The sequence below is a fragment of the Nonomuraea guangzhouensis genome, from assembly GCF_019396345.1.
GTDB classification, from domain to species: domain Bacteria; phylum Actinomycetota; class Actinomycetes; order Streptosporangiales; family Streptosporangiaceae; genus Nonomuraea; species Nonomuraea guangzhouensis.
In genome coordinates this window covers 169,386-225,063 of sequence record NZ_JAHKRM010000004.1, presented here as the reverse complement: position 1 = coordinate 225,063, position 55,678 = coordinate 169,386, and the positions used below count along the sequence as shown (strand labels likewise).

The following is a 55,678-nucleotide window of genomic DNA, read 5'->3' as shown; positions in this document are numbered from 1 at the left end:
AAGTCGAAGACGCCTCCGTGCATCGCCCATTGCAGGCCGTCCAGCAGGAAATCGGTGAAGAAGCCCACCTCGGCCCTACCGAACGCCCACGGCGTGCCGTACACGACATAGATCCACAGGCCCAGGTCGGCGGCCAGCGCGAAGCCGTAGCCGCCGGAGTAGAGCTGGGCGCCGTGCTGGTGGAAGCTGAAGTCGTCCTGTATCCCCTCGCCGCGGGTCGCCCGCAGGGTCGTCGACATCCGCGCCACCGCCGAGGCGACCAGGCCGGCGTCGTTCACCAGCAGGCCGTGGCGGAGCACGACCGCCTGGGTCCAGACGAGGTTCTGGCCGGTCATCTCGCCGGGGCCCGCGCAGCCGGCGAGCCAGGCGCCCCAGGCCGCCCGTTCGGCCGGGCCGAGCCGGTCGGCGAGCAGCAGGAGGGCGTCGCCGGCCAGTTGCGGCGCGGCGATCTCGTTGTACCACCAGTTGGCGCTGCGCGGGGCGTGGCGGCGCCAGGCGTCGAGGGCGGGGAGCGCGGTGGGCCGGTGCGGTTCGGAGAGCGCCAGGGTGAGGGTTCTGGACAGGTGTTCCAGCGGTGCCCAGTTCCGGCCGTCGCCCCGGTCGGCGTAGTCGAGGTCCGGCCACGTGCCGTCGGCGCCGGGCCCGTCCGCCAGGGGGCTGGGCCCGGCCAGGCCGGAGGCCGCGCCGATGGCGGTGGTGCCGGAGGCGGAGTCCAGCAGCTCGTGCAGCAGCCGGGCCCTGGCCGTCGCGAGAGCCGTTTCGAGGGCCGGTTCGGGATTGGGCATGTCGCTCCTCAGAGGTGTGGCATGTCGCTTCTCAATCGTGGCGCAGCAGGGCGAAGGCGCGGTCGGCGCGGCGTACGGCCGCCGGCTCGACCTCCGCCAGCGTGCGCCCGTCGGCCAGGGCCTGCCAGTTGTGCTTGGCCAGCACCCGGTGCGCGGCCAGCACCTGCGCCGCCAGCAGCGAGGCGGTGAGGGCGTCGGGGATCTCCGGGGCCTCGGCGAGCGCGGCGGTCAGGGCGTCCTCGTCCATCGCCATGAAGTGCAGCAGGCGGGCGGCCACGCTGGGCGTGTCGAACGCCAGGCGGCGGAAGGCCAGCACCTCCGGCTGGTCGTTCAGCCCGGTGACCGGGTCGTGCCGGGCCAGGGCGTCGAGAAAGTGCCGGTGCAGCGCCGTCAGCGGGTGCTCGCCCGCGGCGCGCTGCCGCACCACCCGCGCGAACTCGCCCTGGTGGTCGCTGATGCGGTGCAGGACGAGGTCCTCCTTGGCCGGGAAGTACTTGAACAGCGTCGGCTTCGACACCCGCGCGGCGGCGGCGATCTCGGTGACCGGAACCTCGTCGAAACCACGCGCCAGGAAGAGCGAGATGGCCGCTGCGGAGATGGCGTCGCGCACCTGTTCCCTGTGCAACTGCCGGAGTCCTGTCATGAGCCCACTCTAACAAAGTGTTAACCTGGTTAAAGTATTAACCGAGTTAACTGGAGGTCGGATGGCCACGCTCGACGAGGAGAGACGATACGTCGAACAGTGCGGAGCCGGGCTGCGCAGGATGCTCGACGCGGCCCGGGACAACGTGATCGTCGGCGAGAGCGTGGCGGGCGACCGCTACAGCGCCGAACGGCTCGGCCGCCATCTCAAGAGCCTGGCCAAGGAGCTGAGCGAGGAGCCGGAAGGGCCGCCGTTCTTCGGCCGGCTCGACTTCGGCGGCGACTCCGCCGAACACCAGGGGCGCAGCTACCACATCGGCCGGCGGCACATCACGGGTGAGCACGGCGGCCCGCCGGTCGTCATCGACTGGCGGGCGCCCGTCTCGCGGGCCTTCTACCGGGCCAGCGCCCGCGACCCCCTGGGCGTCGAGGTGCGTCGCCGGTTCGGCTGGGCCGGCACCACACTCACCTCCTTCGAGGACGAACGGCTCGCCCAAGGCGAGCAGACCGAGAGCCGGATCCTGGCCGCCGAGATCGAACGGCCCCGCGTCGGCCCGATGCGCGACATCGTCGCCACCATCCAGCCCGAGCAGGACGACCTGGTCCGTGCCGGGCTGGAGGAGTCGATCTGCGTGCAGGGCGCGCCCGGCACCGGCAAGACGGCCGTCGGCCTGCACCGGGCGGCGTTTCTGCTGTACGCGCACCGGCAGCGGCTGGAGCGCTCGGGGGTGCTGGTGCTGGGCCCCAACCGGGCCTTCCTCGGCTACATCTCGGCCGTGCTGCCCGCGCTGGGCGAGGTCGACGTCGAGCAGACCACGCTGGAGCGGCTGCTGGGCACGGTCGCGGTCACGGCCACGGACAGCCCGGCCGCCGCGCTGGTCAAGCACGACGCGCGGATGGCCGAGGTGCTGCGCAAGATCCTCTACGGGCGCATAAGCAAGCCGGTCGAGCCCGTCTCCGTTGCCGACGGCTCCTATCGGTGGCGGGTCGGTGAGGACGAGCTGCGCCGCATCGTCGACGACACCCGGCGCGACGGCATGCCGTACGCGATCGGGCGTGAACGGGTGCGCGCCAGGATCACCGAGCTGATGCGGCGCCAGGCCGAGCTGCGCGGCCGGACCGGCAACGCCGTCTGGACCCGCAAGATCGGCAAGGCGCTCACGCCGTTCCTGGACGAGATCTGGCCGGCCGTCCACCCGGAGGAGCTCCTGTGCGCCCTGCTGAGCGACCCGGGACCGGCCGCCCCGATCCTGACGGCCGACGAGCGGGCGGCCATCACCTGGGCCCGGCCGCCGCGCGGCTACAGGAGCGCCAAGTGGTCCGAGGCCGACCTGGTGCTGCTCGACGAGATCGCCGGGCTGCTGGAACGGCCGCGCGGCTACGGCCACGTCATCGTGGACGAGGCGCAGGACCTGTCGCCGATGCAGTGCAGGGCGGTGGCCAGGCGCAGCGAGCACGGCTCGATCACCGTGCTCGGCGATCTGGCTCAGGGCACCACGCCGTGGGCGGCCGCGTCCTGGCCGCGGCACCTGGAACTGCTCGGCAAGCCGGCGGCCGGGGTCGTCGCGCTGACGACGGGGTTCAGGGTGCCCGCCGTGGTGGTCGGGCCGGCCAACCGGCTGCTGGCGGCGCTCGACGTGGACGTGCCCGCCACCAGGTCGTACCGCAATGACGGCAGGCTGCTCGTCACCCGGGTGACCGAGCTGGAGAAGGGGGTCGTCGCGGTCACCCGTGAGGCGCTGACCTTCGAGGGGTCGATCGGCGTGATCGCGGCCGACGCCGACGCCGGCCCGCTGACCGACGCCCTGTGGAACGGCGGCCTCGACCTCGGCGAGCGGCTGAGCGTGGTGCCCGCCTCGATGGCCAAGGGCCTGGAGTACGACCATGTGGTGCTGGCCGAGCCCGCCGCCATCGTCGAGGCCGAGGCCCGGGGACTCAACCGCCTGTACGTCGCGCTCACCCGCGCGGTCTCCCGGCTGGACGTGGTGCACTCCCGGCCGCTGCCGCTCGATGTCTTCACCGCAGGGTCAGGCGAGCGGACGGGCGGCCGGTAGGCGGATGCGGTCGACGGCCTCGCGGCGGGTCTTCTCCGGGCGGCGGTCATAGCGGGCCGTGGTCGCCGGAGACGAGTGGCCGACCAGGGCCTGGGCGGTGGCCAGGTCGACGCCCGCGTCCAGCAGCTCGCCGATGAAGGTGCGGCGGAAGTCGTGCGCCGTACGCCGGGACGCCCCGGCCTCACCCAGCCGCCTGGCCAGGATGTCGGCGATGCCCTGCCCGGTCAGTCCGACCGGCCGGCCGTCGCGCAGGCGTACCCGGCCCATCCTGCTGATCGGGCTGAACAGCGCGCCCGCCCCGCCGCCGCGCACCGCCAGCCACCGCTCGACCAGCCCGATAGCGTCGGTGGTCAGGTAGACCAGCCGCTCCTTGTCGCGCTTGCCGCGGACCCGGAGGGAGCGGGCGCCCGGGTCGTAGTCGGACAGCGACAGCCCGCCGATCTCGGCGCGGCGGCAGCCGGTGGAGTAGAGCACCGCGATCAGCGCCGCGTCGCGGATCCCGGCGGGCGAGTCGTCGCAGGCCGACAGGGCCGCTCCCACGACCTCCGGCGGCACGTGGTGGCCGGTGGGCAGGCGGCTCTGGCGTACCGGGGCCAGGTCGGAGGCGCGCGCGTAGTCCTCCGCGCTGCTCTGCCCGAGCCGCCACGCCTCCTTCAGCACCCGGCGCAGCGCGACCAGGTGCTTGTTGACGTAGGCCGCCGACCAGCCCTGATCGGTCAGCAGGGTGCGGATGCGCACCGTGTGCTCGTAGCGCAGCAGATGCCACGGCTGTCCCGCGCCGCTGGCCGTCTCGTCGCCGGTGAGCAGCCGGGCCAGCCGATCGAGGCAGCCGCGCATCGTACGGCGTGACTCGGGGCTGGTCAGCGAGTCGAGGTAGACGTGGTAGGGGTCGCGGGCCGGCTCGACGAGCGTGGTCGGCAGGCCCGGCACGGCGGGCAGGCTCACCCGGCGATCTTAGCCTCCGAGGTCACGCCTGGAGGCGGGCCACTCCCTGCAGCAGCCGGTCGACGTCCGAAGAGTCGTTGTAGTGCACCAGCCCGGCGCGCACCGCGCTGCCGGAGTCGCGGATGCCCAGCGCGCCGGTGAGCTCCCAGGCGTAGCTGTGGCCGTTCCACACGTTCACGCCGCGCGCGGCCAGCGCCTCCGCCACCTGGCGAGGGGTATGCCCGGCGACGGTGAAGTAGGCGGTCGCGGTGCGCCGGGCGGGCTTGCCGTACAGGGTGACGTGCGGCATCGACTCCAGGCCCTCGAGCAGCACGGCGAACAGCTCCAGCTCGTACGACTCCGCGGCCGACAACGAGGTCATCAGCCGTTCCCTGCGGGTGCCCGTGCCCGGGACCATCTTGGCCAGGTGGTTCACGGCGGCCGTCACCCCGGCCAGATCGGCGAAGGCGGACGTGCCCGTCTCGAACCGCTCGGGCACCGTGTCGAGGGAGGAGGCCAGCTTGTCCGGTCTGATCGTCTCCAGCAGCGCCGGGTCGGCGACGACCGCGCCGATGTGCGGGCCCGCCCACTTGTAGGCGCTGGTGGCGTAGAAGTCGGCGCCCAGCGCCACCATGTCCATGGGGCCGTGCGCGCTGGCGTGCACCCCGTCCACGTAGGTCAGCGCCCCCGCCTCGTGCGCCAGCGCGGTGATCGCGGTCACGTCCGGCCGGGTGCCCAGCACGTTGCTGGCGGCGCTCACCGCCACCAGCCGGGTGCGCTCGCCGATCAGGTCCGCGTACTGCTCCACCGGCAGTTCCCCGGTCGCCGGGTCCACCTCGGCCCAGCGGACCGTCGCCCCGGCCCGCGCCGCGACCTGCGTCCAAGGCCGGACGTTGGCGTCATGGTCCAGCCGCGACACCACCACCTCGTCGCCGGGACCCCAATCCTTGGCGATCGCCCCGGCCAAGCGGTAGGTGAGCGTGGTCATGTTCGGCCCCAGGATCACCCCGTCCGGACGCCCGCCGACCAGGTCGGCCACGGCCGCGCGACAGGCCGCCACGATCTCGTCGGAGCGATGGCTGGCCTCGAAGGCGCCGCCCACGTTGCCGATGCCCGTGCGGTAGGCGGCCACGATGGCGTCGATGACCGACTGGGGTGTCTGGGTGCCCGCCGCGCCGTCGAGGTAGGCATGACCGTCGTCCAGCGCGGGGTAGGTCGCCCGCACTGATTGAACCGGAAATTTAGTAGCAAAGGGCATGATGTGTTCATGCTCACCCTGAGGGAACTCAACCGGGCCACCCTGGCCCGGCAGCATCTTTTGCGGCGCCACCAGGGCGGCGTGACCAGCGTTGTGCATCGCCTCGCCGGCCTCCAGGCGCAGGAGCCCCGCCCCCCGTACCTCGGAATGTGGACCCGGCTGGACGGGTTCGCCCGCGATGACCTGCACGCGGCGCTGCGCGCGCGCACGCTGGTACGCGCCACCATGATGCGGGCCACCCTGCACCTGGTGACCGCGGTGGACTTCGCCGCGTTCCGTCCCCTCTTGCACCCCCTGCTCGCCGGCGCGGCACGCCGCTTCCCCGAGGTCGACTTCGACGCCGTCGCGGCGGTGGCGGAGCGGCTGCTGGCCGAGGGGCCGCACACCTTCAACGAGCTGCGGCCACGGCTGGAGAACGAGTTCCCCGGCGCCTACGACCGGGCGCTCGGCTACGCGGTGCGCATGCTCGTCCCGCTGATCATGGTGCCGACCGAGGACCCGTGGAGCTTCCCGCGCGAGTCCGCCTTCGCCCTGCCGGGCATCGAGCTCGCCGCCGATCCGGACCTCGGGACGTTCGTCGAGCGGTACCTGGCCGCGTTCGGGCCGGCCACCGCCGCCGACATGCAGACGTGGTCGGGGCTGACCGGGCTCAAGAGCGTACTGAACGGCATGCGCGACCGGCTGGAGGTGCTGGTGGACGAGCACGGCAAGGAGCTGTTCGACCTGCCCGAGGCCCCCAGGCCGGAGGGGGACATGCCGGCGCCGGTCAGGTTCCTGCCCGACTTCGACAACCTGATGCTCGGCCACGCCGACCGCACCCGCGTGCTGCCCGAGGCGTACCGCGGCCAGGTCGTCACCAAGAACCTGCGCGTCCGCGCCACCTACCTGGTCGACGGCTTCGTGGCCGGAACCTGGCAGATCAAGCGCACGGGCAGGAAGGCCAAACTGCTCATCACGCCCTTCACCCCGGTCTCACCCGAGGTGCTGGAGGAGGAGGGGATGGCCCTGCTGGCCTTCGCCGAGCCCGGCGCGGAGGCGCGCTCACTTGAAGTAATGACCTGATTCTGGTTGGTTCGGGGCGGAGGTGTGAGCCATGCCGCAGTTGACCGCCCTGGACGCCCAGTTCCTCCACTTCGAGACGGCCACGAACATCGCCAACATCGCCGGACTGGCCATCCTGGACGGCGACCTCAACCGCGCCGACCTCCAGGCCCTGCTGGAACGGCGGCTGCCGTACGTGCCCGCGTTGCGCCGCAAGCTGGCGCACGTGCCCCTCGGACTGGATCACCCCTACTGGGAGCAGGAGGACGACCTCGACCTCGACTATCACGTACGGGAGATCGGGTTACCGCCGCCCGGCGACGACAGGCAGCTGGCCGACCAGGTGTCCCGGCTGCACGCCCGCCGCCTGGACCGCCGCCGGCCCCTGTGGGAGATCTACCTGATCCACGGCCTGTCCGGTGGCCGCATGGGGCTCTACACCAAGATCCATCACGCGGCCGTGGACGGCATCGGCGGCGCCGACGTGCTGGCCGCGCTCCTCGACCTGGGTCCCGTACCCGCGCCGACGCCCGCGGTCGCGCCCGAGCGCGACTCGCCGCCGCCGGGATCGGCCGAGATGATTCTGCGCGGGCTCGCCAGGCTGGCGGGCAACCCGGCGCAGGCGGTACGGTTCGCCGCCCGGGCGATGCCGCACCTGGACGAGATCCCCGTCGTGTCGTCGCTTCCGGGCAGCCGGCTGATGTCCGGACTGGCCCGCAAGATCGCCGGCTCCGGGCAGGCCCCCGAGCTGCCGGCGCTGCCCGCGCCCAAGACGCCGTTCAGCGGGCCGGTCTCCGAGCACCGGCGCTTCGCGTTCGTCTCGCTGCCGCTGGAGGAGATCAAGCAGGTACGCAAGGCGTTCGGGGTGACGGTGAACGACGTGGTGATGGCCGTGTGCGCGGGCGCGCTGCGCCGGTGGCTGGCCGCGCACGGCGGCATACCGCGCCAGCCGCTGGTGGCCGGGGTGCCGTTCTCGCTGCGGGAGCCGGGGGAGGGGGGCAACCAGGTGACGTTCATGACGGCGCCGCTGGCCGTCCACCTCGACGACCCCGTCGCGCGGCTGCGGCAGGTGCGGCTGGCCATGCAGCGGATCAAGGACAGGTTCTCGCTAGCGCCCGCGCGGTGGCTGCGCGAGCTGAGCGAGTCGATGCCCGCCGCCCTCATGGGGCTGGCGTCCAGATCGGCGTTCGGCCTGGTCGGACAGACCGTCCCACCTATTAACGTGGCCATCTCGAACGTACCGGGCCCGCAGTTCCCCCTGTACGTGTGCGGGGCGCGGCTGCTCACCCACTACCCGGTCTCGGTGATCACCGACGTGAGCGGCGGGGTGAACATCACCGCCTTCTCCTACGACGGCTCGCTGGACATCGGGGTGATCACCGACAGGGAGATGGTGCCCGACGCCTGGGAGCTCGCCGACGACCTGCGGGCGGCACTCGACGAGCTGCTCAACGCGGAAAGGAACTTGCCGCAATAGCGCGATCTGCCGGACGCGCTGCTCGACGGTCTTTTCCCGGAGGCCTTCTCTCGGAACTGTCGGTGGCATGTGGGAGCTTGGGTGCCGAGGACGGGAGCATCGCATGGCAGCGTGCCTTTGCCGACGGCTGAGCCGGGCCGAGCATGGCCGGGCAGCGGGTAGCTTGGATATCGATGGCGGGATCGCACAGGCCGGACACGCGTCTCGTCGCCCTTTCCACAACGGCGGCGAGCTCGGTCCAGCCTTGCCCCGCACCACCACCGCGAACCTCTTACGACGGACAGGTGCTGAATCCCCCGCACGCGGGAAGTAACCGATGATGGCCGTCTTCGCCCCCCGGGCCGCGGTCGTTCAGCCGGACCCGCGCATCAGGAGCAGATGGGCAGCGTGGTCCGCGACGACCTGCCCGGTCTCCCGCTCCCTTACCCCCGAGGGACTTCCAGGTCCGACATCGATATTCGCCAGTCGAACGACCCGAGCGAGGAGAGTGTCTTGTCCCAGGCAGCAGAGGTTCTCGAGCTAGACGAAAACATCGCCGACGGCGCCGCCGTCGTCGGCGCTGACTCGGTCAAGGCGTACCTGAAGGAGATCGGGCGGGTGCCGCTGCTGACCGCCGAGCAGGAGATCGACCTCGCCAAGCGGATCGAGGCGGGCCTGTTCGCCACAGAGCGCCTCAGCACCGAGACCGACCTGCCCAGTCAGCTGCGCGCCGACCTCGAATGGATCGCCGACGACGGCACGCGGGCCAAGGAACGCATGCTGGAGGCCAACCTGCGCCTGGTGGTGTCGATCGCCAAGCGCTACACCGGCCGCGGCATGCTCTTCCTCGACCTGATCCAGGAGGGCAACCTGGGGCTGATCCGGACGATCGAGAAGTTCGACTACCGGCTCGGCTTCAAGTTCTCCACCTATGCCACGTGGTGGATCAAGCAGGCCATCACCCGGGCGATGGCCGACCAGGCGCGGACGATCCGCATCCCGGTCCACATGGTCGAGATGATCAACAAGGTGGCGCGGACGCAGCGGCGGCTGGCCGGCGAGCTCGGCCGCGAGCCCACCCCCGAGGAGATCGCCGCCGAGACCGAGCTGCCCATCGACCGGGTCGCCGAGGTGCAGGGCTACGGCCGTGAGCCGATCTCCCTGCACACGCCGCTCGGTGAGGAGGGCGACAGCGAGTTCGGCGACCTCATCGAGGACACCGAGGCCGTCTCCCCGGCCGACGCGGTCTCGTTCACCCTGCTCCAGCAGCAACTGCGGGCCCTGCTCGACGAGCTGTCCGAGCGGGAGGCGGGCGTCATCACCATGCGCTACGGCCTCACCGACGGCAAGCCGATGACCCTCGACGAGATCGGCAGGATCTACGGGGTGACGCGCGAGCGGATCCGGCAGATCGAGGCCAAGACCATGTCCAAGCTCCGCCACCCGTCCAGAGCCCTGGCACTGCGCGAATACCTCAGCTAAGAGCTATCGCGAAAGTCGGGATAGTCCGGGTTGCGGGTACATCTGTCCGGCGTGGTCCCCGGGCGGGGGGTCGGCGTCCCGTAGTCTCCGGCACTTCGCCGCGTAGAGGCCACCGGGGTGGTGGCTGCCGCATGGTCCGTTCCCGCCGTTGAGGCGGGCGGGGGCGGTCGGCTAGGTCCGGTCGGGGGTTATGACGGGCGGTCGGCCGCGTTCGGTCGGGGGTTACGACGGGCGGTCGGCCGCGTTCTGTCAGGGGCTGGGACGGGCGGCCAGCCACGTCCGGTCGGGGGTCAGGAAGCGGTCCACGACCAGCCCGGCGCCGGCCAGAGCGGCGGTGAGCTGGTCGTCGCTCAGCGGACGCTCGACGATCGACTGCGTCCAGCGGCGGCCGTCGGTCTCATACCTCAGGGTGAGGTCCACCAGCTCCGGCCCCGACGGGGCGAACTCGGTGATCGTGGTGGTGAACCCGGACCGCGCGAAGGTCGTGCCCACCGACCAGGTGGCGCGCACGTCCAGCGGAATCCACTGGATCACCACCACGCCGTCGTCGCGCACATGGCGGCGGCAGCAGTCGAGGAAGCGCTGCCTGGTCGACACCTCCGGCACGTGCACCAGCAGCGAGGCCAGCAGCACGGCATCGAAGCGGCGATCGAGCGCGAGGTCCTCGATCCGCGCGTGGACCCGCTCCGCGCCCTCGACCCTGGCCAGCATCTCGGCCGACTCGTCGACGGCCACGACGCCGTAGCCGAACGCGGCCAGGGCGCGCGTCACCCGGCCCGCGCCCGACCCCAGTTCGAGAATCGACCCTCCGGCCGGCACCGCCCGCTGGATGATCTCCGGTTCGCCCGCGGCGGCGATCGCCGCGTAGAACTCCACCGGTGAGCCGTCGGAGGTGAACACCCCCGGTCCAGTGCCCGTGTTCATAACTTTCACAGTAGATCGAAAAGGTGCCGTGCCGGGGTAATTCCCATTTCCGCTTTCCCGTGGAATTCGAGTGAACCCGGTGACGCCGGGTGCAATTGACGAACAACTTCGGTTGGTTCATGCTGGTCGTTGTTGGCGGCCCCTGGGTCCCGGGGTTTCACGGTCGACCAGCCGAACCGTGACGAAGATGCCACGCCCACCTCATTCTGCGGCTACCTGCCGTGCCGTTCTCTTTACCATGCGCTTTGTCCGGAGGTGTAATGGAAATCGAGGGCACCATAAAGAAGATTCTGGCGACCGAATTGTTCGTGGAGACGCCGGCCGAGGAAATCAGCGACCACGAGAGCCTGCGCGACATCTACGGGCTCGATTCTCTGGGATTCACCGAACTACGGGTGCAATGTGAGGACATCTTCGACGTCCGCATCGCCGACGAGGACTTCGTACCCGAGAACTTCCGTACCATCGCCGCCCTGACCGCGCTCATCCGGCGTCTGCAGGGCAGCGGGACGTGAGCCACGCGGGACCGACCGCCACGTCGCCGTCCCACGGCCTCGACGGAGCTCTGCACCTGGACCACTACGGCGGCGGCAGGCTGCCGTTCGTCTCGCTCGGCGGCAGGGGCGTGCGGCTGCGGCTGGCCGAGCGCGGCGCCGCCACGGGCGAGCCGTTCGAGGTCATCGACGCTTCCGGTGGCTACGCCAGCGCCTGCCTCGGGGCCGGTCACCCGGCCGTGCTGCGCGCCCTGACCCGCGCGGTGGCGGATCTCGGGTACGCCACCGACGAGATCGAGTCCGCGGAGCGCACCCGCCTCCTCGCCGGGACGATCGGTTCCGGCGGGCTGTGGTGCGACCACTTCCCGCCGGGTGACTACCACGCGGCCGGCCGCAACTCCGGCTCCGAGGGCATGGAACTGGCCTTGCGGCTGGTCCTGGAGTCCAGGTACGACCACCGCCGGCTCCGGCCCGACCCCGAGCGGGGCGGCCGCGATCTCGTCCTCGCCTTCCAGGGCGCGTGGCACGGCTGGACGGGCGCGCTCACGCCGCTGCTCAACCGGCGCCACTTCCGCGTCGGGCTTCCCCAGGTCGCCGCCGACGGCCCTTATGGGCTGGCGGTGAAGCACCTTCCGTTCGGTGCCCTGGAGCCGTTGCTGGAGTTCTTCGCCCGCGACGGCGAGCGGCTGCTGGCCGTCGTCGTCGAGCCGATCCAGGGCGATGCGGGCCTGCTGGTCCCACCGGCCGGTTACCTGCGGACGCTGGCGGCGCTCGCCGCCGAGCACGGGGCGTTGCTGGTGGCCGATGAGGTTCTCACGTTCGCCAAGACCGGGCGGTTCTTCGCCATGGCGGACGAGCATGGTCCGATCCCCACGGACGTCACCGTCATCGGCAAGAGCCTGGGCATGGGCGTGCTGTCCACCTCGATGGTGATCGCCAGGCGGTCGCTGAACGTGCGGCCGTCCGGGGCCGTGGCCACCTCCGACCTGCGCCCGCTGACCTGCGCGGTGATCCACGACGGGCTGCGGCTGATCGAGGAGGAGAAGCTGCTCGAACGGTCGGCCGAGCTCGGCGCCCAGTTGACCGAGCTTCTCGGCAGGGAGGTGCTCGACCGGTTCCCCGGCACCTATCGCGGGCTGCGCGGCACGGGGCTGCTCCAAGGGCTGGAACTCACGGAGGACGCCGCGGACCGGCTGCGCGACCTGCGGTCGCACATCATCAGGGCGGGCTGCTACGTCGAGTTCATGGCCGGCGCCGGCCGCCGCTCCCACGGCCTGCCGTACGTCTTCCCCACCATGCGCGTGGCCCCGCCCCTCGTCACCAGCCCCGCTGACCTGGAGGAACTGGTCGCCGCGATCCAGCGGGGGACCGCGCGGTTCCTCTGGGACGGCCGGTGAGCGGGCCGCGGCCGCTGCGCCGCCGGGTCGAGCACGTGGACACCGACGCCGCAGGGGTGGTCCACTTCACCCGCTACGCCTCCCTCATCGAGACCGCGCTCCTGGAGGACCTGGAGGCGATGGGCGTCGGCACCCGGCTGATGAGCGAGCACAAGCTGCTGCCGGCCGTGACCGAGCTGCGCATGCGGTACGGGGCGGCCGCCCGTTTCCCCGACCGGATCGAGGTACGCGCCGGCATCGACCACGTGGGCGGCGCTTCCTGGCGGGTCTCCGGCACCGTGCGCCGCCTGCCCGATCACGCGGATACCGGGGCCGATGCTGCGGGCATGTGGCCTGATGCCGCGGACGTCTGGCGCGATGATGCGAGCGTCTTGCGCGATCGCGCGGACGTCCTGCGTGATCGCGCGAACGCCGGGTCCGATCGCGCGAACGCCGGGTCCGATCGTGCGGACTTCGGACCCGATCGTGTGGAGGTCGGGCGCGATCGTGGGGGCCTTGGACCTGATCGTGCGGGCCTCGGACCTGATCGTGCGGGCCCCGGGGTCGAGCGTGCGGGGGTCAGGGTCGAGCGTCCGGGCGCCCGGACCGGGACGCTGCTCGCCACGGGCACGCTCGTGATGTGCCTGGTCAACGCGGCCGACGGCACTCCGGCCCCGCTGCCCGCCGCCTTGCGCGCCGCGCTGCGCGCCCAGCTGAGCGGAGAGAGGAACGATGGCCGAGACCGGTGAGTCGACCCTGGGGTTCACAGAGATCAAGCAGTGGCTGCGGCACCGGCATCCCATGATCTACATCGACCGGGTGCTCGACTACGTGCCGGGAGAGTACCTGCGCAGCATGCTGTCGGTGTCCGGCACCATGGACGCCATCGCCGGGCACTTCCCCGAGCGGGCCATCTTCCCCGGCAGCCATCTGGTCCAGGCCATCGCCCAGTCGGGCATCATCCTCTACCAGATGAGTACGTCGAAGCTGGCCGACGACGAGATCACGCTCATCGGCTCGGCGCACAGCCGGTTCCATCGCATCGTGGTGGTCGGCGACCAGGTGATCTTCGACGTGCGCAGCGACCGGATCATCGGCAACACCTTCCACTTCTCCTGCCGGGCGACGGTGGAGGGCGAACGGGCGGCGGCCTTCCGCGGCTCCCTCATCCGGGTCCCGGTCGAGCAGCTCGGGCGGCGGCTGTGGTGAACGTCTGGGTCACCGGGATGGCCTGGTCCACGGCGCTGGGCGACGGCCTGGCCGAGGTGTGGCGGCGGCTGCTCGACGGGGACGACGGGTTCCGGGAGGTGCCGTCGGAGCATCGCCTGCGCAACCTGCTCGCCGCGACCCTGCCCGACCCGCCGCCGGAGCTGAAACCGTCGGCCCGACAGCGGGCCCTGGCGGAGGGCGTCCTGTCCCGCGCCCTCGCCGACGCCGGACTCACCCCCGGACGGGCGCGCGAGTCCTGGGATGGAGGCAGATCGCCTGGCGGGGCGCGCGGGTCTTGGGGTGGAGACGGATCGTCTGGGCCAGCCTCTGGCGAGGCGCGCGGGTCTGGGGGAGATGACGGGCCGTCCGGGCTCGCCCCTGGCCGGGCGCCCGACGCGCTGGAGTGGCCGTCCGGGGTCGCGTCTGGTGCGGAGGTGGAGCCGTACCCTGTGCTGGGTACCAGCTTCGGGGCGCAGTTGGACGATGAGGACGCGGACCTGTACCAGTGGGCGGCAGACGTCGCCGCCGGTGTGGGGCTGCGGTTGCCGCCCGTCGCCGTCAGTACGGCGTGCTCGTCCGGGTCCGACGCGCTCGCGGTCGGTGCCGAGGTGATCCGGTCGGGAGTCGCCGAGGTGAGCGTGTGCGGTGCGGCCGACGTGGTCACCCCCGCCAAGCGGCTGGCGCACACCGTGCTGGGCACGATGTCGCCCACCAGGCTGCGCGCGTTCGACCGCCGGGCCGATGGCACGCTCCTGGGCGAGGCCGCGGGTTTCGTCGTGCTCGAACGCGAGGAGTCGGCCCGCGCCCGCGGGGCCGAACCCTACGCGGTCCTGGCCGGAACGGGGGCGGCCAACGACGGGGCGGGCATGACGGCGCCCGACCCGGCCGGGACCGGCGTCGACCTCTCGGTACGGCGCTGCCTGGCCGCCTCCGGGCTCGGCCTGGACGACATCGCCGTGATCAACGCCCACGGCTCCGGTACGCCCGTCAACGACGCCGCCGAGTCGGGCGCTCTGAGCAGGCTGTTCGCGGGGTGCGCCGCGCCGCCCGTGGTGTTCGCCACCAAGGGCGCGCTGGGGCACACCCTCGGCGCCACCGGGGTGCTGGAGGCCATCGCCGTCGTGCTGGCGCTGCACTACGGCACGGTGCCGCCGGTCGTGGGGCTGGAGGACGTGCCGGCGGGCTTCCCCCTTCCGGTCCCCGCTGGGCGGCCGAGCGGACTGCGGCCGGGCGCGGGGCTCAGCCTGACGCTGGGCTTCGGGGGGTTCATCACGAGCCTGGCCTTCACTCCGGGAGTGCGGCATGTACGGTGAGCGCCCTGGTCTGTCCACCTTGGCTCGCGGGCTCCGCGAGACCGGCGACCTGGTGGCGGAGGGACGCCGGACCGCCTCCTTCTACGCCGACCCGGCGGCCTGGCTCGTGGTGTCCGCGGTGGAGGCGGCGCTGGCCGAGGCGCCGGAGGCGGTGCGATGGGAGACGGCCGAGATCGGCGCGCTGGCCGTCAGCGACCATGGCACCCGCCACACCATGCGCTCGGTCGCCGACTCGGCCGCCCGCGGCCGCGTCTCCCCGCTCCGCTTCGCCGGCGCCAACCCCGGCTCGCTCGCCGGCCTGCTCTGCATCACGCTCGGCTTCCGCGGCCCCAGCCTGCTGGTGTGCATGCCACCGGACCGCGCGGCGCGGGTCGTGGCGCTGATCGCGGCCGGCTGGCTGGCTACCGGCGAGTGCCGGTACGTCGCCGTCGCCGAGCACACCGTGAACGGCACCCACCACACCGCCGTCGGCCGAATCCTGGGCCCAAGCCCCGGCCACCACGCCACTGTCGGCCAGGACTCACTGCCAGGTCACCACGCCACTACCGGCCAGGATCCACTGCCGGGCCGCCGCATCGCCACTGACCGGATGCCTGGCCCATTGCCCGGTCGCCCCATCACCGGCGGGGTATCGGATCCAACCCCTGGCCACCACGCCGCCGACGGCCGGACAGCGGGTCCGGACGATGAGCGCTGAGGACATCGGCCCGCCGGTCGACGAGGTGGAGACCTACCTTCGCGAGCGGGCCGTCGACGTCGACGGCGACGCGGAGCCCGGCCCGCCGGTGTCTGTCGCGGCCGTCGCGGACCTGTTCGCCGGGCTGGCCGATGGGCTGGGGAACGTGGTGGTGCTCGCCCTGCCGAGCGGGACGGCGCTGCTGCGGTACCTGTTCGGCGCGCTGCACGGCGGGGCGGTGCCCGTCGCCGTCCCACCCGCCATGCCCGCGAGCCGCCTCAGGGAGGTCGCCCGCCGGCTCGGCGCCCGCCTGCTGGTCACCCCGTACGGCAGGATCGTCCCCGAGACGACCGTCCGGCGCTTCGACCGCGTCGCCGTCGCGACGTTGCCCGGGCCCTGGCAGCAGCACGGCCCCGGCCACGTGGTCATCCTGACCTCAGGGACCTCCGGCATCTTCAGCGGCTGTCTGCACCGGGCCTCGTCCCTGTTCCGCAACGCCGCCAGGCATGCCGGGGCGGTCGGGTTGCGGGCCGACGACACCATGCTCGTCACGCTGCCGCTGAACTTCTCCTACGCCCTGGTGGCCCAGGCGCTGGCGGGCCTGGTCACCGGCGCCCGCCTGGTGGTCACCGGCCCGCCGTTCAGCCCGCGGGGCTACGCCGACGCCGTGCGCCGCCACGGCGTGACGAGTTCCTCGCTGACGCCCTTCCTCCTGCGCGGCCTGGTGCCGGATGAGCCGCCCAAGGGCCTGCGCATGCTCACCGTGGGCGGCGACGCCCTGCCGTCACGGGAGGTGACCGCGCTGCTGCGGGGGCGCGACGACCTGGAGGTGTACATCACGTACGGCCTGACGGAGGCGGGGCCGCGGGTCAGCACCCTGGCCGCGCACCGCGAACCCGTCCACCGGCACGGATCGGTCGGCCGCCCGCTGCCCGGGGTCGGCGTGTCGCTGCGTGACGTGCGCGACGGCGTGGGAGAGCTGCTCGTGACCTCCGACACCGTGCTCGTACGGCGGGTCGGCGCTCCCGAGGGCCGCGCTCCCGAGGGCCGCGCCACCGACGGCCGCTCCACCGACCGCCGCGCCGCCCCGGGGCAGATCGCCACCGGGGACCTGTTCCGCATCGACGCGGACGGCTATCTCCACTTCGCCGGGCGCATGGGGGACTCCTGCGTCGTGGACGGGGTCAAGGTGTCGCTGCCGTCGGTACGTCGCCTGGCCGAGGCGCTTCCCGGAGTCGTGGCCGCGGCCACCCGCCCGTGTCCCGGCGATGACGGGCGCGGAACGTACGACGACGAGCATGTCGAGCACGCTGGGCAGCGGTTCGTCCTGGAGCTGTACATGCGCGACGTCACCGACGACGCGGTGCGGCGCGCCCGGGCGGAGCTGCACCGCTTCCTGCTCCGCGCCGAACGCCCCTGCCGGATCCGCGGCATCCCGGCCCAGGAGACCGCCTACAAGTGAGACAGTTCCTCGTCGATGTAGCCGGCCAGCTCGCGCACGGTGGGATGCTCGAAGACGGCCCGGACGGGGATCTCCACCCCGAACTCCTCGATCACCGCCGCCGCGATGCGCACGGCCATGAGGGAGTGCCCCTTCAGCTCGAAGAAGTCGTCGTCGGCGCCCAGTTCCTGGCGGTCGAGGACCTCGCGCCAGATCGCGGCCAGTCGCCGCTCGGTCCCGGTCTTGAACGCACCCCGGGCGCCGGTTCCTGACGTGAGCGTGTTCGGATCCGGCAGCCCCTTCCGGTCGATCTTCCCGGTCGCGGTGAGGGGCAGCTTGTCGAGCAGGACGTACGCGGCGGGCACCATGTAGGCGGGCAGCACGCCCGCCACGCGGCGGTGCAGGACCCGCACGTCCACCTTCGCCGCCGCGACCGGCTCCAGGTAGGCGGCGGGATGGACGGTGCCGTGCTCGTCGGTGAAGACGCCGACGGCGGCCTGCGCCACTCCCGGCTCGGCCCGCAGCACCGCCTCGATCTCGGCCAGCTCGACGCGGGCGCCCCGGATCTTGACCTGGTGGTCGCGCCGGCCCAGGAACACCAGAGCGCCGTCGGGCCGCCTGCGCGCCAGGTCCCCGGTCCGGTACGTACGCAGGCCGGATTCGTCCTTCTCCGAGAAGACCGCGGCGGTCTCCGCCGGCCGCCCCAGGTAGCCGCGGGCCAGGAACCGGGTCCTGATCCAGACCTCGCCCTCGTCGTCCGCCGCGCTCTCGCCCCCGCGCAGCAGGGTCTCGATCCCCGGGATGTCCCGGCCGATGGGGATGTCCCCGGCGGAGCCCGGCTCGACCAGGTGGAACGTCGCGACGGTCGTCTCCGCCGGACCGTACATGTTGTAGACCGCCGCCCGCGGGAAGTGGGCGCGCACCTGGTCCACGGTCGTGCTGTGCAGGGGCTCGCCGTACAGGCTGACCGCCCGCATGCCCGGGTCGGGCGGCTCGCCCGCGCCCTCCCGGGCCAGCAGCAGCCGGCGGATGAGCGTGGGCACGCAGAACACGTGCGTCACCTCCCGGCCGTCCAGCCACGGGAGGAGTTCGGCGCCGTCGGGCTTCACCGTGGGCGGCGGGATGACGATCGCGGCGCCGGCCTCCAGGGCGCTGAGGATCTCCAAGTAGGCGGCGTCGTAGCTGAGGCGGGCCAGCTGCAGCATGTGCGATCCGCGGCGCAGGCCGGTTTCCGCGGCGAGCCAGCGCGCGAAGTGCAGGAGGTTCCCGCTGCGCTGGACGATGCCCTTCGGCCTGCCGGTGGAGCCCGAGGTGTAGACCAGGCAGCTCGTGTCCCGCGGCACCGTCTCCGCGCGCGGCCCGGACGGCGCGGCCGAGACCACCGTCGCCTCGTCGCCCTGGACGGTCACCACCGCGGGGCAACCCGCCGACCTGGCCGCCTCCTCCGCGCCGTTCGGCGTCGCCACCACACCCGTCGGGCCGCAGTCCTCCAGGATCGCGCGGTGCCGCGCGGCGGGCTGGTCCTCGTCGAGCCAGACGAAAGCCGTACCGGCGGTGAACGCGGCCAGCATCGCGGCGATGCCGACCGAGCCGTCGGGCAGCGCCATCGCGACCACGTCCCCCGCGCGCAGTCCCGCCGCCGCCAGCGCCTCACGGAAGCGTTCCGCCCGCGCAGCCAGGTCCCGGTAGGTCAGGACGCCCTCGGCGGACACGACGGCCGGACTGTCGGGGGCCTGGGCGGCGTGCTCTGCTACCCGCCGGCCGATCTCCGAGTCGAACATCCTTCTCCCTCGGTCGTGACCCCCGCGGTGGCGACGCGGGTGATCTCCTGAACGACGAAAGCCTCTCCTTGCCGTACGACGAAGTGGCCCGTGGGAACCGACGCGACCGAGCAGGGCCCGGTTGTGCAGCGGCTCCAGCCGGCGACGTCGTCCGGCGACAGCGCCGGGTCATCGGCGCCGACCAGGACGCGGACCGGACAGGTGAGCCGCGGCTCCACGGAGGCGGCGTACCCCTGCAAAAGCCGTAGATCTGCCCGCAGGTCGCGGAGCACGAGCGCCCCTACCGCCGGATCGTCCAGCGCCGCGCCCATCGTCGCGTCGCCGTCACGGAGATAGGACAGCAGCGCTCGCTCCGCGTCGTCCGCCGCGTAGAGGTCGAGCGTTCGCGCCCAGCGATGTGGGGGCGCCGACGAGATGAACAGGCATGCCGTGGGGGGCGTACCCGGTGCCGCTCTGGCCGCCTCGAAGGCGATCAGGGCGCCCAGGCTCTGGCCCACCACCATGTACGGCGGTGCCAGGTCCGCGAGCGCGCGGGCGATCCGCCCGGTGAACGTGGCGAGATCAGGTGCCGGCTCGGCCCGCCGGTCTCCGGGACGGGGCATCCGCAGGGCCAGCACCTCGATGTCGTCGGGCAGCGCGCGGGAGAGGGAGGCGTAGGACAGCGCGTCACCGCCGGCGTGCGGGAAGCAGACCGCGCGCAGTGCCGCCCCGGGCCTGCGGCGCGGCGTCCAGAAGCACGACTCCGCCGCCGACGTGCTCACGAAGCCTCTCCCGGCGGTTCGGTGACCACGAAGAAGACCATCGGCTCGTCCAGCCCCGCCGCGTCGCGCTCCGGCCGGCCAGGCTCCGGCCGGTCCAGGTCCAGGTCCAGGTCCAGGTCCGGGTCCGGGTTCGGTTGGTCGGGGTCGTGCAGGTCCGATGCGGTCAGGACCAGCGCGTGCGGGATCGGTGGCTCGGGGGAGGGCTCGTCGTTCCAGACGAAGGAGCCGGGCACCAGGAAGCCCGGCAGCCGGCGGCGGAGCCGGGCGCGTAGTTCGCCCCGGGTCGGCCGGGACTCGCCGGGCACGGCGGTGAGGCGGGCCGTGAGCTCGCCGTCGTCGCCTGCCGACACCTCGGCCGCCGCGATCGACGGGTCCTCCAGCAGCGCCCGCTCGATCGGCTCGGCCGGCACCCGGCAGCCGCGGACCACGAGTTCGGCGTCCGTACGGCCCAGGACCTCGAACGTGCCGCCGAACCGCATACGGCCGAGCAGTCGCGTGGGCGTCCCATCGAGCCAGACCTCGCCCGGCACCCCGTACGGCACCAAGACCCCCTGCTCGTCGCGGATCGACACCCACACCTGCCTCTCACCACCGCCGAGCTGCGCGTACGCCTCCGACACGGGCCGATCGGGGTCGCGGCACAGGGCCCGCAGCAGCCGCATGTAGTCGCCGGCCAGTCCCGCGACCGTCTTCTCGTCGAACAGGTCGGCGTTGAAGCAGACCTCCATGACCATGTCGTCCTCGGCCTGGTCCAGCAGGTGCACCTCCAGGTCGAAGCGGGTGGCGGGCTGCGTGACGTCCCTGCCCCAGAGGCGGGCGCCGAGGTCGCCCCAGCGCGTCTCGCTGCCGTACGCCCGCGTGACCAGCATCTGGAAGATCACCTGGACCAGCGGGGTGTAGGAGGGATCCCGCCGCAGGGCCAGCCGGTCGACCAGGACGTCGAAGGGCAGCAGGTCGTTGTCGTAGGCGTCGAACAGCTCCTCGCGGGCCGCGGCGAGCACCGCGGCGAAGCTCGGATCGCCGGACAGGTCCATGCGGACCGGCAGCGTACCGACGAAGAAGCCCACCGTCCCGGCGAACTCCGGCCGCGAACGGCCCGCCACCACCACGCCGATCACCAGATCGGTCGCGCGGGCGACACGGGCGAGCAGCACGGCGAAGGCGGCGTAGGCGACGGTGTACGGCGTGACGCGGTGCGCCGCGGCGAAGGACCTCAGCGTGGCGGTCACCTCCGTCGGCAAGGTCCTGGCGAGCTGCCCGCCGCGGAAGTCCTGGATCCTCGGACGCTGCCGATCGGCGGGCAGCGTGACGAGTTCGGGCGCGCCGGCCAGCCGTCGCCGCCAGTACGCGAGCACCCGCTCGGCCGAGGGGGAGCCGGCCAGCTCCCACTGCCACCGGGCGTAGTCGAGATAGTCGGCCGACTGCTCCACGAGGGGCCGGCCCTCGTAGAGCCGGCCGAGCTCCTCGTCGATGATCGGCACCGACCAGCCGTCGATCACGATGTGATGGACGCACAGCAGGAGTACGTGCAGCTCGGGCGTGACGCGCAGCAGGTGGGCCCGGATCAGGTCGTCCCGCGCGAGGTCGAACGGCTGTGACGACCACAGCCGGGCGAACTCCGTCGCCGCCGACTCCCAGCCGGACTCTCCCGCGAGATCGGTGATGGGCAGCTCGACCTCGAACGGGCAGCCGCTCACCACCGCGCGGGCGACCCCGCCGTCGGCGGGGAACCTCATGCGTAACGCGACGTGCCGCTCGGCCAGCGCGCCGAGGGCCCGGCGCAGCGCCGCCACGTCCAGTCGTCCGCGCAGCTCGTAGCCCCGGAAGACGTTGTACTGCGGCGAATCCGGCGCGAGCTGCTGGAGAAACCACAACCGCTGCTGCGCCGGCGACGGCATCGGCTCGTGCTCTTCCGGCATCGTCTCATCACCCGTAAGAGAGGCGAAGTGGCTGGTGAACCGGAGATCTCTGCAAGGAGGCTCTATCAGCCCTCCGAGCTTGTCAAGCGGCCGGTCGGCGCAGGCCCTCCAGACAGACCTGGATGATCGGCTCGGCCAGCTCCGTCGCGGGCAGGCCGGGATCCACCAGGCACTGCAGCAGGCAGCCCTCGAGGGCGCCCACGATGACGGCCGCGTGGTGCTCGCTCACGCCCGCGCGCAGCACGCCTTCCTTGTCGGCCTGGCGCAGGAGCTCGGCGATCGCCGCCCGCGAGTCGCCGTAGACGGCCGCCATGTCCACCGGCGACTTCTCCGCATCCCGGGACGCCGCCCACAGGTCGACCATGATCCGGGCCGGTTCGCGCCGCGCGGCCAGCACGTCGAGCACCGCGTGCACCAGCCCGGCCAGCCGCTCCAGCGCGGGGCCGGGGCCGTTGACCGCCCGGTCGAAGATGTCGGCCGACATGGCTCTGTAGGCTTCGAACGCGGCTTCCAGCAGCGCGTCCCTGCTGTCGTAATAGAGGTAGACGCTGCCCTTGGCCATGCCCGCCTCGGCGGCGATGTCGTCGATGCGGGTGGCGGCGAACCCCTTGCGGGCGAACACCTTCACCGCCGCGGTGAGGATCTCTTTGCGTCGCGCGGCCTTGTCGACCTTCCGGGGGGACATGCGGGCCATTATGACTGACCGGTCAGTCACGAGCAAAACCGGGATGCGGGCCGTACGGGCTGGTGGCTAGGGTGCTGACAGTGAGAGACGTACGGCTGCTGCCCAAAGCCCACCTGCACGTTCACCTGGAGAGCACGGTCCGGCCCGAGACCTCGCGCGAGTTCGGTGGCCCGGGGGGCCGGGGCGGGCCGTTCGCCACGTTCCGCGAGTTCGCCGACCACCGGGCGCTGACCCGCGAGCGGCTGCGCACGGCCGAGCACTTCCGGCGGGTGGCGCTGGAGTTCTGCGAGGACGAGGCCGCTCAGGGCACCCGCTACGCGGAGGTGTCGTTCACCGCGGCCTCGCACGGCGAGCGGCTCGGCGCGCCGGAGATGCCGCTGGAGGCGGTGCTCGACGGGCTGGCCGAGGGGTCGCGCCGCTACGGGATCGAGTGCCGGGTGCTGCTCGACCACTCGCGGCGGCGGTCCGTCGAACGGTTCTGGCGGACGCTGAAGCTCGCCACCCGTTACGAGGCGGTCATCGGCATCGGGCTGGCGGGTGACGAGAGCCATCCGGTGGCGCCGTTCGCGGAGGTGCTCGACGCGGCCAGGGACGCCGGGGTGCACCTGGTGCACCATGCGGGGGAGTTCGGCGGGCCGGAGAGCATCCGGGAGGTGCTCGTGGCCGGGCACGCCGAGCGGATCGGGCACGGCGTCCGCGTTCTGGAGGACGACGCGCTGGTCGCCGAGGTGGGTGAGCGCGGGGTTCCGCTGGAGGTCTGCCCGACCTCGAACGTCCTGCTCGGTGTCGTGCCCAGCCTGGCCGAGCATCCGCTGCGGCGGCTGCGCGAGGCGGGGCTGGCGGTCACGCTCAACACCGACGGCGAGACCGACCTCGCGGAGGAGTACGTACGGGCGCGGGAGGTCTTCGGGTACGACGACGCGGAGCTGGCCGGATTCGCCCGGGCCTCGATCGACGCGTCGTTCGCCGAGGAGGAGCTCAAGGTGGGGATGCGGGCGGGGGTGGACGCCTGGCTGGCGGGCACGGGTCGCTGATAGGGTGCGCTGACCGTCGGGGGCGCGGCCAGCGCTCGCTCGCGGTCCCCGATCAGTCCCCTTCTCCGGCCTTGGTGACCGTGCCGTCGGTGGCGTCAACGGTCATGTTCTGCTTCTTCCCGTCGGAAGTGACCACGTCCACCTCCCAGACGATCTTGTCCCGGTGGCCGTCCAGGGTCAGCTCGGTGATGCGGCCGCCCGGCGCGGCCGTGGCGATCTTGCCCGCGGCCTGCTGGTAGTCGAGCTTGGCGGCCTTGATCCGGTCGAGATACGCGGCCTTGTCGGCGGCGTCGTCATCCTCCGCCGACGGGCCGCTGACGACCTCGGCGGAGCCGGACCCGACGTCCATCTGGTGTTGGGTGCCTTCGGCGTCGACCACCTGCACCTCCCAGAGGCTGCCGTTCTCCTCGGCCTCCATCGAGACGAGCGTCGAACCGGGCACGGCCTTCAACGCGGCCTGCCCCACCTGCTCCAGCTTCTTCACCCCCGAGTGCTTCTGCGAGCCGGCCTCCAGGTCGGCGGTGGCGGCGATGTAGGGCGTGGGAGTATCGGCGCTCTGCTCGGACATCTGACGGGCGTCGGCCCCGCAGGCGGCCGCCGCGAGCAGCACCGCACCCGCCAGACCGCCCCCGATGATCGTTTTATTCATGTGGCGACACTTATCATTTCCGCAGGTCGTACGGTGTGAACGACATGAGTGACGCCGCATACCCGCCGCGCCCGACAGCGGCGGCATGGCTCCTGCCTTACGCGTCGCCGGCGCCGGTGGCTCCTTCGACCGGACGTTCGCCACTGCCCGGCTCGCGAACCGGCTCGGCACGCTGGGCGGCGATCTGGTCACCGACGTACAGCAGGGCATGGACGACCGCGGGGATCTGGTCGGCGATGAGCTCGACCATGGCGTTGGGAGTATCGCTTCTGCCGTCGTAGATACCGCGCGCGGTGGCGAGCGTGTCGAGCGCTTCCTGCTTGTGATCCACGGGTCCTGGGCTGTCGCTCATGATCACTGCTCTCTATCGCAGGAGAGTTGCCATGATCAGCCTATCAAGGTGATCTATGGACATGACCTGCGGCGTGGCCAGCTCTTAATGATCATGCATTTCTTCGGTGTGATCGTCGAGGACCGCAGCCGGCGAAATCCACCCGCGGTGATGCCGGCGCGGGGGACGTCAAGCCGGATGGTCAGGGGTCGTGGCGCAGGCGATGATCGTAGAGGTCAGATCGCGCAGCGGGGTCAGCAGACGCGGATAGTCGGCCGCGTTGAGCGCGTACAGGCGTTGCGCGCCGTTGCGGCGCACGGTGAGCAGCCCCGCGTCACGCAAAATCTTCAGATGGTGCGACACGGCGGGCTGGGACAGCCCCAGGTGGTCGGCGATGTCGCCGACGCTGCGCGATGCGCCGGATTCGAGCAGGAAGACGATGATCTCCTGCCTGCGTTCGTCGCCCAGCGCGGTGAACAGCGGCCGGGTCGTGGCGAACAGGGCCAGGACGTCCTGTGCGGCGGCATGGCCGGTCATGCGGACGCCTCGGCACGCAGCTCCGTGAGGTGGGTGACGGGCAGGCCACGGGCCGCCCCTTCGGCGATCCAGCCGTCCAGCATCAGGCGCGTCTGCGCGCTCACCTTCGTGAAGTGCGCCTCAAGGTAGCGCGGCAGGTCGAAGGGTACGAGCAGCGGCAGCGCGCGCAGGGCCAAGTGCGCGGCCCAGGCCGGGACCGCGAGCGGGGCCCGCCTTCCGTGCGATGCCGCGGCGATCGCGACGGCCTCCCGGCTCGCCCGTGCCGCGCGCCCGTACCGGGTGGCCGAGATCGACCAGCCTGCGTTCTCCAGCGCCGCGATGTAAGGCATCATCCGGGCGGCGGTGATGTCACTCGCCCCCGCCCGCCGGGTGCGTCTGGCACGCGCGCCGCCCGCCCGGAGCGCGGCGACCACCTGCCGGGCGCGCGGTTCCGCGCCGAAGACGCCGAGCGCTGCCCCGGGCGGCGCCCAGTAGGCGATGCCGGGTTCGCACACCTGCCCGGGCAACGGCGCCTGGTAGGCGAGAAGGGACGGCACCACCTGGACGAGCTGCTCCGCCGGCCAGGTCCGGGTGAGGACCGCGTGGTCCTGTGGTGCCTGGCTGATGGTGACCACGGTCGCGCCGCCGGTCGCGGCGTGCAGGTCTCCCGTCCAGGAGCCGGGCAGCGCGGTGGAGTCCACGCACAGCCACACCATGTCCCACTCTCCGGCCACCGGCTCGGTGATCACCTGGTGCGGCGTCAGTCGCTGCTCGACGGGCCGTCCTCGACGGCGCAGCCGGTACAGCAGCGCGCCGTCTCCGTCCGCCCAGTGCTCCCTGCCGGGCCTGACCAGATAGCTGACCTGGGCGCCGCCGAGCGACAGCCACATCCCGAACACCTGCCCCAGTGCGCCCGCGCCCACCACCAGTACCTTCACCCGTGCTCCATCCTTAGGAATATTTAAATCTTTCGATGGATAGGGTAGCGCGAAGTATGGCCGGAAGCACACCGAAGGTGACTGTCACGCGCTCTCCAGCGGTCCCGGCCAGCGGTATCCGTGGTCGGTCTCCTCGCTGAGCCATAGCCGAGGTTCGGACAGTCGGGTCGACCGCCGTATCGATCCCGGATTTCGTGATCTTCATGATCCGTACAGGCTACGGATTACCGATCCATGGCTCCGGGGCGAGCGGTCCTGGCAGGTCATCGAAGTCGACGACTTCGTGCGCCGGTGGCGCCACGATCTTCACCTTCGCGCCCCAGCCGGTGTAGCGGGTGTCCACGATGGAGTGCACAGTGCGCTTGACCCACTTGTTGTCCTCGTTGGGGAAGGTCTCCTTCTCCTGATGCTCAGTGATGAGGCGGACGGGCAACTGGTCCCGGTCGACGAAGAGCCGGAAAGAGACCTTGTTCACCTCGGAGATGCCAGAATCGCGGTACAGATCCTTGGCGGCCAGGATGCCCCGGTATTCACCCGGTTTCGCGATGGTGGCCTTGGCCAGCATCTTCTTGAGTATGGCCGGGTTGAAGACATCGACGAGCTGATAGCCCCGCTGACCCACCTCGCCCCACGAGCTGTTGTCCTTGCCGAAACGGACCCACTTCGCCCCGGCCGGCATCTCCCCCCACTCGAAGCCGGACACGTACGTGAAACGGCCCACCTTGATCGCCCGGGTGGGAGCCGTGTACACGGGTTCGGTCATGTCGGGCTGGGGCTTCCATTTTGTGGTGAGGTCGTGGTTCGCCGTCCCGGACCTGACGAAGCCGATCGTGCCGGTGGTTCTGGCCACGGCGACGCCCTTGGTTCCGCTGATGGTGCTTCTGGTCGTCTCGGAGACCAGTACGCCACGCCCGGCCACGAACTGCTTCTTCATGCTCGTGACCGGGTCAGGGGCGGTGGCGGCCTGGGCGTGGCCGCCTCCGGTGGATAAGACGGCGGTTGCCGCCAGGGTGGCGGCGACTGCGAGACGCTTCACTGGATCCTCCCGTTGAAAACCGATAGGTGCGACAGGGGATCCTGCCGTCGCGGCGTCACGAGATGATCTCGTCCATGCGGTCAAGGGTGCGCAGATGGATCGCGAGGAGGGTCAGCCACCCCCAGCCGGCGGCGATGGTCAGTCGTTGCAGCAGTCCACCGAGCCCGTCGACCTGTGAAAAGGCCTGCCCGGACAGGAAGAAGCCGATCACGACCAGTACGCCGGTGACGGCCGAGTAGACGGCCCAGCCGCGTTCGCCCCAACCGGCGAAGCGCCGGGCGAAGACGAAGCACGCGGCGGCCAGTGCGGCGAAGACGAGCAGCGAGAAGGGGAAGTCGTGGAGGTCGCCGTGCCAGGTGTGCACCCCCTGGACGGGCGTGCCGGGCGGGTAGCCGCCAACGGGATCGGTCACGAAGACGCCGGCGCCGATCAGTCCGATCGCGTATGTCCCGACCAGCAGTGGTCCCCAGGTCGAACGTCGTCCAGCGGCGTGCAGAGCCCGGCGCTGGCCGTGGGCGAAAAGGAGCATCAGCAGGCCCGTGACGACGAAGTTGGCGATCTGCGTCCACCCGTACGGGCCCAGGGCCAGTGAACTGACCGGATGCCGGAGCGGATCGTAGCCGGCGCGGGTGGCCCCCTCGATGAGGAAGGCGATGACGAACAGGGGTCCGCCGATCATCCCGCAGAGCAGGTATAAGGAGCTCGCGCCTGGCAGCTTCGGGGCGCGCGTCATTTGTCGTTGTCCGGGAGTGTGTCCAGGATGCGTACCATCAGCTCGGCCTGGTCGACGCCGGCCAGGGCCAGCGCGCGTGGCACGGTGCCGACCTGAGCTCGCACGATCCCGAGCAGCAGGTGCGCCGGCCGCAGATCCTTCTTGCGGGAGACGGACGCGAAGCCCCGTTCGAGCGCGAGCTTGGCCGAGGCGCCCATCTGAGTGGGCCGTTCGGCGGCACCGCTCGGCCGCGGCAGGTCGAAGGCGGCGAGAGACACCCCCGCCGCGGCCAGGCTGTGCTCGAACTCCCTGTCCAGCGCGTCGCGGATCGCTTGGTGATCGAGCCCGACCGAGGTCAGGACCTGATGGGTGCCGGTCTCCTGCTCGGCGGCGATCGCCAGCAGGAGATGGTGCGCCTCGACGCTCGCCGAGCCGTCCTGCTGGGCTTCGCGTCCGCCCTGGTCGATGATCGTGTTGAGGTAGTGGTCGATGGCGGCCATCGTCAGCGTCTCCTCAGTGTGACGCCGGCGGCGATGAGCCGCTTGGCGTGCTTCTTGTGAACGGCTTGGCGCGTCACGCCGAGCGCCTCGGCGACCTGCGGCCAGCTCCAGCCCGCCCGCATCGCCTGCTCGACGGCGTCGTCCTCCAGCTGGTCGGCCAGGCGCCGCAACGCCGCCACGGCCGCCAGCCGGTCGGCGGGTTCTTGGGTAACGGGGATCTCAGCAGAGGGCACGTTAGCAACCTTAGTTGACTAATCCCGCGTTGGTCAACGTCAGGCGTGGCCGCCCACGGTGATCGGGCCCAGTGTCAGCCGCGGCTCGCCCTCCAGGATCTGTCCGGCGAGCGCGACCTGCTCGTCGAGTTCGCGTAGCTGGGCGGGGGTGAGCTCGCGCAGCGTCTCCACCGTTACGGCCAGCCGGCGGCCGGACCGCCGCTGGTGCCAGACGCCCGCCACCTGCCCGTCCACGAGCAGCACCGGGAAGTTGCCCGCCTGGCCGCCGTTCAGCGCCCGCGCGGCGGCCGCGCCCGGGTACAGCAGTTCGCGCGGCCGACCGGCCACGACATAGGCATCGAAGTACGGCAGTAGCCGTACGCCCCTCGGCGGCTCGTCCGGCACCTCGGTGTCACCGGCCGCCACCCAGGCCGGGACGCCCTCGAACAGCACCTGCTCCGGCCCGGCCGCCGCGAAGGCCGCGGCCGCCCACGTGACCGGCGCGCCGATCCACTTGGCGAACTGCTCGGGCGTGGCGGGACCGTACGCCCGCAGATAGGCGTCCACCAGCTCGACACACCCGTCAGCCGGCCGGAAACCCGCCGGTGGGGCGGTATAGGTGACCTTGCGGCCCCTCGCCGGCCCGAACACGAACGCGCCCCGGTGCGCCGCCGTCGCCATGGCCTGCCGCCAGCGCGGCCACATCGTCTGGAAGGCCGGCATGACGAGGTCTCCCGCCCACGGTCCCGTGGCGGCGACGACCGCGTCGCTCAGCTCGTCGATCGTCAGGGCGGCTCCGGTCAGCACCTCGCGGATCGCCGCCACGACCTGGTCGGTCTGGGCGGGGGTCAGGCGTATGCCCGGGGCGTGAGCGGCGTACGAGGAGGGCAGCGACGACAGGGCGCCGATCCACATCGGCAGGTCGCGGGCGGGCAGCAGGTGGACGGTGCCGCGCGGGCCGTGCGTCTTGACCAGGCTGCGCTCGTCCCACAGCGCCTCCCGGACGCCGGTGCGGCTGACGCCGTCGAGGCGGAGGCCGACCGACAGCTCGGCCGCCGACATCACCTGAGCGTGGGCGCCGCACATGGCGGCGACGACGTCCGCCGGGGTGGCGTCCTTGGCGGGGGCGGTCAGGCCCTGCCGTTCCAAACGCCTGGCGCTGACCTGGGACCACGACATGTCCATCATGAGACCCACCGTAGGAGGTAATGCGGAAGGATTCGTTCCGCGTTAGACGTGGTGGGCGCGGATGATGAGATCGGCGGCCTCGGCGGCGATGGCGTGCCGCCGTTCGGGGGACAAGGGCAGCATGCCGTACGCCGTGTCGACCCGCGCCTCGGTGATCACCAGGTGCGAGAACTGGCGGGCCGCCCTGACCGGGTCCGGCACCCGCAGCCTGCCGTCGCGGTCGCACGCGCGCAGGTAGTCCGCCACGCCGCCGTCCAGCGACGAGGAGCTCGCCCGCCAGGTGCGCTGGAGCTCCGGATGGTGGCCCACCTCCGCGATGGTCAGCCGGTGCAGCGCCGCCACCCGCGGCGACAGCGCGATGTCCAGCGTCCGCTCACCGAGCGCGGTCAGGTCCTCGCGCGGATCACCCGTGACGACGATGCCCGCCCCCGCGGTCCCCCCGCGCCCCGCGGGACCGCCCTCCGCCGACGCGCCGCGGCCCGCCGAGCCTCCTGCCGCCGACGTGCCGCGGCCCGCCGGGCTTCCTGCCGCCGGCGCGCTCCGAGCCGGCGCGCCCGCGACCGCCGACCTGGCTTCCTGGATCGCGGCGAGGAAGAGCTGCTCCTTGTCGCCGAAGTGGCCGTAGACGGTCTGTTTGCCGACCCCCGCCTGCGCGGCGATCGTGTCGACGCTCGCGCGGGCGTAGCCCAGGTCGGTGAAGACCTGGATGGCGGCGTCGAGGATGGCCCGGCGCTTGGCCGGTGAGCGTCGCGGGCCGTGGTCGGCCATGGTCTGTACCCACTCTCTCCGAATAGGGTCTAGTGTACGAGACTAGACCGTCTAGTCTAGTTTGGAGGGCGCATGAACGCCGATGTCGTGGTGGTCGGGGCCGGACCTGTGGGTTTGCTGCTCGCCGCCGAATTACGGCTGGCCGGGGCCACGCCGCTGGTCCTGGACCGGCTCGCCCAGCCGACGAGCGAGCCGAAGGCGCGCGGGATCGGGCCGCTGGCCGCGGAGGCGCTGCGCCGCCGCGGGCTGGGGGAGGCCCTGGCGAAGTTCCACGAACAGGGGCTCGCCGACAAAGCACGCGACCACGGAAGCGAGAAGGGGCACTTCGCCCAGATCCACAAGATCGACCCCGACCTCCAGGAGGAACCCGAGCGGACCGGCGCGCTGATCTGGCAGCCGGACCTGGAACGGATCCTCGCCGAGCACCTGGCCTCCCTCGGCGTCCCGATCTGGCGCGAACACGAGGTGACGGCCCTGACCCAGGACGACTCCGGTGCCACCGTGACCGTGCGAACCCCGGCGGGGGAGCGGCACATCTCCGCCGGGTACGTGGCCGGCTGCGACGGCGGCCGATCGACGGTGCGGAAGCTGGCCGGGTTCGACTTTCCCGGCACCGCCCCCACGAGTGTCGTCCGGCGGCTGAGGGGCGACATCTCCGGGATGGAGCGGCTGCCCGAGCCCGGCTGGCTGCCGAAGGGGATGCTGATGTGCGCTCCCGGCATGGTGGCGACGGTCGAGTTCGACGGCTTCCCCGAGGACCGTGCCGCGCCGCTGACCGGGGAGGAGATGCGGGACAGCCTGTACCGGGTGACGGGCGTCGAGGTCGAGGTGGCGGCGGTCCACGACACGCTGCGTTTCACCGACGTCGCCCGCCAGGCGGCCACCTACCGGCTCGGCCGGGTCCTGCTCGCGGGCGACGCCGCCCACGTCCACTCGCCCAACGGCGGCCAGGGGCTGAACCTGGGGCTGATGGACGCCGTCAACCTGGGCTGGAAGCTCGCGGCCACGGTCGCCGGGCACGCACCGGACGGCCTGCTCGACACCTACACCGCCGAACGCCATCCTGTGGGCGCCGCCGTCCTGCACAACACCCGCGCCCAGTCGGCGCTGCTGCGACCCGGCGCGCACGCGGCGGCCATGCGCGACATCGTGTCGGACCTGCTCGACCTGCCGGAGGCCAACCGCTACTTCGGCCGGCTGCTGAACGGGCTCGGCACCCGCTACGACCTCCCCTACCCCGCCACCCACCTCCTGGCCGGCCGCCCCTGCCCCGACCTGCGGCTCACGCTGGCTTCCGGGGAGACACGGACCCTCGCGGACCTCGCCGCGTCCGGCCGGCCGCTGCTCGTCCACGCCCCCTCACAGCCCGAGGTGGCGCGGGCGGCGGCGGCTTGGCGGGGCTCGCTGGACGTCGCCGAGGCGACCGTCGAGGACCATGACGGCCTGTCGGCCGCCTTGATCCGCCCTGACGGCACGGTCGCCTGGGCCTCCGCCCCGGGCCCGGCCGACACCACCACCCTGACGGCGGCCCTCCACGCGTGGCTGTCACCCGCATGACGCCTTAGGAGCACTGGGACAATCGGGCGATGATCAGCTCTCGTCAGCTCGAATATTTCCAGGCCGTGGCCCGGGAGCTCCATTTCACCCGGGCCGCGGAGGCGTTGCGCATCGCCCAGCCGGCGCTGTCCCAGCAGATACGCAAGCTCGAACGCCAACTCGGCCTGACCCTGTTCGAGCGGAACCGGCACCGCGTCGGGCTCACCCCGGCCGGCCGCGCGCTGCTGGAGCACGCCGACCGCGTCCTGTCGGACCTGGCGGCGGTGGAGGAGGAGATGCTCGGCTGGGCCGAGGGGACCCGCGGCCGGATCCGGCTGGGCACCGCCCGAGGGCTGGCCACCCAGGTCGCGCGGGTGCTGGCGGCCTTCTCCGCCGCCTACCCGGCGGTCACGGTGGAGCTGAAGGAGCAGACCACCCAGGACATGCTCGACGGCCTGGACGCGGGCCGCCTCGACGCCGCGACCCTGGCCACCCGGCCCGGGTCCGGTGACACGCGGCTGGCCTGGCACCCGCTCGGCGCCGAGCCGCTGGTGCTCATCACCGGCGCCGGTACGCCCTTCGCCGGGCGGGACCGCCTGCCGGTGGCGGAGCTGGACGGGGCCGACCTGGTGCTGTATCCGCCGGGGTCGACGGTGCGCGAGATCGTCCTGTCCGCGCTGGTGGCGGCGGGTGCCAAGGCGCGGGTCAGGTTCGAGACCCGCGACTACCGCACGGCCCGCGCGCTGGCGAGTGTCGGGCTCGCCGCCGCGGTGCTGCCGCGTTCGGTGGCCGAGGAGCCCGGGATGCCGGTGGCCATCGTCCGGCTCGACCCCGAACCGTCCTGGACGCCGTCACTGGCCTGGTCCGCGGCCCGCGGTCCGGGCGCGGCGCTGGCGGCGTTCATCGCCTTCGTGGCCGCGCATCCCGAGCTCGCCGCGCTCGGTGGTGATATATCCGATGTATAACCATAAGGCGGATCATGTCTTGGACATATCGCCGCAGCTCCCGCAGGCTTTGATCATAAGAAAGCGCTGAGAAGGAGTGTGTGGCATGAACGGTCGCAGGGAGTTCCAAGGTTTGATGGGGTCCGATCCCGAGGAGACGCTGGGGGAGGTGCGGCTGAGATCGCCGCACATGTACGACGCCCTGGTCGAGGGGGCGTTCGGCGGCACGCTCGCTCGCCCCGAGCTGGGCCGCGCCGCCCGCGAGACGGCGACCGTGGCGATCCTGGCCGCCATCGGCGGGGCGGAGGCGCAACTCGCCACCCACGCCCGCGCCGCCCTGCACAACGGCATCGCGCCCGACGAACTACGCGCCCTGGCCCAGCACGTGTCCCTGTACGCGGGCTTCCCCCGGGCGCTGAACGCCCTCACCGTCATCGACGAGGTCCTGGCCGAAGCCGCGGTCCCGCGCCCGGCCACGTTGCGTGAGGTGCGGCTGGCCGATCACGAGACGGTGGTCGCCCGGCGTGGCGAGAGCGGACCGCCCGTGGTGCTGCTCCACGGGCTCGGCCTGGACTGGCGGATGTGGGAGCCGGTCATGACCCGGCTGCCGGCGGGACGCCGTGTGTACGCGTACGACATCAGGGGCCACGGGGCGGGGGCCGGGTCGCCGTCACCGTTCACGATGGCGGACACGGTCCGGGACCTCATCGGCGTGCTCGACGCGCTCGGGCTCGAAAGCGCGCACGTCGTCGGCCTGTCCTACGGCGGCGGGATCGCGCAGGCCGCCGCGATCGCCCACCCGGAGCGGTTCGCCTCGCTGTCGCTGCTGGCCACCACCGACTTCCCGTTCGGCGCGTTCGAGGACAGGGCGCGGTCGGCCGAGGCCGACGGCATGCGGGCGCAGATCGTGCCGTCGCTCACCCGGTGGTTCACCCCCGCCGCGCTCGCCACCGACGAGTGGGGTGTCCGGTACGCCCGGGAGCGCGTGCTGCGTGGCGACCCGGTCGACTGGGCCGCCGCGTGGCGCGCCTTCAAGGGGCTGGACGTGCAGGGCGGGCTCGCGAAGTTCGAGGCGCCCGTCCTGGTGCTCGCGGGGGAGCTCGACGCCTCCACGACGCCGGAGATCATGACCGCCCTCGCCGGCCGCATCCCGGGCGCCGTCTACCAGGAACTACCCGGCACCCCGCACATGCAGACCCTGGAGCGCCCTGAGCTGGTCGCCGCCGCCCTGGACGCCTTCCTGCCGCTGGAGGACCGAGCAGCTCACCTTTCTTGACAGTAACTTTTTTCGGTGCGATCGTTTTATCCATGTACGAAGTGGCGGTGATCGAAGACCCGGCGGCGGCCGAGGCGTCGCTCGACCCGATGCGGTCGAAGCTGCTGGCCGAGCTGGTCGAGCCCGGCTCGGCCACGTCGCTGGCGGCCAGGGTCGGCCTGGCCCGGCAGAAGGTCAACTACCATCTGCGCACGCTGGAGCGGCACGGGCTGGTCGAGCTCGTGGAGGAACGCAAGAAGGGCAACGTCACCGAGCGGGTGATGCAGGCCACGGCCGCGTCCTTCGTGATCTCCCCGATCGCGCTGGCCGCGGTGCAGCCCGACCCGGGCAAGTCGCCCGACCGCCTGTCGGCCCGCTGGCTGCTCGCCGTCGCCGCCCAGCTCGTCCGCGACGTCGGGGCGCTGATCACCGGCGCCACCGAGGCCCGCAAGCGGGTGGCGACGTTCGCGATCGACGGCGAGGTGCGGTTCGCCTCGGCGGCCGACCGCGCGGCCTTCGCCGAGGAGCTGACCGACGCCGTGACCGCGCTGGTGAGCAAGTACCACGACGAGACGGCGGCGGGCGGTCGCGACCACCGGCTGGTCGTCGCGGTGCACCCGTCGCTGAAGGAGCGCTGAGGTGGGAGAGTCCTTCGAGCTCCCCCAGGAGGCCACGGTCGGGGCGAGTCCCGAGGAGGTGTGGGCGGCCATCGCGACCGGTCCGGGCATCGACTCGTGGTTCATGGGCCGCAACGAGGTGGCCGACGGCGTGGTACGCACCGTCTTCGGCCAGTACACCCCCGAATCCACCGTGACCACCTCGGAGCCGCCCGCCCGGTTCGCGCACACCAGCCCGACCGCCGAGGACGGCCGGTTCGTCGCCTTCGAGTTCCTCGTCGAGGGCCGCGACCAGGGCAGCACCACGCTGCGCATGGTCGCCAGCGGCTTCCTGCCCGGTGACGACTGGGAGACCGAGTTCGAGGCCATGTCCCTGGGCCTGGAGATGTTCTTCGCCACCCTGGTCGCCTACCTGACGCACTTCAGCGGCCGGACCGCGACGCCCGTCACGGAGTTCGGGCCGCCCGTCGCCGCCGACTGGCCGCGCGCCTGGGCGGTCCTTTACGGCGAGCTCGGCATCGCGGACCACCCTAAGGCAGGCGATCCCGTACGGTTCACGCCCGCCGGACTCGCCCCGATCGACGGCGTCGTCTACTTCGCCAACGCCCAGACGCTGGGCGTACGGACCCCGGACGCGATCTACCGCTTCCTGCAGGGCATCGGCGGCTCGATGGTCGCCGCGCACCACCTCTACACCGGCACCGGCGACCAGGGGCCGGCCTGGCACGCCTGGCTCGACCGCCTCTTCTCGGCGTGATGACCATGGACAGGTGATCGGCCGGGACGGCCGGCAGGGGTCCAGTCGTCCCGGCCGCGCGGCGTTCCATCCGTTCCGGTCGCCGGGATTCCGGCGACCGGAGTGGATGCCGCTGCCGGCACCGCGTACACCGTCACGATCAGGCCGGCACGAACCGCCGCCAACGAGTCGTGCCGCTGTTCCTTCCCGTGCCGGTGTACGGCCCGCCAGGTATTCGCCCGCCGGCCGCCGTTGGATGTCCCTAATGTGTGGCGATGTGGTCGGTGATCGCGGTCGCCAGGGTCCGCTCGCAGGTGGCGGCGTCGTCGGCGGCCCAGCACACGTAGCCGTCGGGGCGCAGGAGCACGGCCGCCGCGCCCAGGTCGGCCGGGCCCTTGGCCCGTACGAGATCCACCCGGGCGGGCAGCCGGAGCTCGGCCGGGACGATCCCGGCCAGGTCGAGCAGGACCGCGTGCCCCGCCCCGAACAGCGCCGACAGCCGGACCGGCTCCGCGCCGACGAGCAGGTCGGCGTCCGGCACCCGCTGCCCCACCAGAGGATGCTCGCCGCCGAGGTCGTAGCTCAGGGACAGGCCGGACATCAGGCCCGCCATGTGGCGGTTGGCGTCCGGCAGTCGCAGCAGATCGGTGAAGATGTCGCGCAGCGCGAGCACGTCCTGGGTCGGTCGCGGCATGCCCAGCAACCGCTGCGCGGCCGTGTGGTGCAGGACTCCGGCGGCCACCGGATGCCGTTCGGCCTGGTAGCGGTCCAGGAGGCCGTCGGGCGCCCGGCCCTGGACGGTGGCGGCCAGCCGCCAGCCGAGGTTGATCGCGTCCTGCACGCCGATGTTCAGGCCCTGGCCGCCGAACGGCGGGTGGATGTGCGCGGCGTCGCCCGCGAACAGCACGCGGCCCGCCCGGTAGTCCGCCAGTTGCCGGGTCGCGTCGGTGAAGCGCGAGGAGTTGTCCACCGCGCGCAGCACGATCTCCTCGCCGTAGACGGCCCGTAGCGCGGTGGTGATCTCCTCCTCCGTGACCGGCGCGTCGCGGTCGGCCCCCTGGTCCTCGCTGCCGAACGTGAGCCGGTAGCGCTCGCCCCCGATCGGAACCAGCATGGCCCAGTAGCCGCCGCCCTCGCGGACCATCTCGCTCATGTGGCCTATCGTCTGGGGGACCGACGCCGACGTGGCCGACAGCCGGACGTCGGCCAGCACCGCCACGAACGTTCCGTCCCTGCCGGGGAACGGCAGCCCGAGCAGCTTGCGAACGGTGCTGCGGCCACCGTCGCAGCCGACCAGATAATCGGCCCGGAACCGCTGCCCGCCGGCGCTCACCGTCACCCCGTCGTCGTCCTGCTCGACCGCCGTGACCGCGGTGTCGCGCAGGACCCGCGCGCCGAGGGCGGTCGCGGCCTCCTCCAGGACCTCCTCGATCTCCCACTGCGGGATCGCGATCGGGTACGGATGCCGCGTACGCCACGGCTCGCAGTCCAGCGGCACCGGCAGGAACGCGAAATGGCCGCCCCCCGGCGCTCGTTCCATGGCCCGGCTCCGCAGCGGCTCCAGCAGCCCGCGCAGTTCCAGCAGCTCGGACGTACGGGGCTGGATGGCGCCGCCCTTCGTCTGCTCGATGCGCTCGGGCAGCCGCTCCAGCACCAGCGTGCCGACCCCGGCCAGCGCCAGCTCGTACGCCAGCGTCAGGCCGGTCGGCCCGGCACCCGCGATGATCACCTCGGTGTCCTTCATGGCCCCTCCTCTTTCCGTCGCCTGAGTGCGAATGTATACCCAGTGCAGAAAAAGTCCAAGTGCAGATTTCTGGTAGGCTCGCGCATGTGACCAGTGAGCCCGGGCTGCGCGAGCGCAAGAAGCAGCGGACGCACACGGCGATCTCCGAGGCGGCGGTCGAGCTGTTCCTGCGGCATGGGTTCGACCAGGTGTCCGTGGCCCAGGTCGCGGAGGCGGCCGAGGTGTCCAGGCGCACGTTGTTCGCCTACTTCCCGGCCAAGGAAGACCTCGTGGTGCACCGGTTCGCCGATCACGAGGCGGAGCTCGGCCAGGTGGTCCGGGCCCGGCCGGCGGGCATGGCGCCGCTGGAGGCGCTGCGGGTGCGCTACCTCGACGCGCTGGCCAGGCGGGACCCGATCACCGGCCTCAATGACCTGCCGCCGATCGTGGCGCTCTACCGGATGGTCCTGGAGACGCCGGCGCTGGTGGCCCGGATGTACCGGTTTCAGGCGGGGGCCGAGCGGGCGCTCGCCGACGCGCTGCGCGAGACGGCGGCCGTCGGTGAGTTCGCCGCGCGCCTGGCGGCCGTCCAGATCGTGGCGGTCCACTGGATGCTGATGCTGGACAACGCCAGACTGCTGGCGGCCGGCGAGGCCGCGGACGAGCGCTACGCGGGCGCGGCGAACGAGGCCGAGCAGGCGTTCGCCCTGCTGGCCAACGGCGTGGGCCGGTTGGGCGCACCGGGCGTGGCCTGAGCCGTCAGCCGCTCACAAGACCTGGGGCGCCAGCCGCTCGCAAGGCCTGAGCCGTCAGCGGTCGCAGGACCAGGGCCGTCAGCCGCTCGCAGCTGGGTGGGTGGCTGCCGTCCGAAGAAACGGCAGCCACCGTTGTCGGGCTACGCCGCGAGGGCGTTCTCCAGGAGTGGCCGGTGGCGCAGCATCCAGGCCGCCGCCCGCGCCTGCCAGGCCAGGGCCCACAGCGGGCCCGGGTCCCTGGTCTCGGGCGTGATCCGCGACCTGACCGCCACGGACGCGCAGTCACGGATGGCGAACTCGATCATCCGCGTGACGAAGCCGTCGCGTTCGGCTGCGGTGAGCCCGTAGCCGTCGAGGAAGCGGCGCAGCTGACCCGCGCGTGCCTCCGCGCCGGGCAGGTTCTGCCGTTCGGCGACGTCGTCGTCGTGCAACTGGGCGTTCCACCACGCGGCACCCGCCACGTCGTCCAGCCGATCGATCGGACCGGCGCTGGTCCAGTCGATGTAGGCGACCGGCAGGCCGTCGCGGGCCACGGTGTGCCACGGTCCCGTGTCGCGATGGCTGATGATCGCATCGGACGCGGAACTCTCGAACGGCCACGGCTGCCACACCGCGTCCGGCGGCGGCCGGAATCCGGCCGTCGCGTCGTGGAGCGCGCGCAGCAGGCGGCCCGCCTGCCACACGCCCTCGTCGGACCAGGCGTGCGGATGGACGAAGTCGCCGTCGATGTAGCTGACGGCGTCACGTCCCTCCTCGTCGTAACCGTCGCCGACCAGGCGCGGGCTCCCGGTGAAGCCCACGTTCTCCAGATGCAGCAGCAGCGCGTGAACGCTGTCCGTCCACGGCCCGGCCGGGCGCAGCACGACGTCGCCGTGCCGGACCACCGGCGTGGGATTGCCCTCGGCCCCCAGCAGGGGTTCGAAGGATGATGGGGAAGTCACTCTTGCTCCTCGTGATCGTGATGGAAGATCACTCCAACGCGAGGAGCCCGGTACGCGTCAGGCGACCACTCGCGTCGAAGTGTGAGCCGAGACTTCGCCGAGGACCTTGGTGGCCATGTGCCACACCTCCTGATGGATCGCGGGAGACCGTCCCGGCCGACGCTGCCACAGAGGGGGGCGGCCGCTCAACGCGTTTTCCGCCGACGGCGACCCGGAGGTCAGCCTGCCGGGTTGACGCCCGCGCGGTCGATGGCCGCCTCGATCCCGTCGAGCACGACGGTGAGCCCGGCGGCGAAGGCCGGTCTCGCCTTGTCCTCCAGGTAGGTCGTGGCCTGGCCGGACCGCGCGGCCTCACTCGAGCGGGGAGGCGGGTCGTCGGTCTCGATCCAGACGACCATCGGGAAACGCTCGGCGAACCCAGGTGCGACCTCTTCCAGCAGCGCCGATCGGGCGTGCCACCACTCCTCGTCGGACACCCCGGTCACCGCCGGCGCCTGGCGGGACTCCGCGACCGTCCTGGCCGCGCCCCGGATGAAGTCGGTCAGCAGCGAGACGATGCCCCGGAGCCGCCCGCCGCGCAGTCCGGTGGCGCGGAGCAGGCCCACCAGCGTCTCCAGCATCACGAACTCGTGGGGCCCCAGCACCGGCCGGGCCTGCGACACCTGCAGCACCCACGGATGGCGGACGTAGAACGCCCAGATGTCCCCGGCCCACGACGTCACGGCTGTCCGCCAGCCGTCTTCCAGGTCGTAGCCGGTGGGCAGCTCGGCCAGGGCGTGGTCGTACATCAGGTCGATCAGTTCGCTCTTGCTGGGCACGTACGTGTAGAGGGCCATCGCCGTGCGGCCGAGGCGTTCGCCCACCGCGCGCATGGACAGGGCCGCCATGCCCTGCTCGTCGGCGACCGCGATCGCGGCGTCCACGATCATGTCCACGTTCAGCCCCGGTTTGGGGCCCGGGCCGGTGCGGGGCTCCTCCGGCGCCGTCGCGCGCCACAGCAGGCCCATCGAGCGGCGCGCGTCTCCCTGGCCGGCGAAGACCACCACCTGACGACTCCTCACGGACGCGGTAATTCCTTACGCCATAAGGCTATCAGCGGTGATCACCGGAGCGCCGAACGGTGCACGGGTGGCCGCTGGGGCAGGCTGATCAGGCGCAGGCCGGCTGACACCAGCGTCCAGCCGAGCGCCGTCACACCGGCCGCCCACCGGGGCGGCAGCTCGCGCCGGCAGTCTCGGTGCAGGCGCCACCTGGTCACCTCGGCCCGTAATTCGGTGGCTCTGTGTTGTTCGGTGTAGAGATGCATGTCGGGGTGCATGTGCCGACCTCCTGGTAAGTCTCAAGCGCGGAACGGGAATCCGAAGAACTGCAAGGCGACGTGCTCGCGGGCTTCGGTGTCGCCCGCCTCCTGGGCGGCCCTGCCGTGCGCCCACCACCGCTCGACGACCGCGTCGATCTCCTGGCCGAGCAGTCGCAGCTCCTCGCTGGTGAGCGTGGTCAGGTATTCGGAGTTGAACGTCGCGCCGCGCCACTCCGCCGGCCAGGCGAGCTGCTCGTCGAGATAGCGCTCATACAGCTCGCCCTGCACCCGGTACGCCACGCGGGTCAGCGCGGTGCGGGCGGCGGTGGTCTCCGGGGGGTCGTCCGGGTCCTGGGACATGACGCTGAGGTGCTGGGAGACGACCTGCCACCAGCGCTCCCTGCCGTCGCCGCTCTGCGGCTCGGCCTCCTCGATGAGGCCGAGCGCGGCCAGCTTGCGCAGGTGATAGCTGATCAGGGAGACGGCTTCGTCGACCTGGTCGGCCAACTGGGAGGCGGTGGCCGTGCCGGCCACGAGAAGGGCTCGGTAGAGCTTCAGGCGCAGCGGGTGGGTGAACGCCTTGAGCTCGTCGAGATCGCTGATGCGGCGGGTCTCATGCTGGGCCATGACTCCACTTTAGAAGCGAAAGAAAATTTGCGCAAATAAAGTTGCACATCTCGCCGGTGTACGAGATCGCACCCGGAGGGGGAGATTTCCCCCCGAGGTGGCGGCGGGAAGGATAGGCAACACTAAGCTGTGAAGCCGAATGCCGCTCCAGACCCTGGTGGCCCCTTGTTCCACGTCTTCAGACGAGGAGAGGACCGGGATGGACGACCGACGAGTCCGCCGCGCCTTGCTCGAGCTCGCGGACACGCTGCGCCCCGGCTTCGATCTCCAGGACCACCTGCGCGCACTGGCCCGGTACGGCGCCGAACTGCTCCAGGTCAGCGCCGCCGGAGTGCTGCTGCTCGACCTTCCCGGGGCCGAGCTGGCGGCCGCATCGGACGACGCGGCGTACGAGCTCCAGCTCCTGCAGCTCCGTCATGCGGAAGGGCCGGGGCTGGACTCCTACCACGGCGCCCGGCCGGTGTTCTGCCCCGACGTGGCCGGTGAGCGCGGAGGCTGGCCCCGGTGGGCGCCCGCCGCCCGCGCCGCCGGGTACGCCGCGGTCCACACGCTGCCGATCCGCCTGCGCGACCAGCGGCTCGGCTCGATGAGCCTCTTCCGCGCCACCACCGGAGACCTGGACCCCGCGCTCGCCGAGCTCGGCCAGGCGATGGCGGAGGTGGCCGCCATCGGCATCCTCCAGCAGCGGACCGTACGCCGGCAGGAGCTCGTGGCCGAGCAGCTCCAGAACGCCCTGGACAGCCGCGTCCTCATCGAGCAGGCGAAGGGCATGCTGGCCGCGCGCCTGGGCGTCGGCATCGAGGACGCCTTCGGCGTGCTGCGCGAGCACGCCCGCGCCCGCAACCGCAAGCTCCTGGACGTCGCCCAGGAGGTGACCGACGGGGGCCTGTGGATCGCGCCGCATGGTTAGTACGCACGGTCCAAATAGGATCGACCCCATGAACGGCGAGCCGGAGGAGCAGGCCCCCGACCAGTCGCGGGACGCTGTCGACGCGATAGTGGAGCAGTGGCGCCGCGAGCGGCCCGACCTGGATCTGTCGGCCATGGCGGTGTTCGGCCGGATCGCCATGGTGTCGCGGGTCGTGGAGGCGGCGGTCGAGCAGGTGTTCGCGCGGCACGGGCTGCGTCAGGGTGAGTTCGACGTGCTGTCCGCGCTGCGCAGGCGCGGGTCTCCGTACACGCTGATCCCGTCGGAGCTGTCGGCGACGCTGATGATGTCGCGGGCCGGCATGACCAACCGCCTCGACCGGCTGGAGGCGGCGGGGCTGGTCGAGCGGAGTCTCGACCGGGCCGACCGCCGCAGCTTCCGCATCGCGCTCACCGAGGAGGGTCTGCGGGTCATCGACGCCGCGCTCACCGAGCACGCCGCCAACCTGACCCGGCTGGCCGCCGGCCTGTCGCCGGACGACGCGGCCGTGCTCGCCCGCGTCCTGCGCGGCCTGCTGACCACGCCCGATTCGCCGTAGCGGGACGCGGGGTCACAGGCTCGACAGCAGCCGCTCCAGCCCCCAGCGGAACTGTTCCGTCGAGATGTAGGCGGCGATGGCGTCGGCCGCGGCGTGCGTGCGCGGGAAGAGCGCCGGGTCGACGGCGAAGGCGGCCTGGCGGGCGGCGATCCGCTCCTCCTCCGGCGGCACGGGGCCGGTGCCTTCGAGTTCCGCTGCCTCCAGCGCGATGGCGCCGAGCACGTACACCATGACCGTGTAGCTCGCGCGCGGGTCGGGCAGTGCCTGGCCGTACGGGAAGGAGGGCGCAACTCCGTGGGGGCATTGACATAAAAACCCTATTTTCCTACTGTTTGTGTAGGCATTTAGGAGGAGGCGCGATGCCCGATTTCGCCGACGCACCAGCCCACACGAACCCCTTCGACCAGTGACGCGCAAGCAGATCCACCTCGCGGCCCACTTCCCCGGCGTGAACAACACCACGGTCTGGGCCGACCCCCGCTCCGGCAGTCAGATCGACTTCGCCTCGTTCGTCCACCTGGCCAGGACGGCCGAGCGGGGCAGGTTCGACTTCTTCTTCCTGGCCGAGGGGCTGCGGCTGCGCGAGCTCAAAGGCCGCATCCACGACCTCGACGTGGTCGGCCGCCCCGAGGCGCTCACCGTGCTGAGCGCACTCGCCGCCGTCACCGAGCGCCTCGGCCTGGCAGGCACCGTCAACGCCACCTTCAACGAGCCGTACGAACTGGCCAGGCGCCTGTCCACGCTGGACCACCTCAGCGACGGCCGGGCGGCCTGGAACGTGGTGACCACCTCCGACGCCTTCACCGGCGAGAACTTCCGGCGCGGCGGCTACCTCGACCGCGCCGACCGTTACACGCGCGCCGCCGAGTTCGTCCGCCTCTCGCGGGAGCTCTGGGACTCCTGGCAGCCGGGCGCGCACCTCGCCGACAAGGACCACGCCCAGTTCGTACGCCCCGGCGCCATCGGGACCGTTCATCACGAGGGCCCGCATTTCACCGTCGAAGGACAGTTCACCCTGCCGCGCAGCCCTCAGGGGCATCCCGTCATCATCCAGGCGGGGGACTCCGACGAGGGCAGGGAGTTCGCCGCGGCCACGGCCGACGTCATCTTCAGCCGCCACGGCACGCTGGAGGACGGCCGGGCCTTCTACGCCGACGTCAAGCGCCGCCTGGCCCGCTATCAGCGCGAGCCGGACCAGTTGAAGATCATGCCCGCGGCCACGTACGCGCTGGGCGACACCGAGGAGGAGGCCGCCGAGAACGCGGCCGCCATCCGCCGCCAGCAGGTCGGCCCGCAGACCGCGACCGCCTTCATCGAGCAGGTGTGGGGCCGGGACATGTCGGCCTACGACCCCGACGGGCCGCTGCCGGAGGTCGAGCCCGACCTGTCGGAAGGCGTCTCGCAGGGGCGGGTGCAGATCGGCGACCGGGCGGCGGTGGCCGCCAAATGGCGGGCGCTGGCCGAGGAGAAGAAGCTGACGATCCGCGAGTTGGTGATCGAGGTGACCGGACGGCAGACGTTCGTCGGGACGCCGGCGGGCGTGGCCCGGCAGATCGACGAGCACGTGCAGCTTGATGCGGCCGACGGGTTCATCCTGGTGCCGCATCTGACGCCCGGCGGGCTCGACGAGTTCGTGGACCGCGTGGTGCCGCTGCTGCAGGAACGCGGCGCCTTCCGTACCGACTACGCCGGGACCACCCTCCGCGAGCACCTGGAGCTGTCATGACCCTGCACCTCGCCGTCGCGCTGGACGGCGCCGGCTGGCATCCGGCTGCCTGGCGCGAGTCGTCCGCGCGGCCGGAGAGCATCTTCTCGGCCCGCTACTGGGCGGCGCTCGTGGCCGAGGCCGAGCGGGGGCTGCTCGACTTCGTCACGATCGAGGACTCGCTCGGCCTGCAGTCCACGCTGTGGGACGGGGCCGACTCGCGGGCCGACCAGGTGCGCGGGCGGTTCGACGCCGTGTTGCTGGCCGCCCGGCTGGCACCGCTCACCAGCCGGATCGGGCTGGTGCCGACGGCCACCACCACGCACACCGAACCGTTCCACGTGGCGATCGGCATCGCCGCGCTCGACCACATCAGCGGCGGCCGGGCCGGCTGGCGACCGCAGATCTCCGCCAGAAGCACCGAGGCGGCCCATTTCGGCCGCCGCCAGTTCCCGCCCCTGGACGGCACAGGTCCTCGGGAGGGCACGGGTCTCCTGAGGGGAGCGGGTCCTCCGGACGGCGCAGGTCCTCTGGAGGGCGCGGCCCCCCAGGAGGGCACAGGCCTTCTGGAGGGGGCGGGGCTTTCTGGTGGTGAGGGGTCTCTGGGGCGGTCCTTTCAGGTCGATGGTGAGCACGTGCGGGCGCTTTTCGAGGAGGCCGGCGACGCGGTCGAGGTTGTGCGGCGGCTCTGGGACTCCTGGGAGGACGACGCGGAGATTCGCGACCTGTCCAGCGGGCGGTTCATCGACCGGGACAAGCTTCACTACATCGACTTCGCCGGGAGGTTCTTCTCGGTGAAGGGGCCGTCGATCACGCCCCGGTCGCCGCAGGGCCAGCCGGTGGTCACGGCGCTGGCCCACGCCCGGCTGCCGTACGAGTTCGCCGCGGGCGGCGCCGACGTCGTGTACGTCACGCCGCACTCCGCCGACCACGCGCGCGCCATCGTCGAGGAGGTCAGGGAGCTGTCGGCGGAGCTGACCGTCTTCGCCGACCTGGTGGTGTTCCTGGGCGCTGACGCCGCCGAGCGGAAGGCCCGCCTCGACGGGCTCGACGGGGCCGAGCTGCGTTCCGATGCCGCGATCTTCACCGGCACGCCCGAGGAGCTGGCCGACCTGCTGCTCCAGTGGCGGCGGGCCGGGATCCAGGGGTTCCGGCTGCGCCCCGGCGCGCTGCCGTACGACCTGGAGGCGATCACCAGGGGACTGACGGCGGAGCTGCGCGGGCGCGGGGCGTTCAGGCGATCGTACGAGGCCACGACGCTGCGCGGGCTGCTCGGCCTGCCGCGCCCGGCCAGCCGCTATGCGGAGGTGTCATGAAATTTCTGGCTATCACGTTGATCGTCCATAACGACGAGAGGTCGCACACCGAGCGGTTCCGCGAGGTCGTCGAGAACGCGGTCCTGGCCGAGGAGCTCGGCTTCGACGGGTTCGGGGTGGGGGAGCGGCACGAGCGGCCGTTCATCTCCTCCTCGCCGCCGGTGGTGCTGAGCCACATCGCGGCGAAGACGTCCAGGATCCGGCTGTTCACCGCGGTCACGACCCTGAGCCTGCTCGATCCCGTACGGGCCTATGAGGACTACGCCACGCTCGACCACCTCTCGGACGGCAGGCTGGAGCTGATCATCGGCAAGGGGAACGGCGCCGCGCAGGCGCAGCTCTTCCACGTCACCGCCGAGGACCAGTGGGACCGCAACCGCGAGGGGTACGAGCTGTTCCGCCGCCTCTGGCGGGAGGACAAGGTCACCTGGGAGGGCCGCTTCCGCCCCTCGCTGACCGAGGCCGAGACCTGGCCCCGGCCGCTCCAGCGGCCGATCAGGGTGTGGCACGGCAGCGCCACCAGCAAGGAGTCGGTGGACCTGGCCGCGCGCTACGGCGACCCGCTGTTCTCCGCGAACGTCACCAACCCCATCGAGCCGTACGCCGAGCTGATCGACTACTACCGGGAGCGGTGGGCCCACTACGGGCACGACCCGGCGGAGGCGCTGATCGGGGCTGGGACGGCGGGCTACTACGCGGCCCGTACCTCCCAGGAGGCGATCGAGACCTACCGGCCGATCTTCGACGCCCGGCTGGCGCTGTTCGCCAAGCTCGGGCTCAAGCCGGTGTTCAGCACGCTGGAGGACGCCATCGAACGCAGTTCGATCCTGGTCGGCAGCCCGCAGCAGATCATCGACAAGGTGTCGCGCTATCACAAGCGGTTCGGGCACGAGGTCATGCACCTGCACGCCGACGCCGACGGGCTCACGCCCGAGCAACACAGGGGCGCGCTGGAGCTGTTCCAGGCCGAGATCGCGCCCGTACTGCGCCGGGAGATCCCCAGCAGGCCGTTTCCCGAGAGGACGCCATGACGCTTTCCATCCTCGACCTCGCCCCCATAACCTCCGGCGGCACCGCGCGTGCCGCGTTGCTCAACACGCTCGACCTGGCCCGGCGGGCCGAGGCGTTCGGTTATCACCGCTACTGGCTGGCCGAACACCACTTCGCCGCCGGCGTGGCCAGCTCGGCCCCGGCCGTGCTCATCGGGCTGGTGGCGGCGGCCACCAGCCGGATCAGGGTCGGGTCCGGGGCCGTGCAGCTCGGGCACCAGACGCCGCTGTCGGTGGTCGAGCAGTTCGGGCTGATCGACGCGCTGTATCCGGGCCGGATAGACCTCGGCATCGGCCGCTCCGGCCAACGCCGCACCGAACTCGCCGCCAAGGCCCCGCCACCGGAGGCGGGGCGGGTCGTCGGTGGGCTGCTCATACCGCCGCCGTTCGACTGGTCCAGGCTCGCCAAGCATCCGCACCTGGCCTTCCACGCCTCGCTGCTCCAGCAGCCCGGCGCCCGGACGCCCGATTTCGCCGAGCAGATCGACGACGTCATCGCGTTCCTGACCGGCACACACGAGGCGCACGCCGTCCCCGGCGAGGGGGCGGAGGTGGAGCTGTGGATCCTCGGCAGCAGCGGCGGCCAGAGCGCCCAGGTGGCGGGTGAACGCGGCCTGCCGTTCGCGGCGAACTACCACGTCAGCCCGTCCTCAGTGCTCGACGCCGTCGAGGCCTACCGCGAGGCGTTCAAGCCGTCGAAGGCGCTGGCCGAGCCCTACGTGATCGTGTCGGCCGACGTCGTCGTGGCGGCGGACGACGCGACCGCGCGGGAGCTGGCCAAACCGTACGGACTGTGGGTACGCAGCATCAGGACCGGCGAGGGCGCCAGGACGTACCCGACGCCCGAGGAAGCCGACGCGCACGTCTGGAGCGCCGGGGACCTGGCGCTGGTGAAGGACCGGATCGACACGCGGTTCGTCGGCACGCCCGACGCCGTCGCCGAACGGCTGCACGTGCTGCGGAAGGTGACGGGCGCCGACGAGCTGCTGGTCACGACCATCACGCACGACCACGCCGACCGCGTACGCAGCTACGAGCTGCTGGCCGGCGCCTGGGACGGCCGCTCATGAAGCGGATCCTCGTCGTTCTCGTGCTCACCCTGGCCGCCTGCGGTTCCCAGTCGTCCGCCCAGCAAGCCCAGGCCGCCACCCTGACCTGGGCGATCGAGACGCAGCCCATCACCCTGAACCCACAGCAGTGGGCGCAGAACAAGGTCCGGCTGCTCGTGTTCAACCAGTTCGACGCGCTGCTCTCCCGAGGCCGCGACGGCACCTTCGAGCCATGGCTGGCGAAGTCATGGAAGGTGTCGGACGACGGGCTGACCTACACCTTCGAGCTGCGCGACGACGTGACCTTCCACGACGGCACGAAGTTCGACGCCGCGGCGGTCAAGGCCAATCTGGATCAGTTCCTGGTGCCGGGCTACAACGCGGCCGTGGCGGCGATCCAGCTCGCGGCCTTCGACAAGGCCGAGGTGGTCTCGCCCACCACGGTGAAGGTCACGCTCAAGAAGCCCGACGGGCTGTTCCTCGACTTCCTGGCCTCACCGTACGGCGGGCAGGTCTCGCCCAAGTCGCTGAAGAGCGCCAAGAACCTCAAGTTCGGCGGCCTCGACCTGGTCGGCACCGGGCCGTTCATCCTCGACCGGTATGTACAGGGCCAGGAGCTCCACTACCACCGCAACCCCGCCTACAAGTGGGCGCCGCCGAGCGCCGGCCACCAGGGGCCCGCGTACCTCTCGGAGCTCACCTACCGCTTCCTGCCCGAGGCCGCGGTCCGCGTCGGCGCGCTCACCTCCGGCCAGGTACAGGTCATCGAGGGCGTCCCCGCGACCGAGGTGAACCTGATCAAGAAGGACCACGCCTTCCAGACCGCCCTCAACTCGGGCACCTCCTTCTCCTACTACTTCAACACCTCCCACGCCCCCTTCGACGACCAGCGCGTACGGCAGGCCTTCCGCGAGGCCGTGAACGTCGACGCCGTCCTCGCCTCCGTCTACCAGGGCACCGCCACCAGGGCGTGGAGCGTCGTCGGCAAGGCGAGCCCGTTCTACGACCCGTCCCTTGAGCACACGTTCGGCGGCGATCCGGCCAAGGCCAACGCGCTGCTCGACGAGGCCGGCTGGACGAAGCGCGACAGTGAGGGCTTCCGGGTCAAGGACGGCGTACGGCTCACCGTACGCAGCGTCTCCTCGGCGCCGTTCGTCAGGGACCGCCGCGACATCCTCGCCCAGGCCGTCCAGGCCCAGGTCAAGCAGAGCGCGGGCATCGACTTCCAGGTGAAGATCGTCGACCAGGGCACGGCGCAGAAGGCCCTGGACGAGAACCAGTACGAGATCTTCGAGAACTCCCGCGGCGACTCCGACGTCGGCGCCGCGCTCAACCTCATCCTGCCGACCAAGGGGGCCATCAACCGCAGCCACTTCTCCGACCCGCGGGTGGACAAGTGGCTGGCCCAGGCGTCCGCCACCGCCGACCAGGCACTACGCAAGGAGATCTACGCCAAGGTGCAGCGGGCCGTGGTGACCGAGAAGGCCATCGTGTTCCCGATCTATGTGCCCGCCGACCAGCTGGCCGCCCAGAAGAGCGTGCGCGGCCTCGGCTTCGACCCCGGCTCGGGAACGCCGCGCAACGCCTACGACGTCCAGGCCGGCACATGATCAAACGCTTGGGCACCGGGCTGGCCGTGCTCTGGGCCGCCGCCACCTCGTCGTACGTCGCGCTGCTGCTCGCCCCGGGCGACACCATCGACATCCTGATCGGCGACGGCGCCGACACGCCGGAGATCCGGGCCAAGATCATCGCGGAGTGGGGGCTCGACCGTCCCGCGGTGGTCCAGTACCTGTCGTACCTGTGGCGGCTGCTGCACGGCGACCTCGGCCGCTCGTACCAGCTCCAGCGCGGCGTCGGCGAGATCCTCGCCACCCAGGTCGGCCCGACGCTCCAGCTCACCCTCGCCGCCGCGGCGACCGGGGTGTCGCTGGCCGTGATCATCGCGCTCGCCACCGCGGGGCGGGGCCGCTGGCTGCGCGGTACCGCCTCGGCCGCCGAGCTGGTGTCGGTCTCGGTGCCGCCGTTCCTCATCGGGATCGTGCTGCTGTCGGTGTTCTCGTTCACGTTCGGCTGGTTCCCGGTGTCCGGCGCGTCGGGGCCGCAGGCGCTCGTGCTGCCCGCGCTCGCCCTGGGCCTGCCGATCGCGGGCGTGCTCGGGCAGGTGCTGCGCGGTGGGCTGGAACGCGCGCTGGAGCAGCCGTTCGCGGTCACGGCCAGAGCGCGCGGGCTGACCGAGCGGGCCCTGGTCGCCAGGCACGCGCTCCGGCACGCGCTGATCCCGGCCGTGACGCTGGCCGGGTGGTTCACCGGCACGCTGCTCGGCGGGACGGTGATCACCGAGGTGCTGTTCGGCCGGCCGGGGCTCGGGCAGGTGGCGATGCAGGCCGTCACGGGCCGGGACATGCCGGTCGTGATGGCCGTGGTGCTGCTGTCGGCGGTCGTCTACGTGGCCATCAGTACGCTGCTCGACCTGGCCTACCGCGCCATCGACCCCAGGATCGGGGGCTGAGCGTGCCGGCGCGCATCCTCGTACCCGCCGCCTTCCTGACCCTGCTGGCGCTGGCCGTTGCCGTACCCGGCCTGCTCACCGGCGTGGACCCGCTGTCGGCCGACCCGCTGCGCGCGCTGACCCCGCCCGGCGGCGCGCACTGGTTCGGCAGCGACCACCTCGGCAGGGACGTGCTGTCCAGGGTGGTGTACGGCGCCCGGCACTCGCTCACCATCGGCGTCTCGGCCACCGCCGTGGCCGTGACCTCGGGCATCCTGCTCGGCCTGGCCGCCGGGCTGTCGCCGAAGTGGCTGGACGAGGCGCTGGCGCGCTCGTTCGACGTGCTGTCGACCCTGCCGGAGCTGCTGCTGGCGCTGCTCGTCATCGCGATCACCGGCCCCGGCACCATGAACGTGATCTTCGCGATCGCCGTCGCGCAGATCCCCAACTACGCGCGGGTGATCCGGGCCCAGACCTTCGTGGTCCGCCACGCCGGGTACGTCGAACAGGCCGTCACCTTCGGCCGTTCCCGGGCGGTCATCACCGCCCAGCATGTCCTGCCCAACGTGCTGGGCCCGATCCCGGTGCTGGCCACCATCGGGCTCGGCCAGGCCGTCATCGGCGCGTCGGGGCTCAGCTTCCTCGGCATGGGGCCTCAGCCGCCGGCCGCGGAGTGGGGCGCCATGCTCGCCGAGGCCCGCAACTACCTGCGGGTCGCCTGGTGGGAGGCGCTGTTCCCGGGGGTCGCGATCACCTTGACCGTCGTCTGCCTGACCGTGATCGGGCGGCGTCTGCAGCACCGCTTCGAGGGGAGGACGCCGTGACCACGTTCCGAGAGGAGCACACCGGGACCGGCCTCAGTGAGCGTGACGCCGAGACCGGCCTTGGCGGGCGTGACGCCCGGACCGGTCTTGGCGGGCGTGACGCCGGGAGCGTTCGCGCGGTTGCCTCGGATGCCGGTGCCTCTGACACCGCGCTGGTCTCCGTGGCGGACCTGAGGGTGAGTTTCGGCGGGACCGAGGTCGTGCGCGGCGTCTCGCTGTCGGTCGCGGCGGGGGAGTGCGTGGCGATCGTCGGCGAGTCCGGCTCCGGCAAGAGCGTCACCGCCCGGTCGCTGCTCGGCCTGGCCGGGCCGGGCTCCCGGGTCGAAGCCGGGTCGTTCGACCTGTCCGGCAGGGACGTTCGCGGCTTCCGCCCGGCCGACTGGCGGCGGTTGCGCGGCCGGTTCGCCGGCTTGGTGCTGCAGGACGCGCTGGTCTCGCTCGATCCGCTGCGTACCGTGGCCGCCGAGATCGGTGAGGTGCTGGCCGTACACCAGGTCGTCCCCCGTGCGCGGCGGCCGGAACGGGTGCTGGAGCTGCTCGACGCGGTCGGCGTCCCGGACCCGGCCGCCCGCGCCCGCCAGCACCCGCACCAGCTCTCCGGCGGGCTGCGACAGCGGGTGCTGATCGCCTCGGCCATCGCCGCCGAGCCCGAGCTGATCATCGCGGACGAGCCCACCACCGCGCTCGACGTCACCGTGCAGGCCCAGATCCTGCGGCTGCTCGCCGAACGCAAGGCCGCGGGGACGGCGCTGCTGCTGATCAGCCACGATCTCGCCGTGGTCGCGTCGATCGCCGACCGCATCCTGGTCATGAAGGACGGCCGCGTCGTCGAGGAGGGGCCCGCCCGGAGCGTGCTGGCTTCGCCCGCGCACGAGTACACGCGCTCGCTGCTCTCCGCCGTCCCCTCCGCCGCCTCCAGAGGCACCCGCCTGTCGGACGGCACACCACTCCCACGCCGCGCCTCGACCCCTTCCGAGCCGAGCCTGTCCGCGCAGGTGCTCGCCGCCACCGGCCTGTCCATGTCGTACGGTCCGCGCCGCGTCGTGGACGACGTCTCTTTCACCCTGCACGAGGGCGAGACGCTCGGCATCGTCGGCGAGTCCGGCTCGGGCAAGACCACGGTCGCCAGGCTCGTTCTCGGCCTGCTCGAACCCGAGACCGGACAGGTGAGCCTGCACCAGCGGCAGTGGAGCGGCCTGCCCGAACGCGAGCGCCGCCCGATGCGGCGGAACGTCCAGCTCATCTCGCAGAACCCGCTCGACTCCTTCGACCCCCGCCACACCGTCGGCCGCCTGGTCGCCGAGCCACTCGCCCTGCCTCGCCGGGAACGCCGGGCGCGGGCACTGGACCTGCTGGAGCGTGTCGGCCTGCCCGCCGCGTACGCCGCCCGCCACCCCAGAGAGCTGTCCGGCGGCCAGCGGCAGCGGGTCGCCATCGCCAGAGCCCTCGGCCCCCGCCCCGGCGTGCTCATCTGTGACGAGCCCGTCTCGGCGCTCGACGTCTCGATCCAGGCCCAGGTGCTCGACCTGCTCGCCGAGATCCAGGCCGAGTACGGGACCGCCATGCTGTTCATCTCCCACGACCTGGGCGTCGTCCACCACGTCAGCGACCGGGTGCTCGTCATGAAGGACGGCCGGGTGGTGGAGGAAGGCGAGGTCGAGCAGGTGTTCCAGCAACCCCGCCATCCGTACACCCGCGCCCTGGTGGACGCGGTTCCCCGCCTCGACTAGCCACGCTTTCCCCACGCACCGCTCCGTCACCGGCACCGCGATCGACCGCCCGGCTCCCGCTCTTCAGAGGGAGCCGGGCGGTCGCCGTTCCCGTTCCTCAGAGGGACCCGAGCGATCGTCGCTCCCGCTCTTCAGAGGGACCCGAGCGATCGTCGCTCCCCGCTCCTCAGAAGGACCCCAGCCGAAGTACGGCGGGAGGGTGCGGAAGGTGGAGTGTGCTGTAGTGCGCAGCACGTCCGTGATTGAGGACACTTGGGGCGTGCGAAAGCTACTACGAGGGACCCGATACCTCCTGGCCGGCCTGCCGTCCGCCATTGCCACGCTATTGGCCCCACCGCTACTGGCAGCGGTGGCGCTGTCGTCCGGCCTCGCCGGGCTCGGGCTGTTCGCGTTCCCCCGGGCGACGGTCGTGCTGCGACGCTGGGCCGAATGGCACCGCCGCCGCGCCGCCGCGTACCTCGGCGTCACCATCACCCCGCGCGACCTGGTGCTCGGCAAGGGGCTGCGCGCCCAGTGGCGGCAGGTGCTCGACGATCCCGAGGTCAGGCGCGACGCCCGCTGGACGCTGCGCCAGATCGCCACCGGTATCCCGGCCGGGCTGGCCGCGCTGGCCCTCGTCGGCACCCCGGTGCTCACCGTGGTGGCGGCTCCGCTGTGGTGGCTCTTCCCCGCCGACGAGCCGCTGCGGCTGCTGGCCGGGATCCCGGTGACCGGGTGGGGGAGCGCGCTGGGGCTGGCCGCCGGGTCGGTCGCGGGCTTCGGGGCGCTGTCGTGGTGGGCGGTGCCGCGGCTGGCGGGGTTCCACGCGCGCGGGTGTGTCGCCGCGCTGGAGCCCACGGCCGAGGAACTGCTGACCGAACGCGTCGGCGAGCTGACCGAGAGCCGGGCGGGCGTGCTCGACGCCCACGGCGCGGAGCTGCGCCGCATCGAACGGGATCTGCACGACGGCACGCAGGCCAGGCTGGTGGCGATCGCCATGCGGCTGGGCGTGGCCAGGGAGTCGCTGCCCGACGACGCCGGCGCCCTCGCCAAGCTGCTCCAGGAGGCGCACGAAGGAGCCGAGGAGGCCATGACCGAGCTGCGTGAGGTGATCAGGACGATGTACCCGCCGATCCTGGCCGACCGCGGACTCGACGGGGCGCTGGCCGCCCTGACGGCCGGGGCGGGCGTCCCGGCCGAGGTCGAGCTCCAGGACCTGAGCGCCGGAGCGGCCCGGGCCGGCGAGCTGGGCAAGCTGCCCGCCTCCGTGGAGGCCGCCGCCTACTTCATCGTGGCCGAGACGCTCACCAACGCCGCCAAGCACAGCGGCGCCACCCGGGTCCTGGTCCGGTTGACCCGCGACGGCGGCCGGTTGCTGGTCGAGGTGACCGACGACGGGATCGGCGGCGTGAACGAGGCGCTCGGCACCGGCGTCGTCGGCATCCGCCGCCGGGTGGCCGCGCTCGACGGCACCGTGCTCGTCTCCAGCCCGGCCGGCGGCCCCACCGCCATCACCGTGGAGCTGCCGTGCGCGTCGTGATCGCCGAGGACAACGTCCTGCTCTCCGCCGGCCTGGAACTGCTGCTGGGCAGCAAGGGGATCGAGGTCGCCGCCATCGTCACCGACGAGCCGGGCCTGGTGGCGGCCGTGGACGAGCACCGGCCCGACGCCGTCATCGCCGACGTACGGCTGCCCCCGTCGTTCCGCGACGAGGGCATCCGCGCCGCGCTGGAGATCCGGCGCGCGCACCCCGGCCTGCCGGTGCTGGTCCTGTCGCAGTACGTGGAGAAGGTGTACGCCAGAGAGTTGCTCTCCGACGGCCGTGGCGGCCTCGGCTACCTGCTGAAGGACCGGGTGAGCCGGGTCAGCGAGTTCGTCGGCGACCTGCGCCGGGTCGCCGACGGCGGCACCGTCATGGACCCGGAGGTCATCGCCCAGCTCATGGCGGGGAGTACGATCGACGCCCTCACCAACCGCGAACGCGAAGTGCTCACCCTCATGGCCCAGGGGCTCGGCAACACCGAGATCGGCAAGCGGCTGTTCGTCACCGACAACGCCGTGCACAAGCACATCGGCAACATCTTCGCCAAGCTCGGCCTGCCTCCGGCCGATGGCGGACATCGCCGGGTCCTGGCCGTACTCGCCTATCTGAACAGTTCGTGAGGTCAGTCCTGCTGGATCACCGACAGCCAGTTGCCCGCCGGGTCCTTGAACCAGGCGATCAGCGGGCCGCTCACGCGGTTGACGCCCTTCTCGTCCGTGCCCGCAAGACGCTCGAAGACGACCCCGCGCGCCACCAGTTCGTCCACCGCCTGGTCGATGTCGCTGACGGGGAAGTTCAATATGGTGAACGTCGCCGGCGTGTGGTCCTGCTTCGGGTAGACGATCGTGTCGCGGTCGCCCGCGATGTGCAGCGTGAGGATCCCGTGGTTCTCGGAGACGCGCAGGCCGAGCGTCTCGCCGTAGAACCGCTTGGCGGCCGGGATGTCGTCGGTGGAGAAGCCGCTGAAGGCTCTGGTGTTCTCGAACATGATGGTTTCCTTCCGTCATCGGGGAGGTAGAAGCCGGTCGGCCGGATTCGACACGTTTTCAAGGGCGAATCTTGGAAGGGGCGGTGCTCAGCCGTCGAGGTGGCGCAGGATCGCCAGCACCCGTCTGCTGTAGGTGGGGGTCGCGGGCAGGCCGAGTTTGTCGAAGATGGCGTTGACGTGCTTCTCCACCGTGCTCAGGGAGATGTGGAGGTTCGTGGCGATCGCGGTGTTGGTGTAGCCCTGGGCGAGTTGCCGGAGGACCTCCGACTCGCGTTCGCTGAGCGTACGCAGCGGGTCCACGTGGGTGGTGCGGGCGAGGAGCTGCTTGACCACTTCCGGGTCGATGACGGTCCCGCCCTCGCGGATCCGCTCCAGCGACCCCAGGAAGTCCGCCACCTCCGACACCCGGTCCTTCAGCAGATAGCCCATGCCCTCGGTGGCTCCGGAGAGCAGTTTGGCCGCGTACGTCTTCTCCACGTACTGCGACAGGACCAGCACGCCCACCGCGGGCCAGCGTTCGCGGATCTCCAGTGCCGCGCGGAGCCCCTCGTTGGAGTGGGTGGGCGGCATCCGGACGTCCACCACCGCGATCTCCGGCTGGTGTTCGGCCACCGCCGCGATCAAGGACTCCGCGTCGCCGGTCGCGGCCACGACCTCGTGCCCGGCGTCCTCCAGCAGCCTGATCAGGCCCTCACGCAGCAGCACGGCGTCGTCGGCGAGAATCAGCCGCACTGTCCCTCCTTCGGGAGGGTCGCGCAGATCCTGGTGCCGCCGCCGGGCGGGCTGTCGACCTCGAACCGGCCGTCGAGCGCCAGCACCCGCCGGGCCAGCCCCGACAGCCCGCCGCCCGCCGGGTCGGCGCCGCCCCGCCCGTCGTCGGAGACCACCAGGCGTACCGCCCGCTCGTCCTCGCTCAACACGACCAGGATGTCGCTCGCCCGCGCGTGCTTGACCGCGTTGGTGATCGCCTCCCTGGCCACGAAGTACAGTGCGGTCTCC

57 protein-coding genes and 1 pseudogene (2 of these 58 only partly in view) are annotated in these 55,678 nt (G+C 72.0%); 30 read left to right on the top strand and 28 right to left on the bottom strand.

All coding sequences use genetic code 11. The features are described from left to right. Together KME78_RS09245 and KME78_RS09240 are read right to left on the bottom strand one after the other, a co-directional pair. Positions 1-785, bottom strand: partial view of a polysaccharide lyase family 8 super-sandwich domain-containing protein gene (locus KME78_RS09245; RefSeq protein WP_219528385.1) — the 5' portion only. The gene continues 1,075 nt to the left of window position 1, outside the view; the window shows 785 of its 1,860 coding nt (coding positions 1-785); its start codon is at positions 783-785; the stop codon falls past the left edge of the window. A 31-nt stretch (positions 786-816) separates the two neighbouring features. Next, entirely contained in the window at positions 817-1,428 is a 612-nt protein-coding gene (locus KME78_RS09240) for a TetR/AcrR family transcriptional regulator (RefSeq protein ID WP_219528384.1), read from the bottom strand. A gap of 61 nt (positions 1,429-1,489) precedes the next feature. On the opposite strand from KME78_RS09240, the gene KME78_RS09235 reads away from it, so the two are divergent. Continuing rightward, complete coding sequence (locus KME78_RS09235) at positions 1,490-3,481, top strand: HelD family protein (RefSeq protein ID WP_219528383.1); 1,992 nt, start codon at positions 1,490-1,492, stop codon at positions 3,479-3,481. Here the strand turns inward: KME78_RS09235 and KME78_RS09230 are convergent. Together KME78_RS09230 and KME78_RS09225 are read right to left on the bottom strand one after the other, a co-directional pair. Next, the gene (locus KME78_RS09230) at positions 3,455-4,426 is read right to left on the bottom strand and encodes a tyrosine-type recombinase/integrase (RefSeq protein WP_219528382.1); all 972 of its coding nucleotides are present in this window, start codon (positions 4,424-4,426) and stop codon (positions 3,455-3,457) included. The genes KME78_RS09235 and KME78_RS09230 overlap by 27 nt on opposite strands. Before the next feature lie 22 nt (positions 4,427-4,448). Beyond that, positions 4,449-5,663, bottom strand: a complete 1,215-nt coding sequence (locus tag KME78_RS09225) for a cysteine desulfurase-like protein (RefSeq protein WP_219528381.1) — start codon at positions 5,661-5,663, stop codon at positions 4,449-4,451. A 9-nt stretch (positions 5,664-5,672) separates the two neighbouring features. Here KME78_RS09225 and KME78_RS09220 point away from each other — a divergent pair, with 9 nt between their 5' ends. The 3 genes and pseudogenes from KME78_RS09220 to KME78_RS09210 form a co-directional block, all read left to right on the top strand. Continuing rightward, positions 5,673-6,725 (top strand): winged helix DNA-binding domain-containing protein, encoded by a 1,053-nt coding sequence (locus KME78_RS09220; protein WP_219528380.1) that lies wholly within the window; start codon positions 5,673-5,675, stop codon positions 6,723-6,725. Positions 6,726-6,756: 31 nt separating this feature from the next. Then, positions 6,757-8,181: a WS/DGAT/MGAT family O-acyltransferase gene (locus KME78_RS09215; protein ID WP_219528379.1), complete on the top strand. Its 1,425-nt coding sequence runs from the start codon at positions 6,757-6,759 to the stop codon at positions 8,179-8,181. Positions 8,182-8,721: 540 nt separating this feature from the next. After that, a pseudogene (locus tag KME78_RS09210) lies at positions 8,722-9,642 on the top strand (RNA polymerase sigma factor); the annotation flags it as partial. A gap of 249 nt (positions 9,643-9,891) precedes the next feature. On the opposite strand, the gene KME78_RS09205 reads toward KME78_RS09210, so the two are convergent. Beyond that, positions 9,892-10,566, bottom strand: coding sequence for a class I SAM-dependent methyltransferase (locus tag KME78_RS09205; protein WP_219528377.1), 675 nt, complete (start codon positions 10,564-10,566; stop codon positions 9,892-9,894). A 260-nt stretch (positions 10,567-10,826) separates the two neighbouring features. On the opposite strand from KME78_RS09205, the gene amcB reads away from it, so the two are divergent. From amcB to amcH, 7 genes are read left to right on the top strand one after another with little or no spacing between them, the layout of a single operon-like run. After that, a complete protein-coding gene (gene amcB, locus KME78_RS09200; protein WP_219528376.1) occupies positions 10,827-11,081 on the top strand; it encodes a cispentacin biosynthesis acyl carrier protein AmcB in 255 nt (84 codons plus the stop codon). After that, positions 11,078-12,457, top strand: coding sequence for an amipurimycin biosynthesis protein AmcC (gene amcC, locus KME78_RS09195; RefSeq protein WP_219528375.1), 1,380 nt, complete (start codon positions 11,078-11,080; stop codon positions 12,455-12,457). Before amcB ends, amcC begins: the two co-directional genes overlap by 4 nt. Further along, a complete protein-coding gene (locus tag KME78_RS09190) occupies positions 12,454-13,185 on the top strand; it encodes an acyl-CoA thioesterase (RefSeq protein WP_219528374.1) in 732 nt (243 codons plus the stop codon). The genes amcC and KME78_RS09190 overlap by 4 nt, the downstream gene beginning before the upstream one ends. Further along, positions 13,169-13,645, top strand: a complete 477-nt coding sequence (gene amcE / locus KME78_RS09185) for a cispentacin biosynthesis cyclizing decarboxylase AmcE (RefSeq protein ID WP_214636462.1) — start codon at positions 13,169-13,171, stop codon at positions 13,643-13,645. Before KME78_RS09190 ends, amcE begins: the two co-directional genes overlap by 17 nt. Then, positions 13,642-14,958, top strand: a complete 1,317-nt coding sequence (gene amcF, locus KME78_RS09180) for a cispentacin biosynthesis acyltransferase subunit AmcF (protein WP_219528373.1) — start codon at positions 13,642-13,644, stop codon at positions 14,956-14,958. Before amcE ends, amcF begins: the two co-directional genes overlap by 4 nt. Further along, entirely contained in the window at positions 14,948-15,655 is a 708-nt protein-coding gene (gene amcG, locus KME78_RS09175; RefSeq protein ID WP_219528372.1) for a cispentacin moiety biosynthesis protein AmcG, read from the top strand. The genes amcF and amcG overlap by 11 nt, the downstream gene beginning before the upstream one ends. Next, positions 15,645-17,096, top strand: a complete 1,452-nt coding sequence (gene amcH / locus KME78_RS09170) for an adenylate-forming 2-oxoglutaryl-ACP ligase AmcH (protein ID WP_219528371.1) — start codon at positions 15,645-15,647, stop codon at positions 17,094-17,096. Before amcG ends, amcH begins: the two co-directional genes overlap by 11 nt. Here amcH and KME78_RS09165 read toward each other — a convergent pair. From KME78_RS09165 to KME78_RS09150, 4 genes are all read right to left on the bottom strand, one after another. Further along, positions 17,087-18,856 (bottom strand): non-ribosomal peptide synthetase, encoded by a 1,770-nt coding sequence (locus tag KME78_RS09165; RefSeq protein ID WP_219528370.1) that lies wholly within the window; start codon positions 18,854-18,856, stop codon positions 17,087-17,089. The genes amcH and KME78_RS09165 overlap by 10 nt on opposite strands. Beyond that, positions 18,826-19,617: a thioesterase II family protein gene (locus KME78_RS09160; RefSeq protein ID WP_219528369.1), complete on the bottom strand. Its 792-nt coding sequence runs from the start codon at positions 19,615-19,617 to the stop codon at positions 18,826-18,828. Before KME78_RS09160 ends, KME78_RS09165 begins: the two co-directional genes overlap by 31 nt. Further along, positions 19,614-21,536 carry a condensation domain-containing protein gene (locus tag KME78_RS09155; RefSeq protein WP_219528368.1) on the bottom strand — a complete coding sequence of 641 codons (1,923 nt, stop codon included), beginning with the start codon at positions 21,534-21,536 and terminating at the stop codon, positions 19,614-19,616. The genes KME78_RS09160 and KME78_RS09155 overlap by 4 nt, the downstream gene beginning before the upstream one ends. Positions 21,537-21,618: 82 nt before the next feature. Continuing rightward, the gene (locus tag KME78_RS09150; protein ID WP_219528367.1) at positions 21,619-22,221 is read right to left on the bottom strand and encodes a TetR/AcrR family transcriptional regulator; all 603 of its coding nucleotides are present in this window, start codon (positions 22,219-22,221) and stop codon (positions 21,619-21,621) included. Between the two features lie 71 nt (positions 22,222-22,292). Between KME78_RS09150 and add the strand changes: the two genes are divergently transcribed. Further along, positions 22,293-23,255, top strand: a complete 963-nt coding sequence (gene add, locus KME78_RS09145; RefSeq protein ID WP_308126860.1) for an adenosine deaminase — start codon at positions 22,293-22,295, stop codon at positions 23,253-23,255. Between the two features lie 52 nt (positions 23,256-23,307). On the opposite strand, the gene KME78_RS09140 is transcribed toward add, so the two are convergent. The 10 genes from KME78_RS09140 to KME78_RS09095 all read right to left on the bottom strand — a co-directional run bounded on the left by KME78_RS09140 (position 23,308) and on the right by KME78_RS09095 (position 30,105). Further along, the gene (locus tag KME78_RS09140; RefSeq protein ID WP_219528366.1) at positions 23,308-23,904 is read right to left on the bottom strand and encodes a PepSY domain-containing protein; all 597 of its coding nucleotides are present in this window, start codon (positions 23,902-23,904) and stop codon (positions 23,308-23,310) included. A gap of 97 nt (positions 23,905-24,001) precedes the next feature. Continuing rightward, positions 24,002-24,256 carry a hypothetical protein gene (locus KME78_RS09135; protein WP_219528365.1) on the bottom strand — a complete coding sequence of 85 codons (255 nt, stop codon included), beginning with the start codon at positions 24,254-24,256 and terminating at the stop codon, positions 24,002-24,004. Positions 24,257-24,424: 168 nt separating this feature from the next. Continuing rightward, positions 24,425-24,772, bottom strand: a complete 348-nt coding sequence (locus KME78_RS09130; RefSeq protein ID WP_219528364.1) for an ArsR/SmtB family transcription factor — start codon at positions 24,770-24,772, stop codon at positions 24,425-24,427. Further along, complete coding sequence (locus KME78_RS09125; protein WP_219528363.1) at positions 24,769-25,689, bottom strand: 2-dehydropantoate 2-reductase N-terminal domain-containing protein; 921 nt, start codon at positions 25,687-25,689, stop codon at positions 24,769-24,771. Before KME78_RS09125 ends, KME78_RS09130 begins: the two co-directional genes overlap by 4 nt. 217 nt (positions 25,690-25,906) lie before the next feature. Beyond that, positions 25,907-26,725: a hypothetical protein gene (locus KME78_RS09120; protein WP_219528362.1), complete on the bottom strand. Its 819-nt coding sequence runs from the start codon at positions 26,723-26,725 to the stop codon at positions 25,907-25,909. Between the two features lie 55 nt (positions 26,726-26,780). Continuing rightward, positions 26,781-27,404: a DUF998 domain-containing protein gene (locus tag KME78_RS09115; RefSeq protein ID WP_246650761.1), complete on the bottom strand. Its 624-nt coding sequence runs from the start codon at positions 27,402-27,404 to the stop codon at positions 26,781-26,783. A gap of 50 nt (positions 27,405-27,454) precedes the next feature. Next, the gene (locus KME78_RS09110; RefSeq protein WP_219528360.1) at positions 27,455-27,937 is read right to left on the bottom strand and encodes a Clp protease N-terminal domain-containing protein; all 483 of its coding nucleotides are present in this window, start codon (positions 27,935-27,937) and stop codon (positions 27,455-27,457) included. 2 nt (positions 27,938-27,939) lie between these two features. Further along, positions 27,940-28,170, bottom strand: a complete 231-nt coding sequence (locus KME78_RS09105) for a hypothetical protein (RefSeq protein ID WP_219528359.1) — start codon at positions 28,168-28,170, stop codon at positions 27,940-27,942. Between the two features lie 39 nt (positions 28,171-28,209). After that, complete coding sequence (locus tag KME78_RS09100; protein ID WP_219528358.1) at positions 28,210-29,337, bottom strand: winged helix DNA-binding domain-containing protein; 1,128 nt, start codon at positions 29,335-29,337, stop codon at positions 28,210-28,212. A 42-nt stretch (positions 29,338-29,379) separates the two neighbouring features. After that, on the bottom strand, positions 29,380-30,105 hold the full coding sequence (locus tag KME78_RS09095; RefSeq protein ID WP_219528357.1) for a TetR/AcrR family transcriptional regulator: 726 nt from the start codon (positions 30,103-30,105) through the stop codon (positions 29,380-29,382). Between the two features lie 72 nt (positions 30,106-30,177). Between KME78_RS09095 and KME78_RS09090 the strand changes: the two genes are divergently transcribed. The 5 genes from KME78_RS09090 to KME78_RS09070 all read left to right on the top strand — a co-directional run bounded on the left by KME78_RS09090 (position 30,178) and on the right by KME78_RS09070 (position 35,214). Next, positions 30,178-31,662 carry an FAD-dependent monooxygenase gene (locus KME78_RS09090; protein ID WP_219528356.1) on the top strand — a complete coding sequence of 495 codons (1,485 nt, stop codon included), beginning with the start codon at positions 30,178-30,180 and terminating at the stop codon, positions 31,660-31,662. Between the two features lie 29 nt (positions 31,663-31,691). Beyond that, entirely contained in the window at positions 31,692-32,606 is a 915-nt protein-coding gene (locus KME78_RS09085; protein WP_219528355.1) for a LysR family transcriptional regulator, read from the top strand. An 85-nt stretch (positions 32,607-32,691) separates the two neighbouring features. Then, positions 32,692-33,861: an alpha/beta hydrolase gene (locus KME78_RS09080; RefSeq protein WP_219528354.1), complete on the top strand. Its 1,170-nt coding sequence runs from the start codon at positions 32,692-32,694 to the stop codon at positions 33,859-33,861. 32 nt (positions 33,862-33,893) lie between these two features. Beyond that, entirely contained in the window at positions 33,894-34,478 is a 585-nt protein-coding gene (locus KME78_RS09075) for an ArsR/SmtB family transcription factor (RefSeq protein ID WP_219528353.1), read from the top strand. Between the two features lies 1 nt (position 34,479). Then, positions 34,480-35,214, top strand: coding sequence for an SRPBCC family protein (locus KME78_RS09070; RefSeq protein WP_219528352.1), 735 nt, complete (start codon positions 34,480-34,482; stop codon positions 35,212-35,214). A 241-nt stretch (positions 35,215-35,455) separates the two neighbouring features. Here the strand turns inward: KME78_RS09070 and KME78_RS09065 are convergent, their stop codons facing one another. After that, positions 35,456-36,937 carry an FAD-dependent monooxygenase gene (locus KME78_RS09065; RefSeq protein WP_219528351.1) on the bottom strand — a complete coding sequence of 494 codons (1,482 nt, stop codon included), beginning with the start codon at positions 36,935-36,937 and terminating at the stop codon, positions 35,456-35,458. An 86-nt stretch (positions 36,938-37,023) separates the two neighbouring features. On the opposite strand from KME78_RS09065, the gene KME78_RS09060 reads away from it, so the two are divergent. Beyond that, on the top strand, positions 37,024-37,671 hold the full coding sequence (locus KME78_RS09060) for a TetR family transcriptional regulator (protein WP_219528350.1): 648 nt from the start codon (positions 37,024-37,026) through the stop codon (positions 37,669-37,671). Positions 37,672-37,811: 140 nt separating this feature from the next. Here KME78_RS09060 and KME78_RS09055 read toward each other — a convergent pair whose 3' ends face one another. The 4 genes from KME78_RS09055 to KME78_RS09040 form a co-directional block, all read right to left on the bottom strand. Next, positions 37,812-38,612 carry an aminoglycoside phosphotransferase family protein gene (locus tag KME78_RS09055; RefSeq protein ID WP_219528349.1) on the bottom strand — a complete coding sequence of 267 codons (801 nt, stop codon included), beginning with the start codon at positions 38,610-38,612 and terminating at the stop codon, positions 37,812-37,814. A 218-nt stretch (positions 38,613-38,830) separates the two neighbouring features. Beyond that, positions 38,831-39,658, bottom strand: a complete 828-nt coding sequence (locus KME78_RS09050) for a TetR/AcrR family transcriptional regulator (RefSeq protein ID WP_219528633.1) — start codon at positions 39,656-39,658, stop codon at positions 38,831-38,833. A 56-nt stretch (positions 39,659-39,714) separates the two neighbouring features. Continuing rightward, complete coding sequence (locus tag KME78_RS09045; protein ID WP_219528348.1) at positions 39,715-39,930, bottom strand: hypothetical protein; 216 nt, start codon at positions 39,928-39,930, stop codon at positions 39,715-39,717. A 21-nt stretch (positions 39,931-39,951) separates the two neighbouring features. After that, positions 39,952-40,539, bottom strand: a complete 588-nt coding sequence (locus KME78_RS09040; protein WP_219528347.1) for an ArsR/SmtB family transcription factor — start codon at positions 40,537-40,539, stop codon at positions 39,952-39,954. 199 nt (positions 40,540-40,738) lie between these two features. Here KME78_RS09040 and KME78_RS09035 point away from each other — a divergent pair, with 199 nt between their 5' ends. Beyond that, positions 40,739-41,449, top strand: coding sequence for a GAF and ANTAR domain-containing protein (locus tag KME78_RS09035; protein ID WP_219528346.1), 711 nt, complete (start codon positions 40,739-40,741; stop codon positions 41,447-41,449). Positions 41,450-41,477: 28 nt separating this feature from the next. After that, positions 41,478-42,005, top strand: a complete 528-nt coding sequence (locus KME78_RS09030; protein ID WP_219528345.1) for a MarR family winged helix-turn-helix transcriptional regulator — start codon at positions 41,478-41,480, stop codon at positions 42,003-42,005. 12 nt (positions 42,006-42,017) lie between these two features. Here KME78_RS09030 and KME78_RS09025 read toward each other — a convergent pair whose 3' ends face one another. After that, a complete protein-coding gene (locus KME78_RS09025; protein WP_219528344.1) occupies positions 42,018-42,236 on the bottom strand; it encodes a hypothetical protein in 219 nt (72 codons plus the stop codon). A gap of 175 nt (positions 42,237-42,411) precedes the next feature. Here KME78_RS09025 and KME78_RS09020 point away from each other — a divergent pair, with 175 nt between their 5' ends. From KME78_RS09020 to KME78_RS08970, 10 genes are all read left to right on the top strand, one after another. Then, entirely contained in the window at positions 42,412-43,731 is a 1,320-nt protein-coding gene (locus KME78_RS09020) for an NtaA/DmoA family FMN-dependent monooxygenase (RefSeq protein WP_308126859.1), read from the top strand. Beyond that, the gene (locus KME78_RS64060) at positions 43,728-45,026 is read left to right on the top strand and encodes an LLM class flavin-dependent oxidoreductase (protein WP_246650760.1); all 1,299 of its coding nucleotides are present in this window, start codon (positions 43,728-43,730) and stop codon (positions 45,024-45,026) included. The genes KME78_RS09020 and KME78_RS64060 overlap by 4 nt, the downstream gene beginning before the upstream one ends. Continuing rightward, on the top strand, positions 45,023-46,057 hold the full coding sequence (locus KME78_RS09005) for an LLM class flavin-dependent oxidoreductase (RefSeq protein ID WP_219528343.1): 1,035 nt from the start codon (positions 45,023-45,025) through the stop codon (positions 46,055-46,057). Before KME78_RS64060 ends, KME78_RS09005 begins: the two co-directional genes overlap by 4 nt. Then, entirely contained in the window at positions 46,054-47,145 is a 1,092-nt protein-coding gene (locus tag KME78_RS09000; RefSeq protein ID WP_219528342.1) for an MsnO8 family LLM class oxidoreductase, read from the top strand. The genes KME78_RS09005 and KME78_RS09000 overlap by 4 nt, the downstream gene beginning before the upstream one ends. Further along, positions 47,142-48,734, top strand: a complete 1,593-nt coding sequence (locus KME78_RS08995; RefSeq protein WP_219528341.1) for an ABC transporter substrate-binding protein — start codon at positions 47,142-47,144, stop codon at positions 48,732-48,734. The genes KME78_RS09000 and KME78_RS08995 overlap by 4 nt, the downstream gene beginning before the upstream one ends. After that, complete coding sequence (locus KME78_RS08990; protein WP_219528340.1) at positions 48,731-49,636, top strand: ABC transporter permease; 906 nt, start codon at positions 48,731-48,733, stop codon at positions 49,634-49,636. The genes KME78_RS08995 and KME78_RS08990 overlap by 4 nt, the downstream gene beginning before the upstream one ends. Positions 49,637-49,638: 2 nt before the next feature. Next, positions 49,639-50,439 (top strand): ABC transporter permease, encoded by an 801-nt coding sequence (locus KME78_RS08985; protein WP_308126858.1) that lies wholly within the window; start codon positions 49,639-49,641, stop codon positions 50,437-50,439. Next, positions 50,436-52,169: a dipeptide ABC transporter ATP-binding protein gene (locus tag KME78_RS08980; protein ID WP_443687327.1), complete on the top strand. Its 1,734-nt coding sequence runs from the start codon at positions 50,436-50,438 to the stop codon at positions 52,167-52,169. The genes KME78_RS08985 and KME78_RS08980 overlap by 4 nt, the downstream gene beginning before the upstream one ends. A gap of 259 nt (positions 52,170-52,428) precedes the next feature. Further along, a complete protein-coding gene (locus KME78_RS08975) occupies positions 52,429-53,688 on the top strand; it encodes a sensor histidine kinase (protein WP_219528339.1) in 1,260 nt (419 codons plus the stop codon). Next, the gene (locus KME78_RS08970; protein ID WP_219528338.1) at positions 53,676-54,311 is read left to right on the top strand and encodes a response regulator transcription factor; all 636 of its coding nucleotides are present in this window, start codon (positions 53,676-53,678) and stop codon (positions 54,309-54,311) included. Before KME78_RS08975 ends, KME78_RS08970 begins: the two co-directional genes overlap by 13 nt. Before the next feature lie 2 nt (positions 54,312-54,313). Here KME78_RS08970 and KME78_RS08965 read toward each other — a convergent pair whose 3' ends face one another. From KME78_RS08965 to KME78_RS08955, 3 genes are all read right to left on the bottom strand, one after another. Beyond that, entirely contained in the window at positions 54,314-54,679 is a 366-nt protein-coding gene (locus tag KME78_RS08965) for a VOC family protein (protein WP_219528337.1), read from the bottom strand. Between the two features lie 87 nt (positions 54,680-54,766). Further along, complete coding sequence (locus KME78_RS08960) at positions 54,767-55,411, bottom strand: response regulator transcription factor (RefSeq protein WP_219528336.1); 645 nt, start codon at positions 55,409-55,411, stop codon at positions 54,767-54,769. After that, positions 55,402-55,678: the end of a sensor histidine kinase gene (locus KME78_RS08955; protein WP_308126857.1), read on the bottom strand. The gene runs 836 nt beyond the window's last position; only the last 277 of its 1,113 coding nucleotides appear in the window; its start codon lies off the right edge, out of view — the gene reads right to left on this strand; the stop codon is at positions 55,402-55,404. The genes KME78_RS08960 and KME78_RS08955 overlap by 10 nt, the downstream gene beginning before the upstream one ends.

Excerpts from the sequence above, each read along its gene's own strand:
- KME78_RS09000 (WP_219528342.1), top strand. The coding sequence starts at position 46,054 with ATGACGCTTTCCATCCTCGACCTCGCCCCCATAACCTCCGGCGGCACC.
- KME78_RS09240 (WP_219528384.1), bottom strand. The coding sequence starts at position 1,428 with ATGACAGGACTCCGGCAGTTGCACAGGGAACAGGTGCGCGACGCCATC.
- KME78_RS09150 (WP_219528367.1), bottom strand. The coding sequence starts at position 22,221 with ATGTCCCCCCGGAAGGTCGACAAGGCCGCGCGACGCAAAGAGATCCTC.
- KME78_RS09035 (WP_219528346.1), top strand. The coding sequence starts at position 40,739 with ATGGACGACCGACGAGTCCGCCGCGCCTTGCTCGAGCTCGCGGACACG.
- KME78_RS09065 (WP_219528351.1), bottom strand. The coding sequence starts at position 36,937 with ATGAAGGACACCGAGGTGATCATCGCGGGTGCCGGGCCGACCGGCCTG.
- KME78_RS09115 (WP_246650761.1), bottom strand. The coding sequence starts at position 27,404 with ATGATCGGCGGACCCCTGTTCGTCATCGCCTTCCTCATCGAGGGGGCC.
- KME78_RS08990 (WP_219528340.1), top strand. The coding sequence starts at position 48,731 with ATGATCAAACGCTTGGGCACCGGGCTGGCCGTGCTCTGGGCCGCCGCC.
- KME78_RS09030 (WP_219528345.1), top strand. The coding sequence starts at position 41,478 with ATGAACGGCGAGCCGGAGGAGCAGGCCCCCGACCAGTCGCGGGACGCT.
- KME78_RS09080 (WP_219528354.1), top strand. The coding sequence starts at position 32,692 with ATGAACGGTCGCAGGGAGTTCCAAGGTTTGATGGGGTCCGATCCCGAG.
- amcH (WP_219528371.1), top strand. The coding sequence starts at position 15,645 with ATGAGCGCTGAGGACATCGGCCCGCCGGTCGACGAGGTGGAGACCTAC.
- amcG (WP_219528372.1), top strand. The coding sequence starts at position 14,948 with ATGTACGGTGAGCGCCCTGGTCTGTCCACCTTGGCTCGCGGGCTCCGC.
- KME78_RS08965 (WP_219528337.1), bottom strand. The coding sequence starts at position 54,679 with ATGTTCGAGAACACCAGAGCCTTCAGCGGCTTCTCCACCGACGACATC.
- KME78_RS09130 (WP_219528364.1), bottom strand. The coding sequence starts at position 24,772 with ATGACCGGCCATGCCGCCGCACAGGACGTCCTGGCCCTGTTCGCCACG.
- KME78_RS09140 (WP_219528366.1), bottom strand. The coding sequence starts at position 23,904 with ATGAATAAAACGATCATCGGGGGCGGTCTGGCGGGTGCGGTGCTGCTC.
- KME78_RS09005 (WP_219528343.1), top strand. The coding sequence starts at position 45,023 with ATGAAATTTCTGGCTATCACGTTGATCGTCCATAACGACGAGAGGTCG.
- KME78_RS09045 (WP_219528348.1), bottom strand. The coding sequence starts at position 39,930 with ATGCACCCCGACATGCATCTCTACACCGAACAACACAGAGCCACCGAA.
- KME78_RS09095 (WP_219528357.1), bottom strand. The coding sequence starts at position 30,105 with ATGGCCGACCACGGCCCGCGACGCTCACCGGCCAAGCGCCGGGCCATC.
- KME78_RS08995 (WP_219528341.1), top strand. The coding sequence starts at position 47,142 with ATGAAGCGGATCCTCGTCGTTCTCGTGCTCACCCTGGCCGCCTGCGGT.
- KME78_RS09075 (WP_219528353.1), top strand. The coding sequence starts at position 33,894 with ATGTACGAAGTGGCGGTGATCGAAGACCCGGCGGCGGCCGAGGCGTCG.
- KME78_RS09135 (WP_219528365.1), bottom strand. The coding sequence starts at position 24,256 with ATGAGCGACAGCCCAGGACCCGTGGATCACAAGCAGGAAGCGCTCGAC.
- KME78_RS09100 (WP_219528358.1), bottom strand. The coding sequence starts at position 29,337 with ATGATGGACATGTCGTGGTCCCAGGTCAGCGCCAGGCGTTTGGAACGG.
- KME78_RS09090 (WP_219528356.1), top strand. The coding sequence starts at position 30,178 with ATGAACGCCGATGTCGTGGTGGTCGGGGCCGGACCTGTGGGTTTGCTG.
- KME78_RS09085 (WP_219528355.1), top strand. The coding sequence starts at position 31,692 with ATGATCAGCTCTCGTCAGCTCGAATATTTCCAGGCCGTGGCCCGGGAG.
- amcB (WP_219528376.1), top strand. The coding sequence starts at position 10,827 with ATGGAAATCGAGGGCACCATAAAGAAGATTCTGGCGACCGAATTGTTC.
- KME78_RS09215 (WP_219528379.1), top strand. The coding sequence starts at position 6,757 with ATGCCGCAGTTGACCGCCCTGGACGCCCAGTTCCTCCACTTCGAGACG.
- KME78_RS09165 (WP_219528370.1), bottom strand. The coding sequence starts at position 18,856 with ATGTTCGACTCGGAGATCGGCCGGCGGGTAGCAGAGCACGCCGCCCAG.
- amcE (WP_214636462.1), top strand. The coding sequence starts at position 13,169 with ATGGCCGAGACCGGTGAGTCGACCCTGGGGTTCACAGAGATCAAGCAG.
- KME78_RS09110 (WP_219528360.1), bottom strand. The coding sequence starts at position 27,937 with ATGGCCGCCATCGACCACTACCTCAACACGATCATCGACCAGGGCGGA.
- KME78_RS09040 (WP_219528347.1), bottom strand. The coding sequence starts at position 40,539 with ATGGCCCAGCATGAGACCCGCCGCATCAGCGATCTCGACGAGCTCAAG.
- KME78_RS09205 (WP_219528377.1), bottom strand. The coding sequence starts at position 10,566 with ATGAACACGGGCACTGGACCGGGGGTGTTCACCTCCGACGGCTCACCG.
- KME78_RS64060 (WP_246650760.1), top strand. The coding sequence starts at position 43,728 with ATGACCCTGCACCTCGCCGTCGCGCTGGACGGCGCCGGCTGGCATCCG.
- KME78_RS09155 (WP_219528368.1), bottom strand. The coding sequence starts at position 21,536 with ATGCCGGAAGAGCACGAGCCGATGCCGTCGCCGGCGCAGCAGCGGTTG.
- KME78_RS09235 (WP_219528383.1), top strand. The coding sequence starts at position 1,490 with ATGGCCACGCTCGACGAGGAGAGACGATACGTCGAACAGTGCGGAGCC.
- KME78_RS09220 (WP_219528380.1), top strand. The coding sequence starts at position 5,673 with ATGCTCACCCTGAGGGAACTCAACCGGGCCACCCTGGCCCGGCAGCAT.
- KME78_RS09225 (WP_219528381.1), bottom strand. The coding sequence starts at position 5,663 with ATGCCCTTTGCTACTAAATTTCCGGTTCAATCAGTGCGGGCGACCTAC.
- KME78_RS09025 (WP_219528344.1), bottom strand. The coding sequence starts at position 42,236 with ATGGTGTACGTGCTCGGCGCCATCGCGCTGGAGGCAGCGGAACTCGAA.